Annotated in this window: 60 protein-coding genes (2 of these 60 running past the window's edge); 26 read left to right on the top strand and 34 right to left on the bottom strand. The window is 70.0% G+C overall.

The genetic code is table 11. The features are described from left to right. From ACWGO8_RS03965 to ACWGO8_RS03950, 4 genes are all read right to left on the bottom strand, one after another. Positions 1-384: the 5' end (the start) of a DUF222 domain-containing protein gene (locus ACWGO8_RS03965; RefSeq protein ID WP_452041827.1), read on the bottom strand. 1038 nt of this gene lie to the left of the window's left edge; 384 of the gene's 1422 nt are visible here — the first part of the coding sequence; its start codon is at positions 382-384; its stop codon lies off the left edge, out of view. 33 nt (positions 385-417) lie between these two features. Then, positions 418-651: a hypothetical protein gene (locus ACWGO8_RS03960; RefSeq protein WP_452041826.1), complete on the bottom strand. Its 234-nt coding sequence runs from the start codon at positions 649-651 to the stop codon at positions 418-420. A 151-nt stretch (positions 652-802) separates the two neighbouring features. Beyond that, positions 803-2119 (bottom strand): hypothetical protein, encoded by a 1317-nt coding sequence (locus ACWGO8_RS03955; RefSeq protein WP_452041825.1) that lies wholly within the window; start codon positions 2117-2119, stop codon positions 803-805. A 113-nt stretch (positions 2120-2232) separates the two neighbouring features. Further along, a complete protein-coding gene (locus tag ACWGO8_RS03950) occupies positions 2233-3321 on the bottom strand; it encodes a parallel beta-helix domain-containing protein (RefSeq protein WP_452041824.1) in 1089 nt (362 codons plus the stop codon). A 123-nt stretch (positions 3322-3444) separates the two neighbouring features. On the opposite strand from ACWGO8_RS03950, the gene ACWGO8_RS03945 reads away from it, so the two are divergent. The 3 genes from ACWGO8_RS03945 to ACWGO8_RS03935 are packed head-to-tail and all read left to right on the top strand — an operon-like array spanning position 3445 to position 6211. Further along, the gene (locus ACWGO8_RS03945; RefSeq protein WP_452041823.1) at positions 3445-3798 is read left to right on the top strand and encodes a response regulator; all 354 of its coding nucleotides are present in this window, start codon (positions 3445-3447) and stop codon (positions 3796-3798) included. After that, positions 3795-5576 (top strand): sensor histidine kinase, encoded by a 1782-nt coding sequence (locus ACWGO8_RS03940; protein WP_452041822.1) that lies wholly within the window; start codon positions 3795-3797, stop codon positions 5574-5576. The genes ACWGO8_RS03945 and ACWGO8_RS03940 overlap by 4 nt, the downstream gene beginning before the upstream one ends. Beyond that, on the top strand, positions 5576-6211 hold the full coding sequence (locus tag ACWGO8_RS03935; protein WP_452041821.1) for a response regulator: 636 nt from the start codon (positions 5576-5578) through the stop codon (positions 6209-6211). The genes ACWGO8_RS03940 and ACWGO8_RS03935 overlap by 1 nt, the downstream gene beginning before the upstream one ends. Positions 6212-6303: 92 nt before the next feature. Here the strand turns inward: ACWGO8_RS03935 and ACWGO8_RS03930 are convergent, their stop codons facing one another. The 4 genes from ACWGO8_RS03930 to ACWGO8_RS03915 form a co-directional block, all read right to left on the bottom strand. After that, positions 6304-6858, bottom strand: a complete 555-nt coding sequence (locus ACWGO8_RS03930) for a GAF domain-containing protein (RefSeq protein ID WP_452041820.1) — start codon at positions 6856-6858, stop codon at positions 6304-6306. A gap of 23 nt (positions 6859-6881) precedes the next feature. Further along, positions 6882-8087, bottom strand: a complete 1206-nt coding sequence (locus tag ACWGO8_RS03925; protein WP_452041819.1) for a serine hydrolase domain-containing protein — start codon at positions 8085-8087, stop codon at positions 6882-6884. Between the two features lie 130 nt (positions 8088-8217). Next, positions 8218-9114: an SDR family oxidoreductase gene (locus ACWGO8_RS03920; RefSeq protein ID WP_452041818.1), complete on the bottom strand. Its 897-nt coding sequence runs from the start codon at positions 9112-9114 to the stop codon at positions 8218-8220. 32 nt (positions 9115-9146) lie between these two features. After that, positions 9147-10022, bottom strand: a complete 876-nt coding sequence (locus ACWGO8_RS03915; RefSeq protein WP_452041817.1) for a sigma-70 family RNA polymerase sigma factor — start codon at positions 10020-10022, stop codon at positions 9147-9149. A gap of 106 nt (positions 10023-10128) precedes the next feature. On the opposite strand from ACWGO8_RS03915, the gene ACWGO8_RS03910 reads away from it, so the two are divergent. Continuing rightward, complete coding sequence (locus tag ACWGO8_RS03910) at positions 10129-10551, top strand: nitroreductase family deazaflavin-dependent oxidoreductase (RefSeq protein ID WP_452041816.1); 423 nt, start codon at positions 10129-10131, stop codon at positions 10549-10551. 30 nt (positions 10552-10581) lie between these two features. Here the strand turns inward: ACWGO8_RS03910 and ACWGO8_RS03905 are convergent, their stop codons facing one another. After that, entirely contained in the window at positions 10582-12324 is a 1743-nt protein-coding gene (locus tag ACWGO8_RS03905; RefSeq protein WP_452041815.1) for an ABC1 kinase family protein, read from the bottom strand. 37 nt (positions 12325-12361) lie between these two features. Next, on the bottom strand, positions 12362-12931 hold the full coding sequence (locus ACWGO8_RS03900; RefSeq protein ID WP_452041814.1) for a PadR family transcriptional regulator: 570 nt from the start codon (positions 12929-12931) through the stop codon (positions 12362-12364). Between the two features lie 328 nt (positions 12932-13259). Between ACWGO8_RS03900 and ACWGO8_RS03895 the strand changes: the two genes are divergently transcribed. Next, positions 13260-13973 carry a hypothetical protein gene (locus ACWGO8_RS03895; protein WP_452041813.1) on the top strand — a complete coding sequence of 238 codons (714 nt, stop codon included), beginning with the start codon at positions 13260-13262 and terminating at the stop codon, positions 13971-13973. Positions 13974-15757: 1784 nt separating this feature from the next. Here ACWGO8_RS03895 and ACWGO8_RS03890 read toward each other — a convergent pair. Next, on the bottom strand, positions 15758-16234 hold the full coding sequence (locus ACWGO8_RS03890) for a hypothetical protein (protein WP_452041812.1): 477 nt from the start codon (positions 16232-16234) through the stop codon (positions 15758-15760). Positions 16235-16681: 447 nt separating this feature from the next. On the opposite strand from ACWGO8_RS03890, the gene ACWGO8_RS03885 reads away from it, so the two are divergent. Both ACWGO8_RS03885 and ACWGO8_RS03880 read left to right on the top strand, forming a co-directional pair. Then, positions 16682-19318: an ATP-dependent Clp protease ATP-binding subunit gene (locus tag ACWGO8_RS03885; RefSeq protein WP_452041811.1), complete on the top strand. Its 2637-nt coding sequence runs from the start codon at positions 16682-16684 to the stop codon at positions 19316-19318. 295 nt (positions 19319-19613) lie between these two features. After that, positions 19614-20609 carry a hypothetical protein gene (locus ACWGO8_RS03880; protein WP_452041810.1) on the top strand — a complete coding sequence of 332 codons (996 nt, stop codon included), beginning with the start codon at positions 19614-19616 and terminating at the stop codon, positions 20607-20609. 152 nt (positions 20610-20761) lie between these two features. Here the strand turns inward: ACWGO8_RS03880 and ACWGO8_RS03875 are convergent, their stop codons facing one another. Then, entirely contained in the window at positions 20762-21415 is a 654-nt protein-coding gene (locus ACWGO8_RS03875) for an FMN-dependent NADH-azoreductase (RefSeq protein WP_452041809.1), read from the bottom strand. Positions 21416-21510: 95 nt separating this feature from the next. Here ACWGO8_RS03875 and ACWGO8_RS03870 point away from each other — a divergent pair, with 95 nt between their 5' ends. Together ACWGO8_RS03870 and ACWGO8_RS03865 are read left to right on the top strand one after the other, a co-directional pair. Next, entirely contained in the window at positions 21511-21990 is a 480-nt protein-coding gene (locus tag ACWGO8_RS03870) for a MarR family winged helix-turn-helix transcriptional regulator (protein ID WP_452041808.1), read from the top strand. Between the two features lie 79 nt (positions 21991-22069). Continuing rightward, complete coding sequence (locus ACWGO8_RS03865) at positions 22070-22747, top strand: hypothetical protein (RefSeq protein WP_452041807.1); 678 nt, start codon at positions 22070-22072, stop codon at positions 22745-22747. A 27-nt stretch (positions 22748-22774) separates the two neighbouring features. Here the strand turns inward: ACWGO8_RS03865 and ACWGO8_RS03860 are convergent, their stop codons facing one another. The 4 genes from ACWGO8_RS03860 to ACWGO8_RS03845 form a co-directional block, all read right to left on the bottom strand. Beyond that, positions 22775-23374 (bottom strand): TetR/AcrR family transcriptional regulator, encoded by a 600-nt coding sequence (locus ACWGO8_RS03860; protein WP_452041806.1) that lies wholly within the window; start codon positions 23372-23374, stop codon positions 22775-22777. Between the two features lie 33 nt (positions 23375-23407). Then, entirely contained in the window at positions 23408-24205 is a 798-nt protein-coding gene (locus ACWGO8_RS03855) for a strictosidine synthase (protein WP_452041805.1), read from the bottom strand. A 39-nt stretch (positions 24206-24244) separates the two neighbouring features. Beyond that, entirely contained in the window at positions 24245-25111 is an 867-nt protein-coding gene (locus ACWGO8_RS03850) for an alpha/beta fold hydrolase (protein ID WP_452041804.1), read from the bottom strand. Positions 25112-25236: 125 nt separating this feature from the next. Continuing rightward, on the bottom strand, positions 25237-25692 hold the full coding sequence (locus ACWGO8_RS03845) for a MarR family winged helix-turn-helix transcriptional regulator (protein ID WP_452041803.1): 456 nt from the start codon (positions 25690-25692) through the stop codon (positions 25237-25239). A 73-nt stretch (positions 25693-25765) separates the two neighbouring features. Here ACWGO8_RS03845 and ACWGO8_RS03840 point away from each other — a divergent pair, with 73 nt between their 5' ends. After that, complete coding sequence (locus ACWGO8_RS03840; RefSeq protein WP_452041802.1) at positions 25766-26191, top strand: SgcJ/EcaC family oxidoreductase; 426 nt, start codon at positions 25766-25768, stop codon at positions 26189-26191. A 29-nt stretch (positions 26192-26220) separates the two neighbouring features. On the opposite strand, the gene ACWGO8_RS03835 is transcribed toward ACWGO8_RS03840, so the two are convergent. After that, positions 26221-27030, bottom strand: a complete 810-nt coding sequence (locus ACWGO8_RS03835) for a hypothetical protein (RefSeq protein WP_452041801.1) — start codon at positions 27028-27030, stop codon at positions 26221-26223. 405 nt (positions 27031-27435) lie between these two features. Continuing rightward, complete coding sequence (locus ACWGO8_RS03830; protein ID WP_452041800.1) at positions 27436-29112, bottom strand: alpha/beta fold hydrolase; 1677 nt, start codon at positions 29110-29112, stop codon at positions 27436-27438. A 171-nt stretch (positions 29113-29283) separates the two neighbouring features. Between ACWGO8_RS03830 and ACWGO8_RS03825 the strand changes: the two genes are divergently transcribed. Beyond that, on the top strand, positions 29284-29916 hold the full coding sequence (locus ACWGO8_RS03825; protein WP_452041799.1) for a glyoxalase: 633 nt from the start codon (positions 29284-29286) through the stop codon (positions 29914-29916). Positions 29917-30051: 135 nt separating this feature from the next. Here ACWGO8_RS03825 and ACWGO8_RS03820 read toward each other — a convergent pair whose 3' ends face one another. The 5 genes from ACWGO8_RS03820 to ACWGO8_RS03800 all read right to left on the bottom strand — a co-directional run bounded on the left by ACWGO8_RS03820 (position 30052) and on the right by ACWGO8_RS03800 (position 33474). Then, positions 30052-30459, bottom strand: coding sequence for a YybH family protein (locus tag ACWGO8_RS03820; RefSeq protein WP_376956074.1), 408 nt, complete (start codon positions 30457-30459; stop codon positions 30052-30054). A 67-nt stretch (positions 30460-30526) separates the two neighbouring features. Then, complete coding sequence (locus ACWGO8_RS03815) at positions 30527-31201, bottom strand: response regulator (RefSeq protein ID WP_452041798.1); 675 nt, start codon at positions 31199-31201, stop codon at positions 30527-30529. Then, the gene (locus ACWGO8_RS03810; RefSeq protein ID WP_452041797.1) at positions 31198-32328 is read right to left on the bottom strand and encodes a sensor histidine kinase; all 1131 of its coding nucleotides are present in this window, start codon (positions 32326-32328) and stop codon (positions 31198-31200) included. The genes ACWGO8_RS03815 and ACWGO8_RS03810 overlap by 4 nt, the downstream gene beginning before the upstream one ends. 4 nt (positions 32329-32332) lie before the next feature. Further along, positions 32333-33001, bottom strand: a complete 669-nt coding sequence (locus tag ACWGO8_RS03805; protein WP_452041796.1) for a DUF2306 domain-containing protein — start codon at positions 32999-33001, stop codon at positions 32333-32335. A gap of 77 nt (positions 33002-33078) precedes the next feature. Then, positions 33079-33474, bottom strand: a complete 396-nt coding sequence (locus tag ACWGO8_RS03800) for a hypothetical protein (protein ID WP_452041795.1) — start codon at positions 33472-33474, stop codon at positions 33079-33081. 33 nt (positions 33475-33507) lie between these two features. Here ACWGO8_RS03800 and ACWGO8_RS03795 point away from each other — a divergent pair, with 33 nt between their 5' ends. The 5 genes from ACWGO8_RS03795 (at position 33508) to ACWGO8_RS03775 (ending at position 36925) form a co-directional block, all read left to right on the top strand. Next, the gene (locus ACWGO8_RS03795) at positions 33508-34419 is read left to right on the top strand and encodes an RNA polymerase subunit sigma-70 (protein WP_452041794.1); all 912 of its coding nucleotides are present in this window, start codon (positions 33508-33510) and stop codon (positions 34417-34419) included. 73 nt (positions 34420-34492) lie between these two features. Further along, the gene (locus ACWGO8_RS03790) at positions 34493-35047 is read left to right on the top strand and encodes a dihydrofolate reductase family protein (RefSeq protein ID WP_452041793.1); all 555 of its coding nucleotides are present in this window, start codon (positions 34493-34495) and stop codon (positions 35045-35047) included. A 99-nt stretch (positions 35048-35146) separates the two neighbouring features. Beyond that, positions 35147-35578 carry a hypothetical protein gene (locus tag ACWGO8_RS03785; RefSeq protein WP_452041792.1) on the top strand — a complete coding sequence of 144 codons (432 nt, stop codon included), beginning with the start codon at positions 35147-35149 and terminating at the stop codon, positions 35576-35578. Between the two features lie 23 nt (positions 35579-35601). Then, entirely contained in the window at positions 35602-36402 is an 801-nt protein-coding gene (locus ACWGO8_RS03780) for an MBL fold metallo-hydrolase (protein WP_452041791.1), read from the top strand. Positions 36403-36451: 49 nt separating this feature from the next. Continuing rightward, entirely contained in the window at positions 36452-36925 is a 474-nt protein-coding gene (locus ACWGO8_RS03775; RefSeq protein ID WP_452041790.1) for a GNAT family N-acetyltransferase, read from the top strand. A gap of 63 nt (positions 36926-36988) precedes the next feature. On the opposite strand, the gene ACWGO8_RS03770 is transcribed toward ACWGO8_RS03775, so the two are convergent. After that, on the bottom strand, positions 36989-38416 hold the full coding sequence (locus ACWGO8_RS03770; protein ID WP_452041789.1) for an MFS transporter: 1428 nt from the start codon (positions 38414-38416) through the stop codon (positions 36989-36991). A gap of 106 nt (positions 38417-38522) precedes the next feature. Here ACWGO8_RS03770 and ACWGO8_RS03765 point away from each other — a divergent pair, with 106 nt between their 5' ends. Further along, positions 38523-39104, top strand: a complete 582-nt coding sequence (locus ACWGO8_RS03765) for a TetR/AcrR family transcriptional regulator (RefSeq protein WP_452041788.1) — start codon at positions 38523-38525, stop codon at positions 39102-39104. Between the two features lie 109 nt (positions 39105-39213). Continuing rightward, on the top strand, positions 39214-39378 hold the full coding sequence (locus ACWGO8_RS03760; protein ID WP_452041787.1) for a hypothetical protein: 165 nt from the start codon (positions 39214-39216) through the stop codon (positions 39376-39378). Positions 39379-39394: 16 nt separating this feature from the next. On the opposite strand, the gene ACWGO8_RS03755 is transcribed toward ACWGO8_RS03760, so the two are convergent. The 3 genes from ACWGO8_RS03755 to ACWGO8_RS03745 all read right to left on the bottom strand — a co-directional run bounded on the left by ACWGO8_RS03755 (position 39395) and on the right by ACWGO8_RS03745 (position 41775). Then, a complete protein-coding gene (locus ACWGO8_RS03755) occupies positions 39395-40165 on the bottom strand; it encodes a VOC family protein (RefSeq protein ID WP_452041786.1) in 771 nt (256 codons plus the stop codon). An 83-nt stretch (positions 40166-40248) separates the two neighbouring features. Then, positions 40249-40725, bottom strand: a complete 477-nt coding sequence (locus tag ACWGO8_RS03750; RefSeq protein ID WP_452041785.1) for an SRPBCC family protein — start codon at positions 40723-40725, stop codon at positions 40249-40251. A gap of 111 nt (positions 40726-40836) precedes the next feature. Next, a complete protein-coding gene (locus tag ACWGO8_RS03745) occupies positions 40837-41775 on the bottom strand; it encodes an NAD(P)/FAD-dependent oxidoreductase (RefSeq protein ID WP_452041784.1) in 939 nt (312 codons plus the stop codon). Positions 41776-41860: 85 nt separating this feature from the next. On the opposite strand from ACWGO8_RS03745, the gene ACWGO8_RS03740 reads away from it, so the two are divergent. The 3 genes from ACWGO8_RS03740 (at position 41861) to ACWGO8_RS03730 (ending at position 44142) form a co-directional block, all read left to right on the top strand. Next, a complete protein-coding gene (locus tag ACWGO8_RS03740) occupies positions 41861-42502 on the top strand; it encodes a helix-turn-helix domain-containing protein (RefSeq protein ID WP_452041783.1) in 642 nt (213 codons plus the stop codon). 69 nt (positions 42503-42571) lie between these two features. Then, positions 42572-43501, top strand: a complete 930-nt coding sequence (locus ACWGO8_RS03735) for an oxygenase MpaB family protein (RefSeq protein ID WP_452041782.1) — start codon at positions 42572-42574, stop codon at positions 43499-43501. 38 nt (positions 43502-43539) lie between these two features. Further along, positions 43540-44142, top strand: a complete 603-nt coding sequence (locus tag ACWGO8_RS03730) for a cyclase family protein (RefSeq protein WP_452041781.1) — start codon at positions 43540-43542, stop codon at positions 44140-44142. A gap of 17 nt (positions 44143-44159) precedes the next feature. Here the strand turns inward: ACWGO8_RS03730 and ACWGO8_RS03725 are convergent, their stop codons facing one another. Continuing rightward, complete coding sequence (locus tag ACWGO8_RS03725; protein WP_452041780.1) at positions 44160-45083, bottom strand: hypothetical protein; 924 nt, start codon at positions 45081-45083, stop codon at positions 44160-44162. A gap of 48 nt (positions 45084-45131) precedes the next feature. Next, a complete protein-coding gene (locus ACWGO8_RS03720) occupies positions 45132-45587 on the bottom strand; it encodes a winged helix-turn-helix transcriptional regulator (RefSeq protein ID WP_376956101.1) in 456 nt (151 codons plus the stop codon). An 88-nt stretch (positions 45588-45675) separates the two neighbouring features. On the opposite strand from ACWGO8_RS03720, the gene ACWGO8_RS03715 reads away from it, so the two are divergent. The 3 genes from ACWGO8_RS03715 to ACWGO8_RS03705 all read left to right on the top strand — a co-directional run bounded on the left by ACWGO8_RS03715 (position 45676) and on the right by ACWGO8_RS03705 (position 49067). Continuing rightward, a complete protein-coding gene (locus ACWGO8_RS03715; protein ID WP_452041779.1) occupies positions 45676-46863 on the top strand; it encodes an MFS transporter in 1188 nt (395 codons plus the stop codon). A 240-nt stretch (positions 46864-47103) separates the two neighbouring features. Then, positions 47104-48144: a cupin domain-containing protein gene (locus ACWGO8_RS03710; protein WP_452041778.1), complete on the top strand. Its 1041-nt coding sequence runs from the start codon at positions 47104-47106 to the stop codon at positions 48142-48144. Between the two features lie 128 nt (positions 48145-48272). After that, positions 48273-49067 (top strand): bestrophin-like domain, encoded by a 795-nt coding sequence (locus ACWGO8_RS03705; protein WP_452041777.1) that lies wholly within the window; start codon positions 48273-48275, stop codon positions 49065-49067. Between the two features lie 38 nt (positions 49068-49105). Here the strand turns inward: ACWGO8_RS03705 and ACWGO8_RS03700 are convergent, their stop codons facing one another. Continuing rightward, positions 49106-49393: a DUF1905 domain-containing protein gene (locus tag ACWGO8_RS03700; protein WP_452041776.1), complete on the bottom strand. Its 288-nt coding sequence runs from the start codon at positions 49391-49393 to the stop codon at positions 49106-49108. 46 nt (positions 49394-49439) lie between these two features. Continuing rightward, complete coding sequence (locus ACWGO8_RS03695) at positions 49440-50327, bottom strand: LysR family transcriptional regulator (protein WP_452041775.1); 888 nt, start codon at positions 50325-50327, stop codon at positions 49440-49442. A 100-nt stretch (positions 50328-50427) separates the two neighbouring features. Here ACWGO8_RS03695 and ACWGO8_RS03690 point away from each other — a divergent pair, with 100 nt between their 5' ends. Both ACWGO8_RS03690 and ACWGO8_RS03685 read left to right on the top strand, forming a co-directional pair. Then, a complete protein-coding gene (locus ACWGO8_RS03690; protein WP_452041774.1) occupies positions 50428-51303 on the top strand; it encodes an aldo/keto reductase in 876 nt (291 codons plus the stop codon). Positions 51304-51372: 69 nt separating this feature from the next. Next, on the top strand, positions 51373-52305 hold the full coding sequence (locus ACWGO8_RS03685; protein WP_452041773.1) for an aldo/keto reductase: 933 nt from the start codon (positions 51373-51375) through the stop codon (positions 52303-52305). Positions 52306-52308: 3 nt separating this feature from the next. Here ACWGO8_RS03685 and ACWGO8_RS03680 read toward each other — a convergent pair whose 3' ends face one another. The 3 genes in view from ACWGO8_RS03680 to sigJ are tightly spaced (at most 58 nt apart) and all read right to left on the bottom strand, a layout consistent with a single transcriptional unit that may run on beyond the window. Next, a complete protein-coding gene (locus ACWGO8_RS03680; RefSeq protein WP_376956109.1) occupies positions 52309-53118 on the bottom strand; it encodes a family 1 encapsulin nanocompartment shell protein in 810 nt (269 codons plus the stop codon). Further along, a complete protein-coding gene (locus ACWGO8_RS03675) occupies positions 53115-54194 on the bottom strand; it encodes a Dyp-type peroxidase (protein WP_452041772.1) in 1080 nt (359 codons plus the stop codon). The genes ACWGO8_RS03680 and ACWGO8_RS03675 overlap by 4 nt, the downstream gene beginning before the upstream one ends. Before the next feature lie 58 nt (positions 54195-54252). Further along, a protein-coding gene (gene sigJ / locus ACWGO8_RS03670; RefSeq protein WP_452041771.1) for an RNA polymerase sigma factor SigJ crosses the window boundary here: on the bottom strand, positions 54253-54674 show its 3' end. It continues 487 nt past the right edge of the window; 422 of the gene's 909 nt are visible here — the last part of the coding sequence; its start codon lies off the right edge, out of view; it ends in the stop codon at positions 54253-54255.

Here is a 54674-nt window from a genome sequence, read left to right as displayed (position 1 = left end):
CGTGGCCGCGCCCACCGCGATCAACTTCGCAGCGTCGGACCGGGATGCTCCGGTCGACGCGGCGATGAGTCGCACCGGGTTGTGGAATCCCTGGGCCTTCGCGAGTCCGACGTCGCCGAACTCCCGCCCGGATCGTTTCGTCACCTCGGCCGCGACCCTCGCGAGCATGACGTCGACGTCTCGCCGAACGATCGCGAGCGCATCGGTGACCTTCACGAGCCCGCTGTCGCTCATCTGCTCGACCTCGGCCTGGGCGCCTCCACCGATGACACCCATCATCGCCGGCAGGGAGCCGGCCCACGCCTCGCACAGCGCCGCGACGTCGCGCTCGAGTGCGGCGAGCGGCAGCGGCAGCGGCTGCTCGAGCTGCGGGCGGTGGTCCATGCTTCGATCCTGCACCCACCCACTGACATCCGATCACACGCAGAAATCACCGATGATCAGGTATTTACCTGTGGATGATTCGACCCGACATCCGCCTGTGGAGGACAAGTCGCGCGGCGTCGATCTCCCCGTCCCGGCTACGGCGGTCGCGATGATGAGACGGAAGGCGCCACAGCCGCGACTCCCGAGCACCCGGATCACGCCTTCGGCCGGATTGCGCACCACCGCCATGGAGATAAGCGGCACATGCCCTTCAGGACCGTACACGTCGCCGAACCGCTGGGACGAACACCGTACGCCGGAAGGGGATCGCCGATACCACCCCACAGCGTCACGCCCGGCCCGATCGGGACGACGGTGCGCCACCACTGTCACCGTCGACCCGGTCGTCTGGTTTCCCCGGGGGGCGCAGCGAGGCTCAGACAGATGACTGCTGGCCCAATCCGTTCGCAGCGGTGGTACCGTCCTCGTTCTTGTCTGAGGACGGAACGCGGTCCAGTACGAGTTGCGCCTGACGATCGATCAACCTGGTGAACGCCTCTTGGGAGACTCCGAAGACCACTGCCCATGCGGCGATCTCCTGCTGGCTCGAGATGGTGAAACTGTCGATGAGCTGCAGCAAGAGAAGGGCGAGCACCGCTGTGAGTGCACCGATCGGGAGCTTGACCAGGATCGACCAGAGCGGGACCGCGTACGGAAGGCCCGACCCCCTCAGATGCCGAATTCCGATGGCGCCGACGACGGCAGCTCCGACGATCCCGAACATCTCGACGACCGCAACGTCACCTGGGGAAGGAGTGCTCCCCCCGGTCGGGCACACCGGTTTCGCCGCATCTGCGTTAGCCACCCAGCACAGGTTGATCCATTCGGGGAACATCCACCCCACGACTGCAACGGCCAACGCCACGCTCAGCACGGTCAGGCTCGTGGCGACCAGGATGTTGCGAAAACTCCGGACCTTGCGGTGCTGCTCAGCGCTGACGGCGTGTGCGGCGCGTAGCGCGACGGCGGCGCGCCGCATGCTTCCTGGCCTGAGGCTGATGGACTGCTCCTTGGGGAAGGCGTCGCCAACGTCGGCGAGTGCGACGAGACGTGCATCGTCCGACTTCAGCCGCTGCTTCACACGCTCGCGCGTGTCGTCTAGCAGGGCGAGATTCTCCACGAGGTCGGCCGTCGACCGAACCTGCAGGACCTCGGCGCGATGAATCGCGAGCCACACCCGGTCGAGATCGCTTCCTCGCCAGACGGTGAGCAACCGCCGTGGAAGGCCCGGTGGATGCGATGCGATGGCGTCTGCCGAACTCAACGCCGCACGAATCGCTGCCACCGTTTCGGTCGACGCGTTCGACTCGACCGATTCGACTGTGAGCTCGAGTTCCCGGATCCGATCGATCGCTGCGATGCGCCAGGAAGCGAGCGGCTTCCGTTTCTCGGTCAGCGGCTGCGCGACTGGGCGGGGTGACCCGGAGGGCCATGCCTGGCGGCCGTCGCCGCGGGCGCTGCCAGTTCTTGGCCGGTCGCTCGTTGGAGTCCCCGGGGCAGCGCCAGCCGGCCTCTCAGTTTGCGTCGGGGTTACATCCGTCCCGATGGAGACGTCTTCGACGATTCCCGAATCGCGCCACCTCGCCATCAGGTCTGCCAGCGATCGGATGACCCGGGTCAGAGCCAGGCCGAGTCGGGCCAGAGTCCTGCCGAGGAAGGTTGCGGGTGGCTGCAGTGCGTTCGCCGCGTTCATGGGAAGGGACCTTTCATGTTCGTTCACGTGTCGGTGTTGGGACGCGTTGGTCTCTCACGCGCAGTTCGCACGACCAGCGTCGCCAACATCGTTTTGGTGAGGCGTGCTGATACTCAGTTGCATGCAGGCAGCAAGGACGGCCACGTCCTCGCCGATCGCGAGACGTCGAAGCACGTCGTTCCGCTTCCGTCCCAGATGACGTCGGCGGCGGGGAATGGCGCGAGCCGAGGATCGGGATTGGACCCGTTCCCACGCGTCACGTTCTCAGAGACCACTCCGTCATCGGGCACCGGATCCACCGCCGGATCGAGTGCAGCGTATGCGGGCGGGAGAGAGACGACGCCGATGCCAGCGCTCGCGTTGCCGGACACGGTGTTGCCGATGACGCGCACCCGATCGCCGGCGACGTTCAGGAAGCCGACTCCCCCGGGCAGTGCACTGAGCAGCTCGTCCGGCTCGATGACCGGGTTCTGGCGCCGGTTCCCGGAGAAGGTGTTGTCCTCGATCAAGACGTCGTCGGTCGCCTTGACCGGGCGACCCGGAATGGTGAAGACGATGGCGCCGATCGCATTCGCAGTTGCGACGTTACGGCGCACGGTGATGCGACTGGCCAGTTCGACCTCGATGCCGACAGTGTTGTCGTGGACAACGTTGGCGTCGATCATGATGTCGGTCGATTGCCCGATATAGATGCCGGAGTCGCGTGCGCCCGACACCTCGTTGTGGTCGATCCTGCCGTCGGTGCTCGCGATCGGGAAGATCCCGTAGAGCGGATTGTCGACGTAGCGTCCGCCAGTCAGTCGGAACCCGTCGACACCGCGGAGGAGAACGCCACTCAGCGTGTACCCGCGGATCTCGAGGCCGCTGAGCGAGAAGCCTGCGAGCCGACTCCCATCACTACTGCGCACTCGGATCCCGACCGGCGCAGCGAGGCCCGTTCCGTCGAGCAGCGCACCGTTCTCCCCGACTATGGTCAGGTCGGACTTCGTGACGTGAACCGCTTCACGATAGACACCTGCCGGGATCACGACGGTGTCACCCGGAGCTGCCGCGTCGATGGCGGCCTGGATGGTCGTCGTGACGACGACGTTCGTGTTGGCGGCCGCCGGCAGTGCTGGACCGACCACGAAAAGGCTGGTTGCCGAGAGCGCAGCAACCGCGATGGCGGCCACGCGCGGGTGGCGGGGCATGGAGATGGACATGGTGAACCCCTTCTGTTCGTGCTCCTCTCACGGTGGCGGGGTATGCACTCGACGGCCTCCCTGAAATCATTGACTTCCATCGCATTTCCTCGCTGACGGTCGCTCCCGATGTGAGAATCAAGCGTGGCCAGGACCGTGCTCCTCGTTGACGACCACGGCGGGTTCCGCCGGATGGCTCGACTTCTGCTGGAGAGCGCGGGGTACGTCGTCGCCGGTGAGGCCGGTTCTGCTGCAGCAGCGATCGACTCGGCGCGTCGGCTCGACCCCGACCTGGTGCTGCTCGACGTCCTGCTGCCCGACGGCAACGGTGCTGACGTGGCCGTGGTGCTCGCCAACCTTGCCCACCCGCCGGGTGTCGTCCTCACATCGAGTTATCCGGGTGGTGGGCTTGGCCCCCGTCTGCAGCGCATCCCCGTGCTCGGCTTCGTCCAGAAGGACGAACTCACCGCTGCTCGTCTACGGGAGTTGTTCGGATGAGCCTGGAGGAGGATCAGAACCGGCAGACGTCCCTCGACCGACCCTCGCTCATCCTTCTCGCCGCCACCATCGTGATGCTCGGCATCGACGCCTGGGTGGTGGCCACGATTCCGTATCGAGCTCCCGTGAGCTCCGTGGTGCGTGAGTCGCTGTTCATCCTCGCGTGGATCGGCGTGGGTGCCGTTGCTTTGTGGCTGCGCCGTGCGCTGTTGGCGCGTCGAATTCTCGCGTTCGCCCTCGTGCTTGCGGCCGATCTTGCCGGTTCATTCAGGCTCGTGAGCGACGACGTCCTTGTGCGTCTGCCCTACGTTCTCGTCGCCGTTCTGGTCCCTTTGCAGATCGCCTTCGCGGGACACTTGCTCTTGTCCTACCCGAGCGGGCGGCTGCCAGATCCGATGGCCCGGCGACTCGTGGCAGCGGCCTACGTCGTGGGTGGGCTCCAAGGCCTCTGGCAATGGCTCACCTTCGTCCGAACTACCGACTGCGCTTCGTGCGTGCGGCCATTGGAATGGATCGAGGTCAGCGAGGCTCTCGAGCGGGCGGTCTCGAACACATTCTTCGGCGTCTGGGCGTTGCTCGCCGGGTGCTTCATCGCAGCGCTGGTCGGACGTTACCGGCGGGCGGGCCGCCGGGAGCGCGGACTCCTCCGCCTGCCGTACTTGTCGATCATCCTCTCCGCGGTCATGTTCGGAGGGCTCTCGATCGTCGCCGCGGTGCAAGGCGCGCGAAGCGTCTGGACGATGTCGACCGAGGCGCTCGTCGCGTTTCAGATCGTTGTGCTTCTCGGGGTGCCGCTCTGCTTCCTGATCAGCCTCTTGCACGAGCGGCTCGCGTATCGCCCGATCGGCGAACTCGTGGTGAAACTCGCCGGCGGCGCCGATGCCGATCTCGAGCGTTCGCTCTCCGTCGCGCTCCGGGATCCCCAGCTCACGATCGCATTCCCCATCGACGACGGCTTCGTCGATGCGCGGGGCCAGCGAGTACCGCGTCCCGAGGCGGATGAGCGTACAACGGTGACGCCCGTGAACGACGGCGACGGCCACATGCCGATGGCTTTGATCCGACATGACCGCTCGCTCGACGACGAACCGGCGCTGCTCACGGCCGCTGGGTCTGCCACACGGCTGATCCTCGAGAACGCTCGACTTCAGGCGGAAGTGCGCGCACAACTGATTCAGGTCCGGGATTCGCGCGCGCGTATCGTCTCGGCGACGAACGCTGCTCGCGTTCAGCTCGAGCGCGACCTCCATGACGGTGCGCAGCAGCGACTTCTCGCGATCGGCATCGCACTCCAGCTCATCCGGCAGCAACCGGGCGACCCTGCACTGCTCGACGCGGCCGAGTCTGAACTCGGGAGTGCCCTCGCCGAATTGCGCGATCTCGCGGCCGGCATCCACCCCGCCGTCCTCACCGATCTCGGTCTCGTGCCGGCGTTCGAGGAGCTGGTCGCCAGGCTCGGTGATCGCGTCCGGCTCGACGTCGTTCCTGAGGTCCGCCGGTGCTCGTCGGGCATCGAGGCCGCCGCGTATTTCGCCACCAGCGAGGCGATCACGAACGCCCTCAAGCACGCTGGGCCGTCGTCGGTGGCGGTGACCGTCGCGCACAGCGACGACTGGCTCATGATCCGGGTGTCTGATGACGGACCTGGTGGCGCGGACCCGAGCGGTTCCGGGCTCCTCGGCATCCGCGATCGGCTGGCGGCCGTCGACGGCGCCCTCAGCGTGGTCAGCCCGCTCGGGCGAGGGACGCAGCTCACCATGGAGCTCCCGTGCGCTTGATGGTGGTCGATGACAGCTTGCTCGTCCGAGAGGGACTGATTGCAATGCTGTCCGCCCGCGGGCACGAGATCGTGGAAGCCACCGACAATGCGGCGGCCGTCCCCGCGCTCGTCCAAGCCCGAGCGCCCGACCTCGTCATGCTCGACATCAAGATGCCGCCGACCTACACCGACGAGGGACTTCGGCTCGCCGCGGGTATCCGCCGCCAACACCCCGGGGTCGGCGTGCTGGTGCTCTCGCAGTACCTGGTCGGCTCGTACGCGACCCTGCTCCTCGAGCACTCCCCGGAGGGAGTCGGCTACCTCTTGAAGGACAACGTCCTGCGGCCCGATTTGCTCGACGACGCGATCAACCGCGTTGCCGAAGGTGGAACCGTCGTGGATGCGATGCTCGTGGAGCGGCTGGTGGACGCGAATTCCTCACTCGCAGCTCTGAGCGAGCGGGAGCGGGTGGTGCTGGGACTCATGGCAGAAGGCCTCTCCGACCGGGGCATCGCCGAACGGCTCACGGTCAGCCTCGCAACGGTCTACACCCATGTGCAGCACGTCTTCACCAAGCTCGACCTTCCAGCCACGTCATCCGACAACCGGCGGGTACGCGCGGTCGTCGCGTATCTGTCGGCCCGGCACGGCTGATCTCGTATTCAGTCGAGCAGCCCCGGGCGCCGGGAGTCGCTCACCTCTGACTGAACGCCGAAAGGAAGTTGCTTCAGTGCACCCCGAACCAGCTACCCCCGCCGCTCGGCAGCCCAAGCCCGCCCGAGCGCCCCGAGCGTCTCACCGACCAGCGCCGCGAACTCCCGGATGTTCGCTTCGTCGGATTCGTCGAAGTCGCGGCCGCCGCTCTTGTCGCTGAGCTGCAGGATGCCGTGCTTCCGACCGTCGTCGCTGTAGACGCTCGTGGCCAGCCATCCCCGCATCGGCGGGTGGGCGTCGGCGAACGCACCGAAGCCCTCGTAGAGCGGATGCGACAGCACCTCGGCATGGGTCAGGCGGATGACCTCGCCCGGCGGGATCCTCATCCCGTGCAGGCCGGCGCCCCTCGGGTCGACTCGGAAGTCACGGAACGCCGCGTACTTCTCGCTCATGCTGAAGTACTTGCGGGCCTCCGACGATTCGTCGCCGATCCAGAGTTTGACGGCCGCCAGCTCGGCGCCGGTCAGCGCGCGGGCGATGTGGCAGGTGCGGCGCAGCAGCGCGTCGAGCCGAGCGGCGAACTCGGGCTCGAGCGAGGGATCCGCCAGGATCGGCGTGATCTCGATCCCGATCTCACCGGGCTCCATTGCACCAACCTAGCGCGCGCTTCCTACCGGGCGCAGTCACTGCTCGACGTGGCCGCCACCGACTCCGGCAGCAGCGGCAGCAGTGCCTTGACGACCTTGGCGAACTCCTCGCCGGTGCCGCCGTCGCCATTGCCGACCAGGGTGAGCACGGCGCCCGAGCCGACGAAGTACTGCACGTGCGCGCCATATCCCGGCTCGGCGCCGCTGTGGCCGAGGTCGAGCGGGCATCCGGAGTCGGGGTCGAAGTGGACCAGCACGCCGAGCCCGTACCCGTATCCCTCGGGCATGGTGCCGGGGGCCCGGTCCTCGACGCGTGCGGCCTGCAGCTCGGGGGTGAGCTCGTACCCTTCGCCGAGCGCGACGCCCCAGGTGTGGAGGTCGTCGATCGTCGAGAGCATCGCGCCGGCCGCCCAGGCCTCGTGGTTGGACCAGTCTGTGGTGTCGGTGGGCTGGGGGAGCTGCGGGCAGAACCCGGAGTACCCGCGGTTCAACGGCTCCGCCAGCAGGCCGTCGGGAGCGAAGCGGCTGCGCGTCATCCCGAGCGGCTCGAGCAGGTGCTCGTCGATGAGCGTGCCGAGGTCGGTGCCGGTCGTCCGCTCGAGGATCCGGCCGAGCAGGAAGGTGTTGAAGCCCGAGTAGTTGTCGCCCTCGCCGGGGGCGAAGTCGGTACGCGGGGTCGACGCGCCGATCGCGATCATCTCGTCGGGCGTGATCGTCGAATACGGATCGGCGCAGATCCGGTCGATCTGCGCCTGGCCCGGGCTGCCGATGCCGCTCGACATGTTCATGATCATGCGCACGGTGATCTCGGATGCGAGCGGGAAATCGGGATACCACTCGTCGATCGTGTCGTCGAGGCTGAGTCCGGCCTCTCCGTCGCCGATCACCTGCAGCGCGACCATGCCGACCAGCGTCTTGGTGATGCTCCCGATCTTGGACTGGTTGGCGCGGTCCATCGGCTCGTTCGAGGCGAGGTCCGAAACGCCCCGGGTCGCCACCCACTCCGCCTCGCCGGGGACCCAGAGCCCGACCGTCACACCGGGCATGCCGGATGCCGCGAAGCCGTCGTCGAGCGCGTCCTCCAATTGCGCCCGCACGTCGGCATCGAGCGAGGCAGCAGCAGTAGTCGGCGGCGACGAACCATCGGCCGCCGGCGTCGCGACGCATCCGCTCAACACCAACGCGGCGATCGTCGCCACCGTGACGACCGCCCATCTCGAGTTCCGCATCGCAGGCCCCCCCTCGGCGTCATTCGCGACACTACGCCGCGGGCGCTCGGCGCTGCCGAAGGGGTCCGCCCCACTTGTGGGGTCGATCGGCGTCAGGGCCCCCGATCCAGGCCGGCACCTCGCGCCGAGGTCAGCGGCCGACCCGCAGATCGCTCCATCCGAACCCGCCGGCCTCGGGAAGCGCCCCGCGAATCTGCGCCGCAGTGAACATGCGCCGCGGTCGCAGGTCGTCGGGCACGGATGCCGCGGGCGGCGCGGCATCTGTCACGCCCTCGGCCAGCATGCGCACCTGCGCCTTCGAGACGAGCGGCACCTTCATCGTCCACTCGGCGACCTGCGCGAGCGCGTACTGCGCCCACACCGGCCACGGCACGACGACCACACGGCGGTCGACGACGGATGCCACGCGCCGCACGGCTTTCGACAGCATGAGCTGTTCGGCGCCCACGACCGCGACGGTCTCCCGCGGCATCCGCCCGTCGACCGCGGCTTCGAGGATGTCGGTGAGGTCCTCGATCGGGATGGGCCGGATCGGCAGCTCGCGGAACCCGACGGTCGCGAAGACCGGGACCGTCTGCACGGTGTGGCTGAGGTGATCGATGAGGTGGTCGCCGCGGCCGTAGATCATGCCGGCCTTCAGGATCGTGTAGTCCAGACCGGAGTCGCGGATGAGCTCCTCGGCCGCCCACTTCGACTCGTGGTACGGCGACCCGCAGTCGGGCCGCGCCCGCAGGAAGCTCAGCATGATGACCTTGCGGACGCCGGCCCGCTTCGCGGCCTCGATCACGTTGGCGGTGCCCTCGATGTGCACGCGCTCGTAGGTCTGGTCGCCGATCTCGCGGTTGATGCCGGCGCAATGCGCGACGACCTCGCAGCCCGCGAACGCCGCGGTGAGTGCGTCGACATCGCCGGTGTCGACGCCGGTGCGGCGCGAGATGATGACGGATGCCTCGGGCCCGAGTCGTTCGGCGAGGTGGCGTCCGACGAATCCGGTGCCGCCGGTGATCGCGGTGCGGGGATGGGTCACGTCGCGAGTCTAGGGTTCCTGCGAGTGCGCCCTCACCGCACGTGCCTGAGCTTCATGGGGTTGCCGACGCCGTGGATGGCGGAGATCCCGTCGTCGGCGAAGTCGAGCGCCAGCACCGACACGACGCGACCCCGGCGGCGTGCGACGACCCCGGGTTGCGCGTTCACCTCGGCGACCTCGAAGTCGAGGCCGAGTCCGCCGACGCCGGCGAGGAACTGCCGGGCGACCGATTCGGCGCCGACGACCACTTCGGTCGGCGCCTCGGGGTAGATGCCGCCCGAATCGAAGTGGCCCGTGGCATCCGCTGCGAGCACCGCGACCAGGCCCTCGAGGTCGCCGTCGGATGCCGCGGCCGCGAATCGCTGGGACAGGAGGCGCGCGGCGGCGGGATCGACAGCGAACCGGGCGGCGCCCTGCGCGGCGATCCGCTTCCGCGCCCGCGACGCCGACTGCCGCGCGCTCGCCGGGCTCACCCCGAGGACGTCCGCGATGCGGTCGAACCCGAGGTCGAAGACGTCGTGGAGGAGGAACGCCGTGCGCTCGGCCGGCGTGAGCTGCTCGAGCACGACGAGCAGCGCCATGCGGACCGAGTCGTCGAGGGTGACGCGGTCCTCGGGGAGCGTGCGCTCATCGGTGACGATGGGCTCGGGCAGCCACGGCCCGATGTAGGCGCGGCGCGAGTGCTCGTGCGCTCGCAGCCGGTCGATCGCGAGCCGCGACGAGACGGTGACGAGCCAGGCGCGCGGGTCCTCGAGCGGCGCGGCGGCCGGATCGTCGTCGCGGGCGAGGAGGCGCAGGTAGGTCTCCTGGGTGACATCCTCGGCCTCGGCGACGGAGCCGAGCACCCGGTAGGCGACGTCGCGTACGACGTGCCGGTACTCGATCCACAGGTCGGCGAACTCGGTCATGACATGGAGACGATCCACCCTGCACGAATGTGACGCAAGCGCTGAGGTCGAGAACAGATGCCGCGTGCGGATGTCACATCGACCACGGTTCATCCGTCTCCTCTGCATGAACGAGACCTCCGAACAGTCCCGAGCCCCTGAGCCGCGCGTCGCCGGCGGGCCGCCGCGCCGGCTCGTGGATGCGACCGCGCCCGTCGCCCGCGCCCTGGCAGGACGGCGGTGGGTGCCGCTCTGGGCACTCATTCGTCATCGGGGGCGGCGCAGCGGCACCGCGTACGAGACGCCCATCGCGGTCGTGCCGACGTCGGATGCCGCGATCGTGATGATCGGCCTGCCGTGGGGCGTGAAGACGAATTGGGCGCGCAACGTCGTCGCGGCGGATCGGGCTTCGCTTCGCTGGAAGGGACGCGACGTCGAGCTCGTCCATCCGCGGATCGTCGACGGCGCGGAAGCGGAGCGGCTCGCGAAGGCGCCGTTCCGTCCGGTGCTGAAGCGCTTCCCGGCGGCGATCGTGCTCGACCGGGTGTGATCGCGCGGCATGGTTCCCCGAGCGCGACGTTCAGCGCGGCCCGCGCCGCCGGCCGAACAGCCCGGCGAACACGGCGTGCAGGAACGGGATCACCGACAGCACCATCAGCGTGATGCCCCAGACCGGCTCGTCGTTGCGGAGCAGGACGCCGCCGAGGAACAACCCCACGAACAGCACCGCCGAGACGACCCGCTGCGCCGCGTTCTCGAGTCGCACCATCCGGTGCTCGATCTTCGGTGAGCTCGCGACCACGCGCCCTTCCTCGATGCGGGTCGCGAGCGCGTCGACGCGCTGCGGCAGCCCGGCGAGCGTGCCCGCGTACGACAGCGCCTGCTGCCCGAGCGCCTGCACGAAGTTGCCGCGCTCGTCGCGCAGGAGTTGCGCGGCGTAGGGCTCGACGGCGTCCCACATGTTGAAGTCGGGGTCGAGCGAGCTGCACATGCCCGAGGTGAGCGACATCGCCCGGATGATCAGCAGGAAGTTGTCGGGCAGCGTGAACGGCAGCGCCCGCACCACCTCGCCGAACTCGATCGCGAAGCTGCGCAGCTCGCGCTCGTCGACCTGTCGCACCTCGGCCAGGCCCATCCCACCGAACCGGGCGAACAGCTCGGACATCGCGCGCTCGAGCTCGGCCGTCTCGGCCGACGGCAGCAGGATGCCGACACTCCGGATGCTCTCGACCAGGCGCTTCCCGTCGCGCGCGGCGACGGCGAGCATGAGCTGCTGCAGGCCGCGGCGCAGACCGTCGGGCACCTCGCCCATCATGCCGAAGTCGATGAACGTGAGCCGGTACGCCGGTGACGGGCGGCCCGACGCGGCATCCGTGCCCCTCGAGGCCGGCGACGCGGCATCCGTCACCCGCTCGACCGGCGTGACGAAGATGTTGCCGGGGTGCGGGTCGGCGTGGAAGAAGCCGTCGCGGAAGAGCTGGTCGAACATGACGGTCGCGAACTGCTTCGCAACGGCCTTCGGGTCGATGCCCGCTGCGCGCAGGGCCTCGAGGTCGTTGATCTTGATCGCGGTCACGTCGGCGAGGGTCAGCACGCGGCGCGTCGTGCGCTCCCAGACGACCTCGGGCGCCGCGACGCGCGGGTCACCGGCGAAGCTCGCGGCGAACCGCTCGGCGTTGGCGGCTTCGTGCAGGTAGTCGATCTCCTCGAGGCTCGTGGTGGCGAACTCCTCGACGAGGGAGGGGACGTCCACGTGGTTCGCGACGAAGCGCACGCGGCTGAGCCATCCGGCGACGCGACGCAGCGCCGACAGGTCGACGTCGACGATCGTCTCGATGCCCGGTCGCTGCACCTTGACGACGGCCTCGTCGTATCCCATGTCGGCGGCGTCGAGCGGCGAGAGCGTGGCCCGGTGCGCCTGGCCGAGGGATGCCGCGGCGAGCGGTGTCGGGTCGAACGACGCGTACGCCCGCTCGAGCGGCATGCCCAGCTCGGCCTCCGCGAGTCGCCGGATCGCGTCGAAGGGCACGGGCGGCACCTCGTCTTGGAGGCCGGCGAGCTCGCGGGTGATCTCGGGCGGCAGCACGTCGAGCCGCGACGACATGTATTGACCGACCTTGATCATGAGGCCGCCGAGGTCGACCGCGAGCGCGTGGAAGCGCCGCGCGATCGTCGTCAGCCGCGCTTCACGCCCGCGTGCCGCGAACTTGCCCAGCCCGATCCGCGGCAGCACGAGCTCGTACCACCACGTCTGGACGATGTATCGGGCGGCGAATCGAAGGATCCGCCGGTAGCGGGCGCGAGTGTTCCCCACATCGGGCATCCTGCCTGCTGGACGCCGACGTGTCGAGGGCACCGAGTCAGCCCTGGGCGAGGATCGAGTAGAGCCGACGACGCGCGTCGTCGAGCACCTCGACCGCCTGCTTCACCTGCTCGGGCGTTCCCGAGCGCTGGATCTGCGCCGCCGCCTGCGCCAGTTCGATGCCGGCCTTGGGCAGCGCCCCGCCGGGTCCGAAGTCACGCGGGCTCGAGGTCTGCCACGGCGCCGGGCGATCAGCGGATGCCTCGGCCTCCGCCCGTCCCGCTTCCGTCAGCGAATAGGTCTTGCGGCCATCCGCCTCCTCGGCGGTGATGAGTCCCTCGTCGGCGAGCAGCTGCAGCGTCGGATACACCGAGCCCGCGCTCGGCTTCCACGCGCCGCCGCTGCGCTCGGCGATCTCGCTGATGATCTGGTAGCCGTGCATCGGCTTCTCGGCGAGGAGCGTGAGCACCGCCGCGCGGACGTCGCCGCGGCCCATGCGAGGGCCGGCCTTCTGCTCGAACATGCCGCGGAGCTGGCTGAGGGCGTCCCACAGGTTGGGGCCTTGGCCGCCCTGCCCCCAGTTGCTCGAGGGGCCGGTGAAGCCGCCGCCCATGTACGAATCGCTCATGATGACCTCCCGTGTGACGGGGCCCTGGTCGGGTCTCGACGATATATCAACGATATATCGCTAGTGCTGGATGAGGATAGTATCTCGACGAGGCAGCCCCGTTGGTAGCCGAAGGCAAGTGACGCGGCACTGACGACAGCGTCATCTGCCCCGCCCCCTATGCGGCCCCTGCCGTGTTGAGAGGAGTGACAAGGGACTCGGCCACGAACGCGATGTTAGATAGTGTGGCTGGAGATCCCAGGCGTCAGGTCCCGAGTGCGGTGCTTCCTCAAGCCAATTGGGGACGCTCGACTAGAAGAGTGAGGGATGAACCTTGCCGGATGGCGGAGTGGCGATTGAAGGCCTGAACCTCGTCTTGCGTGGTGCGTTCACGCCGATCTTGTTCTCGCCAGCTTGGTTCAAAGAACGAGGCCTAATCGGGGAGCCCGAACTGGCGGCGGCTGGTGTCGAGGTAATTGCAGGCGAGATTGCATCTTTTCGCCTGGGGTGGTTAGGCGTTCACGTGACGCCTGACGGTTTTCAAGTCTCGACATCAGAGGTCGAGGAATTTCCGCGCCTTCGGGATGTCGCCCTCGGTGCACTGAGGCTCTTGGAACAAACACCATTGGGTGCGCTCGGCATCAATAGAAACTTTCACACGATTATTGGGTCCTCGACCGCTCGACACCGCATTGGCGACACGATAGTCCCAAAGGAAATCTGGAATGACACCCTCGTGCTTCCGGGGATGCGTAGCGCAACGCTGTGGGGGGTTCGACCAGACGGGTACAGTGGCCATTTCCAAGTCCAGGTGGAACCATCTTTTCAGGTAACGAACGGCATATATGTTGGCGCCAACGATCATTTCAACCTGACGGTCGATCCAAATCCTCCACAGTCTCGCGAGGATTTCGATCGTGAGGAAGAGGTCCCGGATCCCACGCCGACTCTTGAGAAGCGAACATTAGCATTGAAGATTCTCACTGAGGAGTGGACTGCGTCAATGGGGCGCGCGGAGGCGGCACACGCTAGAGTCATATCCTTCTCGGAGGGCCTCTCATGACTGTAACTGCGACGTACCAGAAGCACGCAGACTCAACTGTGGCCCTTCCTGAGCCCGACGTTTCTGATGCCGCTCTCAGGCGTAGATTTCAGAAAGTTGGGGTCGGTCTTGGAAGCCGGCAGGACGTTCGGTCGCGGGAGTCGACCGAGAGTCAGATCGACCAGCGCCTTACTGACGCTTATCGGAGATATCAACATGAGCTCCAGAGCGAACGGGCTTCCCGGCCAGCCCAACCCCGCGTATCGGGTCTTGAAACTTGGGACGCGCGCGTCTTGGAGGTCGACGGCGACATCATCACGGTGGAGCTAGTTGCGGATGGCGGTGCGGAGCAGCCGCTCATCGCGGACTTTTCCGCTTCGCAAGTGTCGCCCGACGAGGAGATTCAGGCGGGCGATGTGCTGTACGTAACGGTTCGTTCAGTGGCAGGACCTGCGGGACACAGGAATCTAACAACCTCAGTTCGGCCGCGGAGACTTGGTTACTGGACGGAGGCTGAGGTTCGATCTCAGCGAGAGCGCGCGAATACTTTGGCACAGAGCCTCGATGGCCTCATCGGTTGACCTTCCCCAGTACACGGCTCCAGCTGCCGATCAGGTTGAGGTATCAATCTTCGGACCAGGGCGTGGCGAAGCGATCGCCGTTCACCTCGGCGCTGGTGAATGGATGACAGTTGACTCCTGCCTGAACCAGCAGACTCGAGAGCATCCAGTCCTCGAATACTTTGAGAGAATCGGGATCGATCCAGCGCGAGCGATACGCCTAGTAGTCGGTACACATGCACACGACGATCACACTGCGGGGATCAGCGATTTGTACCGCAAAGCAAGCGATGCCCAGTACGTCACGTCGGCGGCCTACACAGGTAACGAATTCTTCGCCGCAGTTGAGGCGGACGCAGACATCGAAGACCAACTCACGGTTTCTGTAAGGCGGGAATACCGAGAGGTCCTGAAGGAGGTTGTCGCGCGGCGACAACTCAACGACGGCCGCTATCCCCTTCTGAAGGCTGACGAACAAAAGCTCATCTGGCGTCGACCAGAAGCGGGTAACGGGGTAGGCGCTCGAGTGCTTGCGTTGTCACCATCCCCCCGGGCTGTGCACAGAGCAGATACAGCGCTTGCTGAAGGGGCTGCCTCCGCCGGATCTCGAAAGAGGCTCGCAGCAATTGATCCGAATGAGCTCTCAGTCGCACTGTGGATCGAAGCGGGCCCGGCTCGAGTGCTCTTGGGGGCAGACTTGACGGTTGGGCCTTCTGGTTGTGGGTGGCAGGCCGTCGTTGCGACCCATCAGCCGGATTCGCAAGCCTCGCTGTATAAGGTTCCACACCACGGGTCGCCGAACGCGGACTATGGCGATGTCTGGACACGGCTGCTCGAACCACAGGTGCTGTCCCTTGTCGCACCATTTCGGCAAGGTCGAAACCCGCGGCCAAATTCCGATGATGTGAGAAGGATTAGAGAGCGATCAGGTAGAGCCTTCGCCTCTGCTCAGACACGGCCCCCTACACCCGGTCGAACTGTGAAGGAGACTCGCGCGAAGCTGGCTGGCGTGGCACTCGACGTTCGAGATCCCTACGGGAAGCCTGGACACGTTCAGGCCCGTATTGGTGCGGGTCTCCAGTGGCAAGTTGGTCTCGCACATCCGGCTTACGAACTCAACTGACGACGACCCGGTGCACCAGCAATTCGGTCTCCCCTTCAGACCTTCGTCGGATGGTCCGAAATGCCCAAGGGTGACTGAACGGTGCCCGCATCGGCCAATCGGCGACCCGAGTTGTGCTCGGGTCAGGTTCCGATGCGCCATTCCGGATAGACCCATTCTGACTCCCACTCGAGCGGCTCCGAGAGGGTCATCACACGCGAAAACTCTTCAAAGTATGACCGTGCGATCGTTGTGTCATGAATCTCGACCGCGTTCTCGAAGGAGTATCCAGCGTTCTTTGAGAAGTTGAACGATCCGGTCCAGACAGCGACGGGCTGAAGCCGGTCAGCGACATCGTGGGCGGCCTCGTTGACTTGGAGGCGGACGAGGAATTTATGATGCATTCGCGGCATTGCCGGGGACTTGGCCGAATTGTGATTTCCCACACAGCGAACTGGCTCGAGTGTAGGGTCGCCCGCGTACGACGCGGTGCCGAGCGGTTGCGGAAACTGGAACCGTGCGAATGAGTTGTGGAGCAAACCATAGGACGCCCGAAGCCTTGCGGCCCAATCGGCGGCCGCGCGAGCGTCGGGCCGCAGGAAGTCTTCCTTCTGCACCACTAACGAAGCCTCTCGTCCCGCCAGAGCCCGAAGCAGGCGGTGCTCTGTGAGCCACGCGATACAACCCACAACGGCCGGCGAGTCCTCAATGAAGCCAATAGCACGTTCTGTGAGATCGCCAAAGTGAGCTATGACAGCGCCAGACGGCGTAGTGCGCTGGTCGTCATCCCACGGGTAGGAAGTGTGGTCTTCGAATACCGGACGCTCGCGGTGCAAGCTTCGGGTTACACGGTCGGAGCCGCCCGACCCCGAGTAGTCACGCCAGATACGAGTCTCCGCCATCTGTGAAATCTACACGTGAGGCGGGGCGTGGATACTCGCGAAACGGTAGGGTGCGCCGCGGCGTAATGCCATCGCGCGAACCTGCTTCCTTGGCGGCCGGGAATACCCACGCCCCCACCGCGTTGAACTTGAGCGTACCCAACTCAAGTTCCCCAGGAGGACTAGGTGCCCGAAGACTTCAGCGACACCGGCGCGAACTCGTTCGACGAGTTCCTCGCCCGGTATCTCGCGGGTGAGCAGGCCAGGCAGGCGCGGTCGATCGACCTCAGCCGGTTCCTGACCGCGCGCACCCAGAGCATCCTGCAGCGTGCCGGCAAGTTCGCGCTCGAGCGCGGACAGACCGAGCTCGACGCGCTGCACATCCTGCGCGTCATCGTCGAGGACGAGGCGGTCACGCAGGCCATCCAGCGCATCGGCGTCGCGCCGGAGCGCATCATCACCGCGACCGAGGCGCGGCTGCCCGCGGCATCCGAGGCTGATTTCGAGAGCCTCAATCAGCGGAGGGACGCGGCCACCATCACGCCGTCGGCGTCTCGCGCGTTGTTCCACGCGTACCAGGTGGCGCGGTCGAGCGGCTCGACGTACATCGATCCCGAGCACCTCTTCTTCGCGCTCGTGCTGGGGCAGGATGCCCCTGCCGGCCAGGTGCTGGCGCGTGCCGGTGTGACCGCCGAGGCGCTCACGCAGCAGATCCGGGAGACCGTCGACGGTATCGACGACGAGTCCCTTCGACAGGCTCAGGGACCGGAGAGCGCCGCCGCCGCGGCATCCGACACCCCCATGCTCGACAAGTTCGGCATAGACCTCACCCAGCGCGCCCGTGACGGCGAGCTCGACCCGGTGATCGGACGTGTCGACGAGATCGAGCAGACGATCGAGATCCTGAGCCGCCGCACGAAGAACAACCCCGTGCTGATCGGCGAGGCCGGCGTCGGCAAGACCGCGATCGTCGAGGGACTCGCCCGCGCGATCGTCGAGGAGTCGGTGCCCGAGGCCCTGCTCGGCAAGCGAGTGATCTCGCTCGACCTGCCCGGCATGCTCGCCGGCACCCGCTACCGCGGCGACTTCGAGGAGCGCCTCACCAAGACCATGGAGGAGATCGCCGCGCACAAGGGCGAGCTCATCATCTTCATCGATGAGATCCACACCGTCGTCGGTGCGGGCGGCTCGGGCGACGGCGGCACCGACGCGGGCAACATCCTGAAGCCGCGCCTCGCGCGGGGTGAGCTGCACCTCGTCGGCGCGACCACGCTCAAGGAGTACCGCCAGATCGAGAAGGACCCGGCGCTCGAGCGTCGCTTCCAGCCCGTGAAGGTCGGCGAGCCCTCGATCGAGGACTCGGTGCTGATCCTGCAGGGCCTCAAGCCCGCGTACGAGCAGCACCACGGCGTCGAGTACACGGATGCCGCGATCCGCTCGGCCGTCGAGCTGAGCGCCCGCTACCTCAGCGAGCGTGTGCTGCCCGACAAGGCGATCGACCTCATCGACCAGGCGGGCGCGCGACTGCGCCTGCGCCTCGGCGTGAAGGTGGACGTGTCCGAGCTCATCGGTCGACTGGCCGAGCTCGAGGCCGACAAGAACGCCGCCGTCACGGCCGAGCACTACGAGGAGGCGTCGCGCATCCGCGACGAGATCTCGAAGGTGCAGGACAAGCTCGACGACGCGACGGCCGACGCCATCAAGCGCGGCAAGGTCGCGCAGGCGCAGGCAGGCTTCGACGGGCTCAGCCAGCGGAACGAAACCGTCATCGACGAGGCGCAGATCGCCGCGGTGATCTCTCGTGCGACCGGCATCCCGGTCAACCGCCTCACCGAGGGCGAGCGCGAGCGCCTGGCCGAGCTCGAGCAGGAGCTGCACGCCCGGGTCATCGGGCAGGACGACGCCGTGACCGCCGTCGCGCGCGCCGTGCGCCGCAACCGCACCGGCATGGGCGACGCGAAGCGTCCCGTGGGTTCGTTCCTGTTCCTCGGCCCGACCGGCGTCGGCAAGACGGAGCTGGCGCGTGCGCTGGCCGACCGCCTGTTCGACGACGAGGGCGCGATCATCCGCTTCGACATGAGCGAGTTCGGCGAGCGGCACACCGTGTCGCGGCTCGTCGGCGCCCCTCCCGGTTATGTCGGTTACGACGAGGCCGGACAGCTCACCGAGCGCGTTCGTCGGAACCCGTACTCGATCGTGCTGTTCGACGAGATCGAGAAGGCGCACCCCGACGTGTTCAACCTGCTGCTGCAGGTGCTCGACGACGGTCGCCTCACCGACGGGCAGGGTCGCACGGTCGACTTCCGCAACACCGTGGTCGTGATGACCTCGAACCTCGGCTCCGAGTTCCTCGCGTCGCGGTCGGGTGCGCTCGGCTTCGTGGCATCCGCTGATGGCTCTGGCTTCGCGTCGCAGGACGACGTGCGCCAGCGCGTCATGGGCAAGGTGCGCGAGGCCATGCGACCCGAGTTCCTGAACCGCATCGATGAGATCGTGCTGTTCCAGAAGCTCTCGCAGGACGAGATCGCACAGATCGTGCGCCTCATGCTGGGTGCGACGGTCGGGCGGCTCTCGGCTCGTGAGGTCGGCTTCGAGGCGACGGATGCCGCGGTCGCCTGGCTCGCCGAGCACGGCTACGAGCCCGAGTACGGAGCTCGCCCGCTGCGTCGCCTGATCCAGCGCGAGGTCGAGGACCGGATCGCGGACCTGTTCGTCACCGGCGCCCTCGGCGACGGCGAGGCCGTGCAGGTCGACACGGTCGACGGGCAGCTCGTCGTCACTCCGGTGGCGCGCGCGACCGTGGAGCTGCCGGCGGCGGCGTAACCCCCACCGGTGGTCGAGGAGCGCCGCCGCACCCGGTGGTCGAGTAGCGCCGCCGAAGGCGACGCGTATCGAGACCCACGACCCCATCGCACGAACGCCCGGTCCCTGTCGCAGGGGCCGGGCGTTCGTCGACTCACGGCTGGGGATCGAGCGAATGGTTCGCCGTTGCGCGGTGCTACGTTCTTGCCATGATGCTCTCCCGTGGGTCCGATCTTCGTTCCGCTGTGAACCCTTCGTGACGCGCATCGCCTCACGGCTCGCGGCGTTCGCGCGAGGAGCCACGAACCGGAGAGCGATGCTGCTCGGCGCCATCGGCATGGCCGTGCTCGTGGTCGGCACCGTGGCATCCGTGGCAATCTCCCTCGGCGTTCAGGAGGAGCACCGCCGGCAGCTCCTCACAGACGTCACGGAGTCCGTCTCCGAATTCGAAACCGACGTGGCGTCCATCCGATCGGCCGACGCTTCGTATGAAGCCGAAGTCGCGGCAGCCGCCGACTTGGCCGCTGAACTGTCCGCCACGCTGGAGCTGCCGCCGCAACGGTTCCAAGCCACGGCGAGGACGGAGGTCGAGGCAGCACTCGCACAGCTCACGAAGGCGTCATCGCCGCTTCCGGGGCGGACCGAGACGATCGTCATGGTGCGCGATGAGGCGACGCTCGACGAGCTGCGCACCGCCCAGAAGGAGCTCACCGAAGCGATCGGCGATCTCGATGATCGAGCCGACGACCTGGAAGCGCGCCGGTCGGACCTCGCCGACGCGATGGACGCGGCACGCTCCGCCGCGAAGGCGCTCGTCGACGGCGTCATCGTCGACACCGAGGGCCTGCTGGCCGCGAACCCGGCAGCATCCGTCGAATCGGCGGATCGAGTCCGCGCAGTCGTGACTGCGCTCGGCGTCGGGTGGGCTGCGGACGACCTTCGGGAATGGATCGACGCGATCGCCGCCCTCGAAGCATCGTCGGCAGAGGCCGCTGCCCGACTCGATCCGGAGGATCCGGGCGTCGGCGAGGGCGAGCCGACCACGGGCGGGTCCCCGAGGTCGACGCGGACCTTGCCCATGCCGACGCTTCCGCCGTTGAGCAGTCCGCCGCCGCTGCCGAAGCCCGTGGACATCTGGCCCCTCATCTGGAACGAGCACTGGCGACCTCTCTCGGAGTGCGCAGGGAACATGGCTCTGGTGAAGACGTTCCCCACGAACGACTTCGGCAACGGTCTCGACTCGGGTATGTCCACCCCCTGGACGCACGACTGGGGCTGGGACGGCATCTACATCTACTCCTGCTTCTCCTGACGTTCCCTCGACCGCCGAGGTTCCAAGGTTCCGAAGTTCCGAAGTTCCGAAGTTCCGACGTGGAGCTGCGGGTGTCGGCGTAACCCGTCGTGGCGGTCGAGTAGCGCCGCGCGAAGCGCGACGCGTATCGAGACCCGATCAACTCCTGCGGCTCAGGCCGCCGCCGCCCGCGCGTCGCGCGCGAACTCGGCCCCCAGTCGACGTGCCTCGGCGTGTGCGGCGAGGCGGGCGGGCTCGGGGTCGCCGACGGCGAGGTTCGGCCGGAACTCGATCGAGTCGATCTCGTGCACACCTGCCCAGCGCAGCCAGCCGTCGAAGAACGGCTGCTGGAAGTCGCTGCCGAAGGCCGGCGGTCGCTCATCGCCGTAGACCGCGCTGGTGTAGACGACCGCGGCGCGCTTGCCCTCGAGCAGGCCCGTGTAGCCGGTCTCCCCATCGAAGCCGAAGGCCCAGCCCGGCTGGCTGACGACATCGATGAACTGCTTCGCGATGTAGGGCACGCCCGAGTTCCACATCGGCAGGCTGAACAGGTAGAGGTCGGCGGCGGCGAATCGCTCGAACGCGAGGCGGGCGCGATGCCAGGCGAGCTCCTCGGCGCCCTGCGGGGCTTCGCCGGCGAACACCCGCATCTTCGCCCCGGCGGCCTCGGGGCCGAACTCGGGCAGCGATCCGTCCCAGAGGTTCCAGTGGTCGACGGATGCCTCGGGCGAAGCCTGTTCGAACGCCTCGACGAACGTACGGGCGATCGCGAGCGAATGGGAGGCGTCACCGCGAGGTGATGCGGAGATATGGAGAAGCGTGGTCATGCTCGGTCCTTTCAAGTGTGTGCGGACGCACATAATTCTGCGTTGCCAGAGTATTGCATATGTGTGCGCACGCACGCAAGTGATAGCATCGATCCATGCCGAGTGATGCCGAACGCGCCTGGGAGTCCCTGTTGCGGCTGCATGCCGCCGTGCTGCCGCGTCTCGAGCGCGCCGTGGCGAGCGACGGCGGGCTGTCGCTCAGCTGGTACGACGTCCTGCTCGAGCTGAACGACGGCGGCGGCCGGCTCACGATGGGCCAACTCGCCGAGCGCGTCGTGCTCAGCCGCACCCGGGTGAGCCGCCTCGTCGACGAGCTCGTCCGGGCCGGCCTCGTCGCCCGTGAGGTCAACCCCGACGACGGGCGCTCGGCCTTCGCCGTGCTCACGGCTGCGGGGCGCCGCCGCTTCCTCGCGGGGGCGAAGGCGTACCTGCCGGCGATCGACCACGAGTTCGCCCCCGTCGGTACCGAGGGGCTGCGGCTGCTCGCCGAGGCGCTCGAGACGGCGCTCGCCGCGGTCGACCCCGAGGCTCCGATCCGCGAGCCCCGGTCACCGTCAGCGTCGCTGAGGGGCTGAACCCACGCGTGCGGTCCTGGCGATTCGTGTGCCAGTCTGAACTGCAGCCCGTGTCGGGATCGGCGACGAAGGGGTATCGATGAGCCAGGACTCGGCCGACGCCGCCTCGACGGCCGACGCCCCGACGGCCGAGGCACCGGCGCGGGGCTCCCGGTGGCGCCATCGGCCATTCATCGAGATCGTCGCGGTGGCGATGCTGTCGGTGACCGCCATCCTCACCGCCTGGTGCGGGTTCCAGGCGTCGAAGTGGAGCGGTGAGCGGTCGATCGCGTTCGCCGAGGCATCCGCCGCTCGGGTCGAGGCGACCGACGCCGACGGCCAGGCACGCGAGGCCCGGATCGCCGACCTGATCATCTACGCCGAGTGGCTGACCGCCACGGCGCAGGGCGACCTGATCCTCGCCGACCAGATCGAGGCCCGATTCACGCCCCACTTCAGGATCGCCTTCGACGCCTGGCAGGCCGATCGTGAGGCGGAGCCCGGGCCGTTCGCGATGGCCGAATACGTGCCGCCGGGCGCGGAGAAGAGCGCGGAACGCTCGGCCTATGCCGAGGCGCGCTTCGCGGACGCGCTCGAGGACACCGAGCGGGGCGACAACTACTCGCTGCTGACGGTGCTCTTCGCGCTGGTGCTCTTCCTGACCGCGATGGCCCAGCGCGACATCCACCACGTCGCGGCGTGGATCATGCTCGGGCTGGCCGGCGCCATCGCGGTGGGCGGGCTCATCGTGCTGTTCACCTTCCCGGTGCTGTTCTGACCCGCGGGCCCCTGAGGACGGGCGCGCTCAGCGTAGGAGCACGCGCACCTGGTCCCTGATCTCCTGCAGGATGTCGTCGACCGTGCTGGCGACAGTCGCTGGGGACGCCATGCCGATGAACATGGTCGCCGAGACGACGCGGGCAAGCGTGGCGGCGTCGTCGGAGCCGACTCGGTCGTCGCGTCGCAGCACGGCGGCGATCGCCTCCTCGGTCTGGATCGTCAAGGCGAGGGCGTCGCGGTGGTGCGGCTCCTCGGGGTCGCCGAAGACGAGCTCACGCAGGTAGGTTCGCCCGTTGTCGACCTGGACGCGGTTGCACTCCACGATCGGACGGATGATCGCCATCACCGCGTCGAGTGCATCGGGGATGCCCTGGGCGGCGGCCCGACCCTCCTCGAGCGCGTCGACGTAGCCGGAGTTCTGCACGAGCAGGAGCAGCTCGCCCTTGGTCTTCGCATAGAGGAAGAGGGTGCCGGTACCGATGTCGGCCTTCTCGGCGATCTGCTGCGTGGTGACCTCGTCGACGCCGTGCTCGGCGAAGAGTTCTCGCGCGGCGGCGGTGATGCGTTCGAGCTTGGCCTGCTTGTTCCGCTCGCGCCGTCCGACCGGTGGGGTCGCGAGTTCCATGTCGGGTCCTCCAGCAATTCGATCTGACTGTGCTCAGTTACGAACATAGTCCGGGAGGACTCGGCCTTCGCTGACATACGTCAATGCTTCGGACACCTCGTAGGCGTGGATGGCGGAGGCGAATTCCGAGAGCCCGTCCGAGGCCTTCGCGAGCTCATCGCTGTCGAAGAACGCCGCTCGCTCGGATGCGCCGGTGAAGCCCAGCATCAGCGAGGCGTGGAAGCGCTGGTCGGCGGGGTTGTCGTGGTCGACGTTCGGCGTGTCCCAGAGCTTCTCGTTCCATGGCATGAACACCTCGGTTCGCAACTCGGTCAGCGCGCCCGTGTTCGCGAGAGCGGGCACGAGCTCGTCGGTGAGGTGCAGGCGGAATCGTCTGGTGCCGACGCCTTCTCGTCTCCTGAGGTAGACGAGGGCTCGAGCGCCCGTTCGCTCGCCGGGCCGCGCGACGTCGTACCAGCGGGTCGTGTTCGGCGGCCCGGCGTAGAGCAGGGTGCGCCGGAACAAGTTGATCTCGTCCTTGTACGCGAGCCGGGTCTGCTTGCGGCCCAGAAGCGGCGACAGGGCCGACTGGAACGTGACATCGGCGACCCCGTCGATCCTGCGATCGGCGGGAATGGTCGTCTCAACGCCGTGGGTGGCAGGCCAGAGCCCGGGATTGATCGCGGCGAGGTGGATCTGCCGATACTCGTCGAACCCGGGCGTGGCCGAGATGATCTTCGAGTGGGGTCCCTTCCAGTAGTCCATCCCCTGTTGTCGCGGCTGATCGGTGCGCATCCAGAGCAGGATCGATGATGCGAAGGGCTTCTTCGTGAACGGAATCGTGGTGGTCATCGTTGGTCCTTCAGGTGATTTCGGATGCCGCTGTGCCGGTCAGCGGGCGAGGAATTCGACCGCGAGGGGAGCGAACGTGTCGTGGAACTGGAAGATGCCGCCGTGTCCGGAGTCGGGGTAGATGACCAGTTCGGATCCCGTGATGCGGCGGTGCAGGTCTTCGGAGAGCACCGAGGGCACCATGCGGTCGTTGTCGCCGTTGGCGATCAGGGTGGGATGGGTGAGCTTCGACAGGTCGGCGGGCGCCGAGCGCCCCCAGTTCTTGATCGCCTTCAGCTGCGTCTGGAACGCCTTCACCGTTACCGGCGCGTCACGGTCGACGGTGCGCTCCTGGAGCCGCTTCACGAATGCCTTCGCAGCGGGCTTGCCGGTGGCGTTGCGGTTGAAGAACAAGAACTCCTTCGGGTCGGACCGAGTCAACGCGGCACGCAGGATGTCGAAGTAGGTGGTGCCGGCGACCTTGTCGATGTCCGTGCCGCCGGCGGGGCCGGTGCCGGTGAGGACGAGCTTGCGCACCAGTTCGGGGTGCTTGGCTACGAGCGCCTGGGCGACCATGCCTCCGAGCGAGAAGGAGAAGACGTCGATGTTGTCGAACCCGAGCGCGCGGATGAAGGTGTACGCGTCGTCGGCCATCGCCTCGACGGTGTCGGGCACGTCGCCGCTGGACGCGCCGACGCCGCGGTTGTCGAAGGTGATGACGTGGCGGTTCTTCGCGATCGGGTCCACGATGCGGGGGTCCCAGTTGTCGAGGTTCGCGGCGAGGTGGACGAAGAAGACAACGGGGATGCCGCCCCTCGGTCCCAGCTCGCGATAGGCGTACGTGACGCCGCCGGCGTCGATGGTGCGGACAGGCGCCTGTGCGTACGAGGTGTTGACCGGGGCATTCGGGGTGTCGGTGATGCTCATGACGGTTCTCCTTGTGTCTCGTGCTTGTATAACCGAGTGCCCTCAATTATGAGGGCACTCAGTAAAGCTGTCAAGATGGAGCTTCGGGCGGTGCACGAATTGAGCTGCGGAGGAATCCGCCGTCGTCAGGGCCGAGCCCGCAGCTCCCGCGCCGCCGCGCGGTACGCCTCCGTCGCGGTTGCGAGGTACGAGGCGAGCCCCTCGAGCTGGTGCTCGTCGAGCCCGGTGAACGCCTTGCTGACCGGCTCGCGCACGACGTCGAGGACCTCCGCCATCCCGTCGGGCATGCGGCCGGTCGCCTCGACCATGACGCGACGCCGGTCCGCGGGATCGGGCACGCGCCGCGCGACATCCGATGCCTCGAGCCGGTCGATCAGGCGAGTGGTGGCGCCCGTGCTGAGCGCCAGGCGCTGGGCCAGCTCGCCGCTCGTCATCGGGCCGTCGACGTCGAGCACGTTCAGGGCCTGGTAGTCGGTCGCGCCGATGCCGACCTCGTCGGCCGCCGCGAGGTGGAACATCACGATCGCCGCGAGGTAGCGGCGGTAGCCGGCGGAGAGGCGCTCGAGGTCGTCCGTTGCCATGATCGCTGCCCTCCGGTAGTATCTGCATACGTGCAACTAATGCATGCACGCAGATAATTCTACGGGAGACGCCATGGACGCGACCACCACCACGCCGGACACGATCGAGGCCGCCCTGGCACGGCTCAGCGCCGCGTGGGATGCCGGTGACGCCGCCGCCTACGCGCGCGAGTTCACCGATGACGCGACCTACGTCATCTATGCGGGCATCGTCTACGAGGGCCGCGACGCGATCGAGCGCGGCCACGTGCCGGTCTTCGAGCAGTGGCGGAAGGGCAGCCGCATGCGCATGCGCGTGCGCTCGGTTCGCCACCTCGGCAGCGACGTCGCGGTCGTGCTGACCGAGGGCGGCATCGGCACACGTCGCATCCCGATCGACAAGGTGCAGACCTTCACGATGGTGCGCCGCGACGGCCGCTGGCAGTGCGCCGCGTTCCAGAACACGAAGAAGAACCGGCTCTTCATCCGGATGAATCGCATCTTCGACCCGTTGCGGTGAGCCGGGCGGTGCCGTGATGCCGGATGCCGCTACGTGCTCGGCACCCGGAACAGCTCGGTCCGCGCGACCACTCGATCGCGCTCGGCGGCGAGCGCGAGCCGCCGCGGGTCGGCGAGGTACGCGTCGAGCAGCGCCTGGCTCGGAACCCGGTACAGCTGCACCTCCACCGGGTGCTCCGCGCCGCGGTCGCTCCGGATCCGCTCGGTCACCTCGATGGCGTAGTCGGGCATGAGCGCGAGCACCCGATCCTCGTAGGCGACGAGGTCGTCGTCGAGCCCGGGCTCGGCCCAGAGCAGGCAGCACAGCGTGAACGCGGCATCCTGTGGTGACGACTGCGTCTGCGCAGCCTGCTGCCAGGGCTCGGTGGATGTCGCGGGCGCGCCCTCGGCGCCTCGGGTCGTCCATCGCCCTCGCCGCAGCATCCCCTCGACGCCGACGTAGCCCGCGCTGTGCACGAACATCGCGACGAACGCGGTCACGAGCAGCGCAGCGCCGGCGATCCAGCTGACGTCCCAGAACGTCGTCACCATGCCGGCGATGGCGGCGCCCATCGCCAGCGAGCGGGCCACGGTCACGCTGCGCGAGGTCGCGAGGCGATGGCGGTAGAGCTCCTGCCAGTTCAGCACGATGAGCGCGGCGAGCAGCGGAATCGCGACCGCGAAGAGCACGATGCTCGCCAGCCCGAGCGGCGACGGCGCGGCATCCGTGATCAGCGGCTGCACCAGCACGACGCAGATGCCGACGAGGCCGCCGTACATCAGGTTGTTCTGTCGCAGCCATTCGTCGGCGACCTTCGGATCGCGCTGCAGCGCCTGCTCGACGTACTCGTCGTCCCGCATGAACCCCTCCGTTCGGATGCCACTCGTGATTCTGGCATCACGGAGGAGGCGTCTCGATACGCGGCGCCTTCGGCGGCGCTACTCGACGACCGGAGGTGCGTCATGAAACGGGGCATCCGCCGTCTCTCAGGGTGAAGGCAGACGTGGAAGGGGCGGCGAGATGGCGGATCACCTGGAGTACGTGCACGGACCGCTCGGCGAGGTCGCGGTGCTGCCCTGCGCGTGCCCGCGGTTGGCCGACCACCCGCGTCCGACGTCGGCACGCCCCCTGCTTCCGGCAACGGATGCCGCGAGCCATCATTCCGACGCACGGCCGACCGGGCGGCACTTGCGCGGTCGCCGGCGCGTCGAGCCGGTCCCGCGCGCATCCCGCGCACGGCACGCGGCCTGACGCGCCCGCCCGGTTCAGATCGAGCGGAGCAGCGCCCAGATTCCCACAGCCCCGGCGGTGCCGGTGGCGGCCGCCACTCGTGGCCCCTTCGCACGACCCAGCTTGACGAGGCCGAGGGCGGCCAGCGCTCCCAGCCCGAGCAGGGCGAGCCACGAGACGAGCCTGAGGCCGACGAGCCGGCTCGCACGGGAGAACATCGACGACGTCGCGTCGTCGGGGCCGGGATCGCCCGACCCGTCGTGCAGGTACCGGGCGATGGCCGTGAGCTGCGCCTCGTTCTCGAGCGCGGCACCGTGCCCTCCGTGGAACCGGCGGGACTGGTCGAAGTTCGCCATGGCCACGTTCTCGAAGCCGTCGACCCCGGCTGTCCCGACATCCGCGCTGCCGAGGCCGCGCAGCCACGAACAGAGGATGCCGACGGGGACGTCACTCGTCGCCCGGTCGATCCGGACGTCGCCGGGTTCCCAGCCGTTGCCGTCGTCCTTGCGGATCTGCTCGTCGTCGAACAGCCGCTGCCAGTCGTAGCGACGGGGGAGCACCGTGCCGGCGAGGTAGATCCGCTTGAACCGCATCGCCGGGACCCGGTCGAGCGCCCGAGCCATCATGTACGTGCCGTTCGAGTGGCCCGCGAAGACGAATTGGTCGGGGTCGCGCGTCGCGTACGCGTCGCCGTAGAGCTTGAGGAACTCGTGAACCTTGCGTCGCCGCGTGCCGGGCAGGGCGAACTCCATCGCGCTGAAGTAGCCGGTGTCTGGGCTGATCACCTTCGTCTGCTCGGATCCGGACGCCGCCTTGTAGGCCGTGCCGAGGTCCTGCACCCACGTGCCGAGCGCCGACGCGCGGATGCCGTGCAGGATGAACGCCGTCGCTTCGGGCTTCGGCGTCTGCCGCTCGTCGAGCGCCTCGTCGGAGCGCCCCATGATCGCGGTCTTCAGCTGCAGGTACCGGCGCTGCGGATCGGGCGCCGTGTCGATCGAGATGAGTCCGCCGTGGTCGGCACCCGGGATCTCGTAGACCTTCGCACCGGGCATGAACTGCTGGTCGACGATGTCGTCGTGCGTGACCAGCCAATCGGAGGTCCCGAGGACCTGCACGACCGGCGGGCGCTCGACCTTCGCGCGATACGCCTCGAGCCAGCGCAGGCGCAGGTCGGTGATCCAGTAGCCGCCGGCCTGCACCTTCTCGATCGTGAAGTCGTAGAAGGGCGTGGCGATGGCGTAGGCGAGCCGCCACGCGAGCGGGGTGCCCGGGGCATCCGTGCGGTACCCGGCGTTCGGGCTGCCGAGCAGCACGATGCGCCTGACCAGTTCGGTCCACTTTCGGCCGGGCCGATCGGGCGTCGAGGCGTCGTGCAGGAACGCCGCGCGGGCGAGGATGCCGCCGAAGCTGTGCCCCGCGAGGATGATCGCGTCGGGCGGCTCGACGTCGTCCGAGAGCTCGCCGGTCCAGTCGCGGAGCTGCGCCGCGAGATGCCGGACCACCTGGTCGAGGTCGGTGCGCGAGGTGGCCGTCAGCCCGTGCTCGAACACCTTCACACGCCAGTTCGGTGCGAGGTCGTCGCTGAGCCGCTGCACGAGGCCCTGCCAGAGCGGCGCGCCCCTGCGGGTTCGGGCCGGCAGCCCGGGGATGAAGACGAAGAGTCCCCGCTGCACGTCGTGGAGCTTCGGGTCTCGGATGTCGGCGTCGTCCATTGCGCGGCCCCCTCGCTCGCGGTTCGGCGCCACCATGCTAGCGATCGCGGGGCCCGCGGCCATTGGGGAACGCACTGATTTCGTCGTCTTCGTCGGGCGCGCTCCACGCCCGATTCCGATCGAGCAGGAATCGAGAAGCCCGCCACGATCGCCGGGCGTAGCGTCGAGGACATGAACACGCAGACCACGAACATCACCGCCATCGACTCCATCACGCTCGATGCAGCCGACCCCGAGGCGGCCCAGCGCTTCTACGCCGACGCATTCGGCCTCACGACCCAGGTGCGCACGCGCCGGTCGGATGCCGCGAGCACCGGCTTCCGGGGCTACACCATGTCGCTCGTCACGTCGCAGCCCGCGAACGTGCGGGCGCTCTTCGACGCCGCCGTCGCGGCGGGCGCGACCGTGCTGAAGCCGCTCGCGAAGTCCCTCTGGGGGTTCGGCGGCCTCGTGCAGGCGCCCGACGGTGCGATCTGGAACCTCGCCACCTCCGAGAAGAAGGACACCGCGCCCGCCTCGAAGGAGTTCGAGCACATCGTGCTCCTGCTCGGCGTCGAGGACGTGAGCGCGAGCAAGCGCTTCTACGGCGACCGCGGCCTTGCGATCGCGAAGAGCTTCGGCAGCTACGTCGACTTCGCCACACCGTCGAGCCCGATCGGGCTGGGCCTCTACAAGCGACGTGCGCTCGCCAAGACGGCCGGCGTCTCCGAGGAGGGCAGCGGCTCGCACCGCATCCAGGTCAACAGCGACGCGGGCTCGTTCACCGACCCCGACGGCTTCGAGTGGGGGAGCGCGCCGGCCTGACGCATCCGGTGCCGGAGGGCCGACATGCCCAAGTTCCGACGCTCGCGGTTCCGGAGTTCCGAAGTTCCGGCGCTCCTGGTGCCCAATCCCCTCAGATCGCGGCGGCCCTCAGTGAAGGAGGTCGGCCGCATCCGGTCACGGCTGGTGGTCGCCGACCCCGTCGGCGTGGCGGTGGACGACCCGCCACTCGCCGTTCTCGCGGCGGTAGACCTGCGTCGCACGGAGGGTGAGCGTGCGCGGCTCACCGTCGATCGAGGTGGTGAAGCGCTCGTAGCCGACCGTGTAGGCCATGTCGTCGACGACGTCGAACGAGATCAGGTCGAGCTCGTAGCTCGTGCAGTCCGAGAAGGCCACGGCGAGCACCTCGAACGCCTCGACGAGCTGGTCGCGGCCCACCGCGTTGCGCCACGCGCCGAGCACGCTCACCGGCTCGGTACGGGACCAGATGGCCTTTCGCGGGCCCTCGTCGCCGTCGAGCATCGCCCGCTCGGCGTCGACGAGCGCGGTGTCCACCCAGGCCAGGAAATCGTCTCGGTCGCTCATGGAATCAGGATCCTCCGACTCGGCGCCGCGCACAATCGCCGCGCCGACCAGCGCCGCGGCGAGCGCCCTACCGTTTCCGCTCGTGCGCCCAGATCGCGAGCTCGACGCGGTTGCGGGCGCCGATCTTCGCCATGATGCTCGCGATGTGCGTCTTCACCGTGCTGAGCGAGACGTGCAGCTCCTGCCCGATCTCGGTGTTGCCGAGGCCGCGGGCGACGCCGGCGAGCACGTCCTCCTCGCGGTCGGTGAGCGGTGACGACGGGCGGGCGACGGGCTCGTCGCGAGCCGAGCGGGAGGCGCCGCCGGCACCGCCGGTCCCGGCGAACGCCTCGATGAGCCGAACGGTCACGTTCGGGTCGATCAGCGCATCCCCGCGCGCGGCGGCGTGCACCGCCTCGGCGAGCAGGGTCGGTCCGGCGTTCTTCAGCAGGAAGCCGCGAGCGCCCGAGCGCAGCGCCTCGTAGACGTACTCATCGAGGTCGAAGGTCGTGATCACGACGACCGGGATCGGGTCGGCGACGTCGGGCCCGGCGAGCTCGCGGGTCGCCTGGAGGCCGTCCATGACCGGCATCCGGATGTCGAACAGGCACACGTCGGGCCGGATGCCGCGCGCCAGCGCCACGGCCTCCGCGCCGTCGACCGCCTCGCCCACCACCTCGATGTCGGGCTGCGCGTCGAGGATGAGCCGCAGCCCCGTGCGCACGAGCTCCTGGTCGTCGGCGATGAGCACGCGCACGGTCATGTCGCCCATCCTGCCCGCGGCAGCACCGCGGTGACCGCCCACCCGCCGCCCGGCGCCGGGCCGGCCTCGCACGTGCCGCCGAGCAGGTCGGCCCGCTCGGCCATGCCGGTGAGTCCGTAGCCGGGCACGGCGGATGCCGCGGGCTCCCCGTCGTCGCGCACGTCGAGCCGCACGCCCGTGCCGTCCACCCGCACGCGCACGTCGACGCGCGTCGCGTTCCGCGCGTGCCGCCGCGCGTTCGTCACGGCCTCCTGCGCGAGGCGGAACACCGCGGCGGACACCGGGGGAGGCAAGGAGTCGACGTCGCCGTCGACCTGCACGTCGACCGTCGGGCCCGCGGCATCCGATCGCGCGAGCCGTCGCAGGTCGTCGAAGCCGGGCGTCGGCGCGCGCTCGGCGGCATCCGTGCGCCGCAGCACCCGGACCATCGACCGCAGCTCGTCGAGCGTTCGCGACGCCTCGCCCTCGATGACGCGCAGCAGGTCGACGGCCGCCGCCGGATCGCCCTGTGCGACCACCGTGCCGGCCTGCGCCTGGATCGCGATGGCCGACACGTGGTGGGCGACGGTGTCGTGGAGGTCGCGCGCGAGCTGCTCGCGCTCGAGGAGCCGCATGCGGTCGAGCTCGCGGGAGCGGGCGCTCGAGCGCCAGCGGAACGCGACGCCGAGCGTGCTGGTCGTGACGACGACCGCGAGCCCGCCGATGACGTCGGTGGGGGTCGGCGCCGAGTACACGAGCGAGAGCAGGATGCCGCCGAGCACGAGCGCCCCGCCGCCGAGCATCGCGCGGCCCGATCCCCAGCGGAACACCGCGTAGACGAGGATCAGGAAGTACGCCGTCGTGAACAGCTGCGGATCGCCGCCGGCCGCGAGGCTGATGACCGTGCCGACGCCGAAGGCGATCGCGAGCATCGTGAACGGGCGGACGCGACGCCACAGCAGCGTGGGCACGAGCGCGATGAGCAGGATCGCCCAGAGCCACCGCAACGGGACATCCGTGCGCAGCAGCGCCTCGAGGAGGGCGAGCGGCGGGATCACGGCGACGAGCACCCAGTCGCGCCAGACCCGGCGCGGCGGTGGCGGGGACGCCGGCGGCGCGTCCCACAGCGCCCGGACGGGGCTCGTCATGCCCTCATGATAGGTGGGCACGGTGGGCCCGACGGCGGATGACCACCTCGGCGACGGCGAGGTTGATGACCCAGCCCGCGCCCATGAGCACCGTGTGCATCACCTGTCCGGGCTGGCCGAAGAACAGCGTCCACGGCAGGAACGTGAACACCTGCGTGCCGGCGCCGAGCCCGATCGCGTACGCGCGGGTCATCCAGGCGCTGTGCGTGGTGATGTCGCCGCGGCGGATCGCGACGAACGCGAACACGATCGCCCCCGCCATCGCCGTGCCGAACACGAGCCGCATCACGTACAGCCCGGGCCCGTTGATCGCGGGCATCGCGTAGAACAGCGTCATCCACAGCGCCGACAGCGCCGAGACGAGCCCCGCCGGCGCGACGATGCGTCCGGCGATCCGGTGCCAGCGCCTCCGGCGCAGCGACGGCGCGAACTGCAGCGCGCCGAGCACGAGGAACACGCTCGAGCCGACGATGTGCGCGATCACGGGCACGGGGGAGGCGAAGAACCGCGCGTTCTCGGGCGTCACGGTGCCGCCGGTCGTGAGGTCCGTGACGCGGAACGCGCCCGCGGCGATGGGGACGAGGCTGAGCGCGATGAGCCCCGCGGGCACGAGCCACTCGGGGCGGCGCCTGCGGGTCCGCGGCGCCGTGGCTGCGACGGTGGTGGAGGTCATGCGTCGATGCTCGCGCGGGCGATGCAGGCGGCACATCGGCCGTGCGGTCCGAGTGCATCGGCCGATCGGCCGAGGCGCTACTCAGAGGTGACCCGCCGACGGCGGGGCATCGCCAGCACGAGCACGACGCCCACGATCGTGACGAGCGGGCTCGCCACGAGCGCCGTCGACACCCACTGCCCGCTGAGCAGCAGGCTCGCGAGGAAGAGCAGCGCGGGCGCCGCGACGAGCAGTGCGGTCCACCAGCGACCGCCGAGCAGGATGCCGCTCACGCCCGCTGCAAGGTTCAGCACGATGCTGAGCACGAACAGCGGCGTCGGGTTCGAGAACGTCGTCTCGAAGCCGGCGCCGTTCAGCGCCGCGGTCAGCGCGCCGAACACGATCGCACCGGCCGAGGCCACGGCCACAAGCACCCAGACGACGATGAGGACGATTCGAAGCGGACTGCGCGCTGCGCTCGGCGATGACGTCACGCGGTCAGGATATTCGGTGACAGGATATCGCGTGTGGAGGCCGAATTCGAGCGGGCCGTTGCGCGGCATCGTCACGAACTGCTCGTGCACTGCTACCGCATGCTCGGCTCGGTGCACGATGCAGAGGACGCCGTGCAGGAGACGCTGCTGCGCGCCTGGCGGGCCGCCGATCGCTTCGACCCGACGCGCGCCTCGCTGCGCACGTGGCTCTACCGCATCGCGACGAACGCGTGCCTCACCGCGCTCGAGTCCCGTTCGTCGCGCCCGCTGCCGTCGAGCGTCGGTCCGGCCTTCGACGATCCGGATGCCCCGCTGGTCCCGAACCTCGACGTGCCCTGGCTCACGCCCATCCCCGGCGACCCCGAGGCATCCGCCGTCGAACGGAGCCGCCTGCGGCTCGCGCTCGTCGCGGCGCTGCAGCTGCTGCCCGCCCGGCAGCGCGCGGCGCTGATCCTGCGCGAGGCGCTCGACCTGCCGGCCTCGGAGGTGGGGGAGTCGCTCGGCATGACGACGGCCGCCGTCAACAGCGCCCTGCAGCGGGCGCGCGCGACGCTCGCGCGCACGGGCGTGGATCCCGACGCCGCCGTGGAGCCGCCCGCCGAGCAGCGCGCGGTCGTCGATCGCTACGTGGACGCGTTCGAGCGCGCCGACGTGCCCGCGATCACGGCGCTGCTCGCCGACGACATCGTGCTCGAGATGCCGCCGAACGTGAACTGGTACGCCGGGCGCGAGGACTACGCGGGGTTCATGCGCCGCGTCTACCGCCTGCGCGGCACCGGCTGGCGCACCGAGCCCATCTGGGCGAACGGCGAGGCGGGCTTCGTCGCATACGTCGACGGGAGGCTGCACACCGTGCAGGTGCTCACGGTCGCCGACGGGCGCGTCACCCGCACCTCGGTGTTCCAGGCGCCGGAGGTGTTCGAGCTCTTCGGGGTCGGCCGATGAGTTCGCGCCCCGCCGCCGGTAGGTACTCATGGGACCGGCACACGGCCGGACCGCGAGTCGAAGGAGCACGACCATGGGCAAGGTCATCGTCATCGAGTTCATCACCCTCGACGGGGTCGTCGAGGACCCCGACGGGCGCGGCGGAGCGGGCTTCGGCGGCTGGGCGTTCCGCTTCGGCGTGGAGGCGATCGCGGGCGACCTGTTCGGGATCGTGCCGGCGCTCGATCCCGGCGTCCTCCTGTTCGGCCGTCGCACGTGGGAGCACCTCGCGCGCCTGTGGCCCGAGCGCACCGACCCGTTCTCGACCGCGATGAACCGGGCGCGGAAGGTCGTCGTGTCGCGCGGCGAGCTCGACCTCGGTGCATGGGAGCACTCCGAGCTGCTGGAGGGCGACCTCGTCGACGGCGCCACCCGCCTCGCAGACGAGGGCGACGTCGTGATCATCGGGAGCCTCAGCATCGTGCGCGAGCTCCAGGCGGCCGGGCTGGTCGACGAGTACCGGCTGTTCACGTTCCCCACGGTCGTCGGGGATCCCGACGCGGAGCGGCTGTTCGCGACCGCCGTGGAGCTCGAGCTCGTGTCGATCGAGACGAGGGGGCCGGCGACGTTCAGCGTGCTCGCGGCGTGAGCGGCGGCGCCTGAGTCGACGGTTCGCGGTATCCACCCTTCGACGTCGGTTCCGGAGTTCCGAAGGTCCGCGGCATCCGGGAAGTGACATGATCGGCGGATGGACCGCGACGAAGCGCCGGCGATCGACGTCACCGTGATCGTGGACGTCGCGAACGTGATGGGGTCGCGTCCCGACGGATGGTGGCGCGACCGGGCCGCGGGCGCGGCACGCGTCATGGACGGACTGCCGGCGCTCGTCGGGCGGGTGGTCGACGGACCGGATGGCGAGGCCGTGCGGATCGCGCGCGTCATCGCGGTCATCGAGGGCGCCGCGAAGGCGGCGGCATCCGTGCTGGGCATCGACGTGGTGCGGGCGCCGCAGGACGGCGACGCCGCGATCGTCGACACGGCGAGCGGGCTGGGCGGCACCGGGTCCGAGTCGGCCGTGCGCGTGCTCGTCGTGACCGCGGATCGTGGGCTGCGCGCGCGACTCGGCGACGACGTGCGCATCGCCGGACCGGGCTGGTTGAACGACCTGCTCGGCCGCTAGCCTTCAGCTGGGGAGGGGTCGTCGTGGCAGCGAGCGGGGACGATCGACGAAACGACGGGCGCCGGCGCGAGGTCCGCGTCGACACGGTCGGCGAGCACCTGCACTTCGCCCACACCGAGCACGTGAACTGGGTCGTGTATGCCGGACCCGACGGCGTCACGTTGGTCGACTCGGGCTACGCGGGCCAGCGCGAGCTGCTCGTCGCCTCGCTCGCCGAAGCCGGATGCCGCCCCGAGGACGTCGCCGCCGTGCTCCTCACCCACGGGCACGCCGACCACCTCGGCGGCGCGGCCTGGCTCGCCGCGGAGTTCGGCACGCCGGTGCACGCCGCCCTCGCGGAGGTGCCGAACGTGCGTCGCGACGTCGTGGAGCAGGCCGGACCGGGCGACGTGCTGCCGAACGTGTGGCGTCGGGGTGTCGTCGCGTGGTCCACGGCGATCATGCCCCTCCTGCAGGGCGGCGCCAAGCTCGGCGTCCCGAGTGCGACGCCCCTGCCACTCGACGGCGACCACGTCGCGGTGCCCGGCCGACCACGGGCGCTGTCGGTCGGCGGACACACGAGCGGCCACACCGCGTTCGACTTCGAGGCGGAGGAGGTGCTCGTCGCCGGCGACGCGCTCGTGACCCGGCATCGCACCTCGCCGATCGCCGGCCCGCAGCTGCTGCCGTCGATGTTCCACCACGACCGCGAGGAGGCACGAGCATCACTCGAGATGCTGCGGACCTCGACCGCTCGAGTGCTGCTGCCCGGTCACGGCGAGGCGTGGATCGGCCCCGTCGACGCCGCCGTCGACCTCGCGCTCGCCAACGGGGCGGCGTGGTGACGCCCGTGGCCGGCCCGACCCCGCCTCGCGGATCGGCGAGAATGGGGCGGTGACGACCACCACCGACATCCGGCTCGGCGACCTCGCGGACGAGCGGGTCATCCGCCTGCTCACCGATCACCTCGACGACATGTTCGCGACCTCGCCGGCCGAGAGCGTGCACGCCCTCGACGTCTCGGGGCTGTCGGTGCCCGAGGTCACCTTCTGGACCATCGGCGACGCCGACGGGCTCCACGGCTGCGTCGCCCTCAAGGAGCTCGACCCCGAGCACGGCGAGCTGAAGACGATGCGCACGGATGCCGCGGCGCGCGGACGTGGGCTCGGTGCGCGCCTGCTCGAGCACGTGCTCGCCGAGTCCGTCCGGCGCGGCTACCGTCGGGTGAGCCTCGAGACCGGGTCGCAGGAGTTCTTCCGCCCGGCCCGCACCCTCTACGCGAAGTACGGCTTCGTGGAGTGCGGCCCGTTCGGCGACTACGTGCTCGACCCGAACAGCGTGTTCATGACGCTCGAGCTCCAGGGCTGAGACGCCGAACGCCCGACCCGCGGTGTCGCACGGGCCGGGCGATCGGGCGGTCGGGGCATCGGATCAGGCCGCTTCGGCGATCTCCTCGAGCGGGGACTCGATGACCGGGATCGCCCGGGCCTCGGGCCGGACCGGACGGGTGCGGCCGAGGAACGGCGCGAGGCCGCCGATCACCGCGAGGATCGCGCCGATCACGAAGGCGGCGACGTAGCCCGACTCGGCGGGCAGGCCCGCGGCGCCGAGGGTCGCGCCGATCGCGGCGGCGAACACGGTCGTGCCGATCGCACCGCCGATCGTGCGGATGTTCGCGTTCATGCCGGTCGCGATGCCGACCTGGTCGGCGGGCACGCTGCGCACGATGAGGTTCGGCGTCGACGAGGTGACGAGGCCCGTGCCGAGGCCGAGCACCGCGGCGGCCGCGGCGAGCGTCCACACGTTGCCGTGCAGGAACGCGATCCCGAGCGAGGCGAGCGCCGAGAGGAACGCGCCGAGCGTGAGCTGCGCCGCGAACGGCAGCACGCGGCTCAGCGGTCCGGCGACGAAACCGACCGAGGCCATGGTCACGAGCATCGGAAGCATGATGAGTCCGGCCGTGCTCGCGTCGACGCCGAGACCGTAGCCGCTCGAGGTCGGCGTCTCGGCGAGGCGGGGCAGGTACGCCCACACGCCGAACATGGCCGCGCCCGTGAGGAGGGCGGTGACGTTCGTGGTCCACACGGCGGGCAGCCGCATGATCTTCATGTCGACGAGCGGGTTGCGCGAGCGGAGCTCGACCGCGACCCAGGCTGAAGCGAGGATCGCCGCGACGACGAAGAGCGTGAGCACGATGGGCGAGCCCCAGCCCCATTGGTTGCCCGAGCTGAGGGGGAGGAGCAGTGCGACGAGCCAGCCCGAGAGGAGCACGGCGGCGAGCACGTTGATGCGGCCGGTCGCCCGGGTGGTGGTGCGCGAGAGGCCGAAGTAGCCGAGCGCGAGCCCGGTGGCGGCGAGCACGAGCGGCAGGGCGAAGAGCCCGCGCCATCCGATCACGGCCGAGACCGGACCGGCGATGACCGTGCCGAGCCCGCTGCCGACGGCCATGATCGCCGAGAGGCCGCCGATCGCGCCGGCGAGGCGTGCGGACGGGAAGGCGTCGCGCACGAGCCCGAAGCCGAGGGGGAACACCGCGGCGCCGAGGCCCTGCAGTACGCGGGCGAACAGCATGACGGTGAGGTTCGGCGCGAACGCCGAGAGCAGCGAGCCGATCGCCACGGCGCCGAGCGCGAGGAGGTACATGCGGCGACGGCCGACGAGGTCGCCGGCGCGGCCGAGCAGCGGGGTGGCGACCGCCGCGGAGATCAGCCAGGCCGTGAGCATCCAGGTCTGGCCGACCGCGTCGGCGCCGAGGGCGGCGCCGATCGTCGAGAGCACGGGGATGATGAGCGATTGCAGGCTTGCGACCGCGGTGAAGCTCGTGGCCACCGCGAGGAAGGTGATGCGAGATGCAGACAAGCGAAGACGCCTTTCGTTCAGGCGGGAGGGGATATACTGGAGGGAGACTCCGATCGGAGGCTGCCTCCGCTTAGTACTGTAGCGGAGGGTGCCTCCACTTTGCAAGGTGGTGTTCCCGTTGACCGATCCGGCGCTCCGCGCGCTCCTCGACGAGCGTCGTCCGACGCGCGCCGATGCGCGGCGCAACTTCGACGCGCTCATCGAGGCGGGCCGCGCGGCCTTCGCCGAGCACGGGCTGGATGCCTCGCTCGAGGACATCGCCCGCCGGGCCGGCGTCGGCATCGGCACGCTCTACCGCAACTTCCCCACGCGCGACGCGCTCGTGGAGGCCGTCTACCTCGACGAGGTCGCGGGCGTCGCGTCCTTCGCCGGGGAGCTCGACGACGCGGAGCCGTTCGACGCGCTCGCGGCCTGGCTGCGCCGGTTCGCCGACTACGCGAGCCGCAAGAAGGTGCTGCTCGAGGGGCTGAACCGCGACTCCGAGCTGCTGCAGACCTGTCGCGGCATCATGTACGAGTCCGGCGAGCCGCTGCTCCGTCGCGCGCAGGCGGCCGGCGAGGTCCGCTCCGACGTCGCGATCGACGACGCCGTGCGGCTCGTCGCGGGCGTGGCGGGCGTCGCGTTCCCCGACGCGGAGCAGCGCGAGCGCGTGGTCGACCTCGCGCTCGACGGCCTGCGCACCCGGTAACGACTGGCCGGGCGCTCGTGGCGCCGCGCCGCTGGTGGCAGGATGTGCACCGAACGGACACCGGTGCACGGCCGTCGGCCGCGATGCCCGTTCCGGAGGGGAGGACGTGATGGACGACCTGCGGGGAACGGCGACCGAGCGGCTCGCGCAGCTGCGGTCCGGTGATCCCGGCGACGCGGACTGGCTGCACCGGCAGCTCGTCGCGGCGCTCGAGGGCTGGGAGGCATCCGAGGACCAGGTGCAGGAGTACCGCGAGGCGCGCGAGGACTACTGACCCGCGACGCCCGGGGTCAGCGAGCGGGCGACACCACGAGGAAGAACGCCCCCGTCGGGTCGGCCAGCCCGGCGCTGCGGCCCGCGGCGACGTCCGAGGGCGGGTCCACCACGGTGCCGCCCGCCGCCACGGCGCGCGCGACCGTCTCGTCGACGTCGTCGACGCCGAACGCCACGCGCCACGCGGGTCCCTCGTCGGGCCCGAGCGATCCGGCCGCATCGACGATGCCGGCGTGCTGCTGTCCGCGACGCTCGAACACCGCGTACCGGGGCTCGTCATCGCCGAGCGAGAGGCTCCAGTCGAAGGCGTGCGCGTAGAACTGCGTCGCCGCGTCGAAGTCGCTCGCCGCGAGCTCGAACCACACGGCGCTGCCCGGCTCGCCGAACACGTCGAACCCCTCGACGATGCCGGGCTGCCAGTAGCCGACCACGGCGCCCGTGCCGTCGACCGCCATGCCGATGACCCCGCGCGTCGGCACGACCATCGGCTCGAAGAGCACCGTGCCGCCGGCCTCCGCGATGAGCTCGTCCGTCGTCGCGGCGTTGAAGGTGAGCAGGAACACGGTCCAGTGCGGAGCCGACACGTCGTCGTCCGCGCGCATGCCGATCCCGCCGACCCGCTTGCCGTGCAGGCGGAACACGCGGTAGCCGCCGAAGCGCTCGTCGACGACGTCCTCGGCGTCCCAGCCGAACAGCGCCTCGTAGAAGGCGGATGCCGCGTCGACATCCGTCGTGCTGAGGTCCACCCAGGCCGGGGCGCCCGGCACGAGGTCATCGGGTCCGGGCATTCGGGCTCCCCCCTGGTCGCGGTCGCCTGGGCGACGACCGTCCGTCCGCGCATGCTAGCAGCGTCGGACTCCGGGTCGGGAGATCAGGACGCCGCGGGAACGCCGAGGCGCGCGAGGATGCCCTCGCGACCCCACTCCATGACCTGGTCGTGGTTCCGGGTGAGCGTGCCGCGCGCGATGGGGCTGAGCGCCCGCAGGAGGCGGTTCGTCGTACGCACCTGCCAGAGGTACACCGCCTTGGTGCCGCGGTCGGTCGGTTCGGTGGTCCAGCGTCCGACCCCTTCGAGCTCGCCGGTCGACCGGGCCTCGATGAGCCGGAGCGGCTCCACCCGCACGACCTCGACCCGGTAGTGCAGCCGATAGGGCAGCCGTCCGCGGGTGACGAGGTCGCGCACGTTGCCCACACCGTCGGCGTCGCCGTCGCGCACGAAGTCCACGCGCTCGAACCCGCGCCACCAGGTCGGCCACGCGTCGACGTCGAGCAGCTCGTCCCACACCCGTTCGACGGGCGCGGGCAGCTCCCACACCGTCGTGAACTCGAAGTCGGATGCCGTCGCCATGTCCTGCCTCCACGATCCGTCGTGCCCGCCGTCGAGACCCCGACGGTCGAGACCGATGATGAGAGAACGGCGTCAGGGTACCCCGAGGTTCACTCGACCGGCAGATCTGCGTCAGGCGGCCGCGACCGCCGCGCCGACCTCCTCCTCGACGAGGTCGGCGTTGATCCCCGCGCCGGCGAGGCTGCCCGCGGCCATCGCGTACGGCACCGACGACCGGCCGTCGGTCACGTTGCCGGCGGCCCACAGCCCGGGCACGCTCGTGCGCCCCATCGGGTCCACGGTGACCCAGCGTCCGCCCATCGGGTGCTCGGCCGTCTCGGCGCCGAGCGCGAGGAGGATCCCGTCGTTGGGGTGCGGCGCGGGCCCGACGAAGATCGCGTCGACCGGGGCATCCGTGCCGTCGGCCAGTCGGATGCCGCGGAGCACGCCGTCGTCGTCGGCGATCACCTCGACCACCGCGCGGTCGTCGATGCGGATGCCGCGCGCGAGCATCCCCGCCCGCTCCTCGTCGGGCAGCTCGACGCCGTGCCCGTGGAACGTGACGTCGGCCGAGAGCTGGCGCATGAGCTGCGCCTGGTGCACGTTCGCGGCGCTCGAGGCGATGACGGCGATGCGTCGATCGCGCTGCTCCCACCCGTCGCAGTACGGGCAGATGAACGCGCCGCGTCCCCATTGCTCGGCCAGGCCGGGGATCTCGGGCAGCTCGTCGCGCAGCCCCGACGCCACGAGGACCCGGCGCGCGAGGTGACGGCGGTCGTCGTCGAGCACGACCTCGAATCCGCCGTCGGCGACGGATGCCGCGGCCACCTCGCCGGGGCGTGCGGTGACGCCGTCGTACCGCCCGAGCTCCGCGCGCCCGGCGGCCAGCAGGTCGAGCGGGGAGGTGTGGTCGCGGCCCAGCACGCCGTGCATGTGCCCGGCGAAGCGGTTGCGCGGCCGGCCCTCGTCGACGACGAGCACGCTGCGGCGCGAGCGGCCGAGCATGAGCGCGGCGCTGAGGCCCGCGCTCCCGCCGCCGATGATGATGACGTCCCACGAGTGCTGCTGCATGCTTCCGATGCTGGCCCGAGCTTGATTGAATGGCAAGGTCGCTTGCCGCAACGGCAAGAACTGCGCGACGTGAACGGATGCCCGCATGCCCCACGATCCCGATGAGCCGGTCGAGCCCGATACCCGGGCCGAAGCCCAGCCCGACCCTGGTGTCGACCTCGACGCCGTGCTCGACGCGGTCGCGCCTCGGTTGCGTGCGCTCCGCACCCGCCGCGGACTCACGCTCGCGGAGCTCTCGGAGCAGACCGGGATCTCGGTCTCGACGCTCTCCCGACTCGAGTCCGGCGGCCGCCGCCCGACGCTCGACCTGCTCATTCGCATCGCCGGCGTCTACCGCGCGAGCCTCGACGACCTCGTCGGCGCGCCGCAGATCGCCGACCCGCGCGTTGCCCCGCGGCCGTTCTACCGCGGCGGACGGGCGATCATCCCGCTGACCCGGAGCAACCCCGACCTGCACGCGTTCAAGATGGTGCTGCCGGGGCATCCGCCCGATGCGCCCGTCGAGCAGCGAGCTCACGAAGGCTACGACTGGATCTACGTGCTCAGCGGGCGCGTGCGCCTCGCGCTCGGCGACGAGGAGATCGTGCTCGAGCCGGGCGAGGCCGCCGAGTTCGACACCCGCACGCCGCACGGCACCGCGAGCGCGTCGCTCGAGTCGGCCGAGATCATCAACCTGCTCAGCGCGCAGGGGGAGCGGGTGCACCTGCGCGAGTCCGGCGAATCCTGATCCTCTGGCCGACGGCGGTTCGCAGCGGATGCGCAGCCCGGAACGGCCGCCTCGGGGGTACGGTCGACTATGGCGAGTACGGCAGCGAGCATCGGCGGCAGCGCCAAGTGGCGGGTGCGCGGTCGGTCGAACCTGTCGCACGCCGAACTTCCGCCCTGGACCCGGGCGCTGGCCGAGGGTGAGGACGCCGGCTTCTTCGGACCCGGTTCCGCGGTCTGGGCCGTGAACGGCGCGCTGCCGACGCTCGTCGCCGGCATCCGTGCCCTGCTGCTGCAGACATTGCACCCCGGTGCGATGGCGGGCGTGCACGATTGGTCGCGCTATAGCGAGGATCCGCTCGGGCGGCTCGACGGCACGGTGCGGTGGGTTGCCACGACGACCTTCGGCGACCGTCGCAGCGCCACGGCCGCATCCGCCTTCGTCTCCCGCCTGCACGACCACGTACGCGGCACCTACGTCGATGCCGCCGGGGTCGAGCGGCCGTACTCGGCGAACGACCCCGACCTCCTGCGCTGGGTGCACGACGCCTTCACGGAGGCGTTCGTCGGCGCCCACGAGATCTGGGGCGCGCAGATCCCCGGCGGCGCCGACGCGTACGTGCGCGAGTGGGCACAGGCCGGTCGGCTGATGGGCGTGGCCCATCCGCCTGTGACCCTCGCCGAGCTGCGCGCCGAGATGTCGGGCTTCCTCGAGCATTCGAAGGTCGACGAGCGCGTCATCACGGCCGTCGGATTCATCCGCAGGCCGGGCCTCCCCGGCCTCACCGCCAAGGTCTACCCGATCCTCTTCGGTGGAGCCGTCGCCTCGCTCCCCGCCGCCTACCGCGAGCTGCTCGGCCTGCGACGCCCATGGTGGCCCGCGATCACGCTCACCCGCATCGCCCTCACCGTGGCGCACTGGACGCTCGGGCGCATCTCGCCGAGCGAGCGCAACGCGCGACTCCGGATCGCCCGCCTGGCGAGCGACGCCGCCCACGAATCCGACCCCCAGGCGGCCTGACCCCGGTGCGGGAGCTGAGCCATCGCATCACGAGCGGGATGCAGGTGTACCCGGGCGACCCCGGCGTCGAGATCGGTTCCGCCCTCGAGGTGGCGCGCGACGGTGTCGACGTCGCGCAGCTGCACCTCGGCTCGCACACCGGCACGCACCTGGATGCCCCGTCGCACACCGTGCCCGGCGGGCGCACGACCGGGCGCATCGGCCTCGACGAGCTCGTGGGGGAGTCGCTCGTCGTGCACCTCGACGGCCTCGCGCCGCGGCAGCTGTACGGCCTCGCCGAACTGGCCTCGGCACTCGCCGGTGGGCTGCCCGAGCGGGTGCCGCCGATCGTCGTCGTCGACACGGGGTGGGCGTCGCGGTTCGGCACGGATGCCGCGCTCGAGCATCCGGCGCTCGACCCCGATGCCGCCGCCGAGCTGCTGCGGCGCGGCATGCGCGTGCTCGCGGTCGACACGTTGAGCCCCGACCCCACGGGCGGCGACGGATTCCCGGTGCACGACGTGGTGCTCGGCGGCGACGCGCTCATCGTCGAGAACCTCACCGGGCTCGAGGGCCTGCCCGAGCGCGTGCGGGTCGGGTTGTTCCCGCTGCCGATCGACGCGGACGGCGCGCCGGTGCGGGCGGTGGCGTTCGTCGACTGAGCGCGTCGGCGCGGCGGCTACCTGCCCGCCCAGCGCAGCACGCGCAGTGCGCGGAGCGTGTTCCAGCGGCTCGGCTCGCCCTCGGGCTCGTCGAGCGGGAAGAACACCTCGCCGCGGCGCGGCTTGGCGGCGGGCCACCGTTCGTCGTCGAGCCGCTGGTCGAGCACCAGCCCGATCGCGTCGTCGACGCGGGCGTCGGGCGAGTCGCCGGTCTCGCGGAAGTAGTCGAGCGCGCGCAGCACGTCGTAGTGCCAGTACGGCGGGAACGCGAAGTCGAGGTACCGCTCGAGCACGAGCTCGCCGGTCGACCGGCGACGGAACAGGCCGCGCTCGAGCAGGTACTCCTCGCCGAGCCGCCGCGACTCGGTGATCGCCGCGGGTGCACCAGGAACGGCGCGCTCGTAGGCGAGGAACCCCTCGATGACGCACAGCGTCGAGTCGAACGACGACCGCGTCGACTCCTCGGGCGGATCGCAGTTCCACCCGCCGTCATCGAGCTGCTGCTCGAGCAGCATGCCGATGATGCGGTCGCTGCCCTCGCCGAGGACGCCGAAGTACGCGCCGTGGGCGAGCACGCCGCCGTTCACGCACTCCTCGACCTCGCCCTGGAAGTACGGGCGATGCTCCCACCAGCGCCAGGTCACGCCGTCGCGGACGCGTTCGATCGCGGCGCGGACCTGCGGCGCGGCAGGGTCGACGTCGAGGCGGCGCAGGTCCTGGAGGATCCAGTGGGTGCCGCGCCGATCGCCGTCTTCGCCGTACTCGTCGCCGCCCCAGTAGCCGTCGTCGGCCTGCAGGGCGAGGAGCCGTGCGCCGACGCCCTCGGTCGCGACGTGGGACCGCTCGGCGGCGACCGCGTCGGACGGCGCGTCGAGCAGGTCGCGCATGACCTGCCAGCGGATGGCGGGATCGGAGTCGAGCAGCCATTCGGTGACGTCCATCCGACCATGGTTCCGGATGCCGCCGACACCCCGACAGGGGTTGACCGCTCAGTCGGGGCGGCGGGCTCCGGGTCCGGGGATCGAGACCACCTCGTCGGGCGCGTGCTCCACGCCGTCCTCGTCGAGGAACGCCAGTCGCACGGGACGACCGCCGGCCGTGTAGACCGAGGCCGGACCGTGCCCGCTCGGACGGAACTCGTCGCCCCACTCGATGATCGACGCCAGCACAGGCTTCAGCGCGCGGCCGGCGTCGGTCAGCACGTACTCCTCGCGCTCGCGCTCGCCGGCCTCGCGGTAGGGGCGCCGCTCGAGGATGCCGGCGTCGACCAGCCGGGCGAGGCGGTCGGTGAGCACGTCGGGCGCGACGCCGAGCCGCGTCCGGATGTCGGCGAACCGCGTGCGGCCGCGGAACGCCTCGCGCACGATGAGCAGCGACCACTTCTGCCCGATCACCTCGAGGCTGCGGGCGATCGAGCAGCGCTCGTCAGGGTCGAAGGAAGCCATGCCAACGATTCTCGCACACTGGGTTGGAAAATCCGACTCAGCATGCTAACTTGGTGATTCCAACTCAGGAACATGCGGAAGGCGCAGGATGACCCTCAGCACTCGTGGAAGCTTCTGGACCGCGGCATCCGTGGCCGGCCTGGCCCTCTGGGCGAGCGGCGCCCCGACCATCGTGTACCCGCTCTACGCGGCCCAATGGCAGATCGAGCCGTCCGTCACCACGGCGATCTTCGCGATCTACCCCGTCGTGCTCGTGCCGGTCCTCATCGTGTTCGGCAACCTGTCCGACGTGATCGGCCGCCGTGCGGTCATCCTGCTCGGGCTCGGCGCACTCGGCCTCGGCTCGATCGCGTTCGGGCTCGCCCCCGACCTCACCTGGGTGTTCATCGGCCGGGCCCTCATGGGGGTCGGCGTCGGCCTCTCGCTGAGCCCGGCGACGGCCGCCATGGTCGAGTTCGGCGGACGCGACGGCGCGCGGCGCGCGAGCTCTGCCACGACGGCCGCCACGGCCACCGGGCTCGCGCTCGCCACCGTCGTGGGCGGCGCCCTCGTGCAGTACGCGCCCTGGCCGCTGCACCTCAGCTTCTGGGTGCTCACCGCCGTGACGGCGATCGTCGCCGTCTTCGCCGCGGGGCTGCCGCGCCACACCCGCGACGAGGCCGCCGGCCCGTGGCGTCCCCGGCTACCGCGGATGCCGCGCGAGGAGCGCCCGTCGTTCGTCGCCGGTACGCTCGGCATCTCGGCCGCGTATGCGATGGGCGCCATCTTCCTGGCGCTCGGCGCGCAGATCGCACGCGACCTCGTGCGCAGCGACAACGTGTTCGTCGACGGCGCGATCATCGCGCTCTCGGCGGTCGTCATCGGCGTCGTCGCGGTGCTGACCCGCCGGCTCCGTCCGCGGCTCGCGGTCACGCTCGGGCCGCTGTTCGCGATCGCGGGGCTCGGGCTGCTGATCGTCTCGGGGCTCGCGCACTCGCTGCCGGCGTTCCTCGCTTCGTCGATCGTCGCCGGTGCCGGCTACGCCCTCATGTTCTCGGGCGGACTCGGCCTCGTCACCACGAGCGCGCCCGCGCACGAGCGGGCCGCGGTCATCTCGGCAGCCTACGTGGTCGGCTACCTCCTGCAGGCGCTCGCCGCGCTCGGCCTCGGTGCCATCGCGACGGCGTCGGGCCTGCAGGCCGCGCTCGACCTGGGCGCACCGCTCATCCTCCTGCTCGGCGTTGCCGCGCTCGTCGTCGCGAACCTGCCGCGGCGTCGGGTCGCGGTCACGGCGTAGCGTGCGCCGCGGCCCGCGATCTCCTTCTCAGGATGACCGCCCACGGAACGGCCGCTTCTCAGGAGATGCGCCCGGCTCCGCGCCGGTCCGGGCGCAGATCTCCTGAAAACGGAATCAACGGAACCCCGCGCGCGGAGAGGGATCTCAGGGCGGCGCGCGAGAGCGAACCCGGCTCGCGCGTCGCGACGCCCGCGCCCTAGGCTCGGGACACGTCGTCCGACGCACGGGGGAGGGTCCGACATGTCCCAGCAGTCTCGCCACGTCACCACGCTGACCGGATCGAAGCCCGTCTTCACATCCGACGGCGGCACGATCCAGCAGCTCACCGCAGACGACTTCGGCATCCTGCGCCGGCTCTCGATCAAGCGCATCGTGCTCGAACCGGGCGCGATCCGCGAGCCGCAGTGGAACGTGAACGCGAACCAGCTTGCGATCGTGGTGTCGGGTCGCGTGCTCGTGTCGACGCTCGGCAACGCCGACAGCTTCTCCTCGTTCGTGGTCGAGGCCGGGCAGATGTACCACGTCGAATCGGGCGCGATCTACCACATCGAGAACGTGGGCGATGAGGCCGCCGTCGTGATCGCGGCGCTGCGCACGGGGCATCCGCGGCACTTCTCGCTGCAGGACAGCTTCAGCGCGATGACCGACGCGGTGCTCGGCAACACGTACGACCTGCCCGCGTCGGCGTTCGCGGCGTTCGATCGCGCGGGCTCGTCGCAGATCTCGCGACGCACCGGGGCGGCCGACATCCCGTCGACGGCGGGGCTGCCGAACGCGCGGCTGTTCGACATGGTCGGCCAGGTGGCGCCGCTCTCGTACCCGTACGGCAGCGCGAACCTCGCGCGCAAGCAGTTCTGGGCGGCGCTCGAGGACATCTCCATGTACCGCCTGCGCATCGCCGACACCGGCATGCGCGAGCCGCACTGGCACCCCGTCACGGCCGAGATGGGCTTCGTCGCGGCGGGCAACGCGCGCATGACGATCCTCGACCCCGACGGCTCGCTCGACACCTACCTGCTGGAGGCCGGCGACGTGTACTTCGTGCCGCGCGCCTACCCGCACCACATCGAGAACATCGGCGGCGGGTCGCTCGACTTCCTGATCTTCTTCGACCAACCGACGCCGGGCGACGTCGGGTACCGGGCGACCGCATCGGCGTTCTCGCGGGAGGTGCTCTCGACCGCGTTCGAGGTGCCCGAGCGCGACCTCCCGCAGTTCCCGTTGACGCCGGTCGACCCGCTCATCGTCGCGCGACCGAACCCGGTCGATCCGGTCGGCTGAGGCCGGCCGCGTTTCCGGGCCGTAACGGATGCCTCGGGGTCCGGGTCTGGTGCTCGGCGCCGTGGCATCCGTAGGCTGTGCAACGGACGGGCGGTCGACGCCCGTCACTCGTCGGAGCGGGGAGCGCGATGATGGAATGGTTCTACGAGACGCCCATCTGGATCACACTGCCGCTGTTCACCATCGGGTTCGTCGCGATCTCGTGCGGGATCGTGCTCGCGCTCCGCCCGCTGGTGCAGAAGCTCGTCAAGAACGGCAAGGAGTGGGATCGCGCGCTCGCGCACGTGATCGGCACCTTCGGCGTGTTCTTCGGCATTCTGCTCGCCCTCGTCGCCGTCTCGGTCTACGAGAACTTCGCGTACGCGAGGACGACCGCGGTGGACGAGGCCGGGGAGGTCGGCACGCTCTTCCGCGCCACGACGCTCCTCGACGAGTCCAACGGGGACGCGCTGCGCGCGACCATCGACGACTACATGCATGCGGTGATCGAACTCGACTGGCCGCAGCAGGAGCGCGGCATCCTCCCCGACGCGAGCGACGCGCAGGTGGACGAGATGGAGGGCCACCTCAAGAACATCACGGCGGAACCGGGCGACGAGCAGGCCGTGCTCCAGCAGGTGCTCGAGACCTTCGACACGTTCATCGAGACGCGCCGTGCGCGCATCGACGCCACCGCCCTCGCGCTTCCACCGCTGCTCTGGCTGGTCATCTGGGTGGGCGCGTTCGTCAACGTGGTCCTGCTCGCGTTCATCGACGTGCAGAGCCGGCGCCTGCACCTGTTGATGGTGGGCCTGCTCTCGTTGTTCATCGGACTCGTGATCTTCGTCACGGCCGACATGGACCATCCGTACGCGGGCGCGATCTCGGTCGGGCCGGGCGCGTACGAGCGCGTGCTGATCCAGGTCATCGACTCCGAGGGCTAGCGCCCGGGGAAGACTCCGTCCGCAGCCTCAGCCGTCGGTCAGGCCGCGACCGTGAGTCGCAGGTCGACCGTGTCGCCGACCTCGAGCCCCTCGGCGTCGCGCACCCACGCCTTCAGCGGCACGATGTAGCCGCCGTCCTTCGGCCAAAGCGACGTGGTCCATTCGCTCGCGCCCACGCGCACGGTCACGGGGATCATGCCCCAGCCGTAGGTCACGGCCGGGGAGATCGCCTCGATCGCGGCCGCCTCCTCGTCGGGAACCGTCACGAAGTGCCATGGGGCCGGCCCGCGCCAGAACCACAGTTCGCCGCTGAACGTGAGTTCCACGCCCCCAACGTAGCGGTCGTGCTCGCGTTCGTCGGCTGACCTCGGCTCAGGCGCTGAGCGCGAGCTCCGCGTCGAGCAGGTCGAGCAGCAGCGGGGCGGATGCCGCGGCCGGCGCGCCCGTGATGGCGGAGACGACCCACTCGGGGGTCGCGTCCGGCGGGAGTTGCAGCGTGACGAGTCCCGAAGCCTGGGGCTTGGCGGCGACGTGCTGGGGCACGAGCGCGATGCCGAGCCCGCGGTGCACGAGGTCGAGCAGCGTGTGCACGTCGTTCACCGCGGCGCTGACCCGGCGGGGCACGCCGTGCGTCGCGCACGCCTCGTCGTTGAGCGTGCGCACGGCCCACGACTCCTGGAAGTCGACGAAGTCGAGGTCGCGCAGGTCGGCCCACTCGACGCGCTCCGCTCCGGCGAGCGGATGCTGCGGCGGCACGAGCAGCACGATGGGACGTCGTCCGAGCTCGTGCCGGCGGAGGCGCGTGACCTGTCCGCCGCCCGCGACGAACGCCACGTCGAGCGTGCCCTCGTTCACGCGCGCCGCGAGCTCGTGCGAGCCCGCCTGCGTGAACTCGAGCTCGACGAGCGGGTAGAGCAGGTGCACGCGCTCGAGCAGCGCGTTCACGTCGACCATGCCGAGGCACTGCTCGGCGCCGACGCGCAGGCTCCCCGAGAGCTCGTGCGTGGCCCGCACCACGGCGTCGCGGGCCGCGGCCGCCTGGGCGAGCATCGTTCGCGCGTGGGGGAGCAGCGCCAGGCCCGCGTCGGTCGGCACCACGCGTCGCGTGGTGCGGTCGAACAGGGTCGTGCCGAGCTCCTCCTCGAGCCCGCGGATCGCCGCCGAGAGGCCCGACTGCGACACGTGGCACACCGCCGCGGCGCGCGTGAACTGCTGCTCGTCGGCGAGGGCGACGAGGTACTCCATCTGCCGCAGATCCATTCATCGACCCTTCTTCTGAATGGCATGAGAACTAGTTGTTGGACTTCTAGTTTGAGCGTTCCTATCGTGAACAGGCAACCTCGCAACGAAAGGATGCTCCATGCAGCAGCGAACCATCGGCCCTCGCACGGTCAGCGCCATCGGACTCGGCGGCATGCCGATGTCGATCGAGGGACGGCCCGACGAGGCCCGGTCGATCGCGACCGTCCACGCCGCCCTCGAGGCCGGCGTGACCCTCATCGACACCGCCGACGCCTACCACCTCCACGCCGACGAGGTCGGCCACAACGAGGAGCTCATCGCCCGTGCACTCCGCACCTGGGGCGGCGACACGTCCGACGTGCTCGTCGCCACGAAGGGCGGCCACCTGCGGCCCGGCGACGGCTCGTGGACCCAGGACGGGCGCCCCGAGTACCTGAAGGAGGCCGTGAAGGCGTCGGCCCGACGGCTCGGCGTCGAGGCGATCGGCCTCTACCAGTTCCACCGCCCCGACCCGCGCGTGCCCTACGCCGACTCGGTGGGCGCGATCCGCGACCTGCTCGACGAGGGCGTCATCGAGCTCGCGGGCATCTCGAACGCGAACGTCGCCCAGATCGACCAGGCGAACGAGATCCTCGGCGGGCGCCTCGTCTCGGTGCAGAACCAGTTCTCGCCGGCGTTCCGGTCGAGCCTCGGCGAGCTCGAGCACTGCGCCGCCCTCGGCATCGCCTTCCTGCCGTGGTCGCCGCTCGGCGGCATCGCCCGCGCCGAGGCGGTCGGGCAGCGCCACGGCGCGTTCCAGCGCGTCGCCGACGCCCACGGCGTCAGCCCGCAGCAGGTTGCGCTGGCGTGGGAGCTCGCGCTCGCGCCCGTCGTCATCCCGATCCCGGGCGCCTCGCGTCCCGAGAGCATCCGCGACTCCGTGCGCGCCGTCGAGCTCGAGCTCACGGCCGACGAGCTCGCGTCGCTCTCGGACGTCGAGGAGCTCGCGGCCTAGCACCACCGACATCGGCGGATGCCGCAGCCGCGTCGTCGCGGCATCCGCCCACCTCGAACCAGGAGCACCATGAAGACCATCACCCTCGGCGCCGACTTCGCCGCCCCCAACGTCGTGCTCGGCCTGATGCGCATCTCGAAGATGAGCGACGAGGCCGTGCGCGAGCTCGTGGGCACCGCCCGCGACGCCGGCATCGACTTCTTCGACCATGCCGACATCTACGGCGACGAGCTGCACGGCTGCGAGCGCCGCTTCGCGGAGGCCATGCAGCTCAGGCCGTCGGAGCGCGAGCAGGTCACGATCCAGTCGAAGGCCGGCATCGTGAAGGACGGCCCGTACTTCGACTTCTCGTACGAGCACCTCGTCGAAGCGGTCGACGGGTCGCTGCGCGCGCTGCAGACCGATTACCTCGACATCCTGCTGCTGCACCGGCCCGACGCGCTCGTCGAGCCCGACGAGGTCGCGCGTGCCTTCGACGAGCTCGAGGCCTCGGGCAAGGTGCGCGCGTTCGGCGTCTCGAACCACACGCCCGCGCAGATCGACCTGCTGAAGAAGTCGGTGGCGCAGCCGCTCGTGGCCAACCAGCTCCAGCTGTCGATCACGCACGCGCCGATCATCGCGCAGGGCGTGGCCGCGAACATGCAGGGCACCGACCAGGCGCTCACGCTCGACGGCGGCGGCATCGTCGACTACTGCCGCCTCAACGACATCACGATCCAGGCGTGGTCGCCGTTCCAGGCCGGGTTCTTCACCGGCGTGTTCCTCGACTCGCCCGAGTACCCCGAGTTGAATGCGGTCATCGACCGGCTCGCCGCGAAGTACGACGTGCCGACGATCGCCATCGCGACTGCGTGGATCACCCGGCACCCCGCCGGCATGCAGGTCGTGCTCGGCACGACGACGCCCGAGCGGGTCGCCGCGGCGGCGCAGGGTTCGGACGTGCCGCTGACGCGCGCCGAGTGGTACGAGCTGTTCCGCGCGGGCGGCTACCGCGTGCCCTGAGCCTCAGGCGAGCCGGATCGACACCGCTGCCTCGGGCGTCGCCACGCGGAAGCTGAGGCTCTCCTCGAGGTAGAGGTCGACCGTCTCGGCGTCGTGGGCGGCGTAGCCGATCGAGAGGTCCTCGCCGACCTCGAGCAGGTAGTCGCCGCCGCGCATGCTCAGCACGACGCCGCCGTCGAGCCCGGGCACCCACTCGATCGGGCCGCCGAGCAGGTCCTCGAGGCGGCGCACGAGCGGATACCCGCCGGCGTCGCTCGCCTCGACCACCGCGGTCCAGTCGGCCGGGCCGAGCGCGAGCGCGTAGGGGCCGCCGATCCCGGAGTGCTTGAGCGTCGCAACGGCCGAGGCGACGAGGTCGTCGTAGCCCGAGGTGCCGCCGTCGTGCCGGATCGGGTCGTGCGGCGACGACGGCACGATGCCGGCGATGCCCACGGCGTCCCACCCGTTGAAGACCGCGGCGTTCTCGACGCTCGCGATGCGGTGCGCCGCCTCGTCGAGCGCGCCGAGGTCGACGTCGACGGCGCCGCGCGAGGCGTTCACGAGCTCCTCGCGTTGCAGCGAGAAGTCGGCGCGCACCTCGGTGAGCGGGAGCACCCGGCGCGTGCGGGCGATGACCTGCTCGGCCGGGGCCGACACCACGGGACCGACGCGTCCGAGGTTCGTCGCGGAGTGCTCCCACCCGTGCGGACCGGCGAAGTCGACGAGGCGCCGGGCGCCGAGTGCGACCGTGAGGCGGTCCTTGGCCTCGGCGTCGAGCAGCTCCCAGCCCTCCGACGAGATGGGCGCGAGGCGGCGCAGCAGGTGGTCGGTCATGAGGTGGTCTCCTTCGGGGCGTGCTGGCGCAGGGAGCCGATCCCGAGCGAGGCGCTCGGGCCGGCCGAGTCGGGGGCGGCCTCCGACGGGAACGCCGGCGGGTTCGCGGCATCCGCTGCATCGGATGCGTCGGCGAGCCCGCGCAGCACGGGATTCGACGGCGCGAAGAACGTCGTGCCGGTGACGGCCCGCGAGACGTCGAGGATCCGGTCGTGGAACCCCGCCGGCTGCCCGATGAACATGCGGTGGATCATGAGCTGGATGACCCACAGCCGGCGCGAGTAGCCGATGAAGTACGTGCCGAACTCGCCCTGGCCGGGCCGGCCGAACGGCATGTTGTCGCGAAGGATCTGCAGCTCCTCGCCGTCGTCGCCGACGATCGTCGTGAGCGTCTTGTGCGCGAACTGCGGCCCGGGCGCGTCGTCGAGCTCGACGTTGTCGAGCTTCGTGCGACCGATCACCGCCTCCTGCTCGGCGGTGGAGAGCCGGGCCCACGCGTCGAGGTCGTGCAGGTACTTCTGCACGACGACGTAGCTGCCCCCGGCGAAGTCGGGATCCTCGTCGCCGATGTGCGTCATCTCGGCCATCTCGGCGCCGATCGGGTTCGCCGTGCCGTCGACGAAGCCGAGCAGGTCGCGGGCGTCGAAGTACCGGAACCCGTGCGTCTCGTCGGCGACGGATGCCGCGACGCCGAGCTGGTCGAGCAGCAGGCGCTCGAACTCGAAGGCCAGGTCCTGCCGCTCGGCACGGATGTGGAACAGGAGGTCGCCCGGCGTCGACGGGGCGGCGTGCACGGCGCCCGCGATCGGCGGGAACGCGTGCAGTTCGCTGGGGCGCGCGTCGGGGGAGAGGCGGTCCCACAGGTCGCGACCGAGGCCGACGACGCACGAGAGGTGCCCGTTGAGGTCGCGGAACCCGACCGTCTTCACGAGGTCGTCGATGCCCGACACGACGTCGCGCACCGTCGCGAGGGCCGCGTCGTCGGCGCCGACGGTCATGACGAGGAAGACCGCGAAGCGCGACAGCGGCGCGTCGACCTGCTGCGCATCGATCGGAACCCGCTCGCCACCCTGCATCTCCGCACCTCCCAGGGTGCCCACGATACCGACGGGCGGCGCCTCGCGGCATCCGGGATCAGGTGTTCCAGAGGCCGAGCTTCTCGGGGTTCCGCATGATCCACACGCGCGCGATCCGGTCGTCGCGCACGTCGAGGACCGCGACGCTGTGCACCACGTCCCCGTCGGCGAAGGCGAGCGTGAGGCCGTCCGCGGTCTCGTGTAGCGACACCGTGAGGGCCGCGCCGAGCTTCGCCAGCTGCCCCAGGATGAAGCGGCCGACGTGGTCGGCGCCGAGCACCGGGCGTCGCGCGGTCGACGCCAGGCCGCCGCCGTCCGAGACGAGCACGATGTCGGGATCGAGGAGGGGCAACAGCTGCTGCAGGTCGCCGGTGCCGGCCGCCGCGATGAACGCGCGCACCACCGCGTCGTGCGTCTCGCGCGGTGCGGAGCCTGCGCGGCGCTCGCGCACGTGCCGTCGCGCGGTCGACGCGAGCTTGC

Source organism: Agromyces sp. NPDC055661 (genome assembly GCF_053618135.1).
Note: the sequence above shows the minus strand (reverse complement) of the source record. Positions and strands in the feature narration are given on the sequence as shown.

Coding starts and splice junctions, on each gene's coding strand:
- ACWGO8_RS03955 (WP_452041825.1), bottom strand. CDS start 2,119: ATGAACGCGGCGAACGCACTGCAGCCACCCGCAACCTTCCTCGGCAGG.
- ACWGO8_RS03950 (WP_452041824.1), bottom strand. CDS start 3,321: ATGTCCATCTCCATGCCCCGCCACCCGCGCGTGGCCGCCATCGCGGTT.
- ACWGO8_RS03940 (WP_452041822.1), top strand. CDS start 3,795: ATGAGCCTGGAGGAGGATCAGAACCGGCAGACGTCCCTCGACCGACCC.
- ACWGO8_RS03935 (WP_452041821.1), top strand. CDS start 5,576: ATGGTGGTCGATGACAGCTTGCTCGTCCGAGAGGGACTGATTGCAATG.
- ACWGO8_RS03930 (WP_452041820.1), bottom strand. CDS start 6,858: ATGGAGCCCGGTGAGATCGGGATCGAGATCACGCCGATCCTGGCGGAT.
- ACWGO8_RS03925 (WP_452041819.1), bottom strand. CDS start 8,087: ATGCGGAACTCGAGATGGGCGGTCGTCACGGTGGCGACGATCGCCGCG.
- ACWGO8_RS03915 (WP_452041817.1), bottom strand. CDS start 10,022: ATGACCGAGTTCGCCGACCTGTGGATCGAGTACCGGCACGTCGTACGC.
- ACWGO8_RS03910 (WP_452041816.1), top strand. CDS start 10,129: ATGAACGAGACCTCCGAACAGTCCCGAGCCCCTGAGCCGCGCGTCGCC.
- ACWGO8_RS03905 (WP_452041815.1), bottom strand. CDS start 12,324: ATGCCCGATGTGGGGAACACTCGCGCCCGCTACCGGCGGATCCTTCGA.
- ACWGO8_RS03900 (WP_452041814.1), bottom strand. CDS start 12,931: ATGAGCGATTCGTACATGGGCGGCGGCTTCACCGGCCCCTCGAGCAAC.
- ACWGO8_RS03880 (WP_452041810.1), top strand. CDS start 19,614: ATGCTGCTCGGCGCCATCGGCATGGCCGTGCTCGTGGTCGGCACCGTG.
- ACWGO8_RS03875 (WP_452041809.1), bottom strand. CDS start 21,415: ATGACCACGCTTCTCCATATCTCCGCATCACCTCGCGGTGACGCCTCC.
- ACWGO8_RS03870 (WP_452041808.1), top strand. CDS start 21,511: ATGCCGAGTGATGCCGAACGCGCCTGGGAGTCCCTGTTGCGGCTGCAT.
- ACWGO8_RS03865 (WP_452041807.1), top strand. CDS start 22,070: ATGAGCCAGGACTCGGCCGACGCCGCCTCGACGGCCGACGCCCCGACG.
- ACWGO8_RS03860 (WP_452041806.1), bottom strand. CDS start 23,374: ATGGAACTCGCGACCCCACCGGTCGGACGGCGCGAGCGGAACAAGCAG.
- ACWGO8_RS03855 (WP_452041805.1), bottom strand. CDS start 24,205: ATGACCACCACGATTCCGTTCACGAAGAAGCCCTTCGCATCATCGATC.
- ACWGO8_RS03850 (WP_452041804.1), bottom strand. CDS start 25,111: ATGAGCATCACCGACACCCCGAATGCCCCGGTCAACACCTCGTACGCA.
- ACWGO8_RS03845 (WP_452041803.1), bottom strand. CDS start 25,692: ATGGCAACGGACGACCTCGAGCGCCTCTCCGCCGGCTACCGCCGCTAC.
- ACWGO8_RS03840 (WP_452041802.1), top strand. CDS start 25,766: ATGGACGCGACCACCACCACGCCGGACACGATCGAGGCCGCCCTGGCA.
- ACWGO8_RS03835 (WP_452041801.1), bottom strand. CDS start 27,030: ATGCGGGACGACGAGTACGTCGAGCAGGCGCTGCAGCGCGATCCGAAG.
- ACWGO8_RS03830 (WP_452041800.1), bottom strand. CDS start 29,112: ATGGACGACGCCGACATCCGAGACCCGAAGCTCCACGACGTGCAGCGG.
- ACWGO8_RS03825 (WP_452041799.1), top strand. CDS start 29,284: ATGAACACGCAGACCACGAACATCACCGCCATCGACTCCATCACGCTC.
- ACWGO8_RS03820 (WP_376956074.1), bottom strand. CDS start 30,459: ATGAGCGACCGAGACGATTTCCTGGCCTGGGTGGACACCGCGCTCGTC.
- ACWGO8_RS03815 (WP_452041798.1), bottom strand. CDS start 31,201: ATGACCGTGCGCGTGCTCATCGCCGACGACCAGGAGCTCGTGCGCACG.
- ACWGO8_RS03810 (WP_452041797.1), bottom strand. CDS start 32,328: ATGACGAGCCCCGTCCGGGCGCTGTGGGACGCGCCGCCGGCGTCCCCG.
- ACWGO8_RS03805 (WP_452041796.1), bottom strand. CDS start 33,001: ATGACCTCCACCACCGTCGCAGCCACGGCGCCGCGGACCCGCAGGCGC.
- ACWGO8_RS03790 (WP_452041793.1), top strand. CDS start 34,493: ATGGGCAAGGTCATCGTCATCGAGTTCATCACCCTCGACGGGGTCGTC.
- ACWGO8_RS03785 (WP_452041792.1), top strand. CDS start 35,147: ATGGACCGCGACGAAGCGCCGGCGATCGACGTCACCGTGATCGTGGAC.
- ACWGO8_RS03760 (WP_452041787.1), top strand. CDS start 39,214: ATGGACGACCTGCGGGGAACGGCGACCGAGCGGCTCGCGCAGCTGCGG.
- ACWGO8_RS03755 (WP_452041786.1), bottom strand. CDS start 40,165: ATGCCCGGACCCGATGACCTCGTGCCGGGCGCCCCGGCCTGGGTGGAC.
- ACWGO8_RS03750 (WP_452041785.1), bottom strand. CDS start 40,725: ATGGCGACGGCATCCGACTTCGAGTTCACGACGGTGTGGGAGCTGCCC.
- ACWGO8_RS03745 (WP_452041784.1), bottom strand. CDS start 41,775: ATGCAGCAGCACTCGTGGGACGTCATCATCATCGGCGGCGGGAGCGCG.
- ACWGO8_RS03740 (WP_452041783.1), top strand. CDS start 41,861: ATGCCCCACGATCCCGATGAGCCGGTCGAGCCCGATACCCGGGCCGAA.
- ACWGO8_RS03735 (WP_452041782.1), top strand. CDS start 42,572: ATGGCGAGTACGGCAGCGAGCATCGGCGGCAGCGCCAAGTGGCGGGTG.
- ACWGO8_RS03730 (WP_452041781.1), top strand. CDS start 43,540: ATGCAGGTGTACCCGGGCGACCCCGGCGTCGAGATCGGTTCCGCCCTC.
- ACWGO8_RS03725 (WP_452041780.1), bottom strand. CDS start 45,083: ATGGACGTCACCGAATGGCTGCTCGACTCCGATCCCGCCATCCGCTGG.
- ACWGO8_RS03720 (WP_376956101.1), bottom strand. CDS start 45,587: ATGGCTTCCTTCGACCCTGACGAGCGCTGCTCGATCGCCCGCAGCCTC.
- ACWGO8_RS03715 (WP_452041779.1), top strand. CDS start 45,676: ATGACCCTCAGCACTCGTGGAAGCTTCTGGACCGCGGCATCCGTGGCC.
- ACWGO8_RS03710 (WP_452041778.1), top strand. CDS start 47,104: ATGTCCCAGCAGTCTCGCCACGTCACCACGCTGACCGGATCGAAGCCC.
- ACWGO8_RS03705 (WP_452041777.1), top strand. CDS start 48,273: ATGATGGAATGGTTCTACGAGACGCCCATCTGGATCACACTGCCGCTG.
- ACWGO8_RS03695 (WP_452041775.1), bottom strand. CDS start 50,327: ATGGATCTGCGGCAGATGGAGTACCTCGTCGCCCTCGCCGACGAGCAG.
- ACWGO8_RS03690 (WP_452041774.1), top strand. CDS start 50,428: ATGCAGCAGCGAACCATCGGCCCTCGCACGGTCAGCGCCATCGGACTC.
- ACWGO8_RS03685 (WP_452041773.1), top strand. CDS start 51,373: ATGAAGACCATCACCCTCGGCGCCGACTTCGCCGCCCCCAACGTCGTG.
- ACWGO8_RS03680 (WP_376956109.1), bottom strand. CDS start 53,118: ATGACCGACCACCTGCTGCGCCGCCTCGCGCCCATCTCGTCGGAGGGC.
- ACWGO8_RS03675 (WP_452041772.1), bottom strand. CDS start 54,194: ATGCAGGGTGGCGAGCGGGTTCCGATCGATGCGCAGCAGGTCGACGCG.